Source organism: Bradyrhizobium sp. BWA-3-5 (assembly GCF_032917985.1).
Taxonomy (GTDB): Bacteria; Pseudomonadota; Alphaproteobacteria; order Rhizobiales; family Xanthobacteraceae; genus Bradyrhizobium.
Genome location: NZ_CP136626.1, coordinates 1,843,160 through 1,900,830, shown reverse-complemented (window position 1 = coordinate 1,900,830; position 57,671 = coordinate 1,843,160). Strand labels below are relative to the sequence as shown.

General features: G+C 60.2%; 41 protein-coding genes and 6 pseudogenes (1 of these 47 cut by a window edge). 21 read left to right on the top strand and 26 right to left on the bottom strand.

The genetic code is table 11. From position 1 onward, the window contains the following. Nucleotides 1-90: 90 nt before the first annotated feature. The 8 genes from RX331_RS09130 (at nucleotide 91) to asnB (ending at nucleotide 16,772) form a co-directional block, all read left to right on the top strand. Nucleotides 91-1,446, top strand: a complete 1,356-nt coding sequence (locus tag RX331_RS09130) for a polysaccharide biosynthesis/export family protein (RefSeq protein ID WP_317256248.1) — start codon at nucleotides 91-93, stop codon at nucleotides 1,444-1,446. 143 nt (nucleotides 1,447-1,589) lie between these two features. Continuing rightward, nucleotides 1,590-2,591 (top strand): UDP-glucuronic acid decarboxylase family protein, encoded by a 1,002-nt coding sequence (locus tag RX331_RS09125; RefSeq protein WP_317256247.1) that lies wholly within the window; start codon nucleotides 1,590-1,592, stop codon nucleotides 2,589-2,591. Nucleotides 2,592-2,888: 297 nt separating this feature from the next. After that, nucleotides 2,889-3,869, top strand: a complete 981-nt coding sequence (locus RX331_RS09120; RefSeq protein WP_317256246.1) for a class I SAM-dependent methyltransferase — start codon at nucleotides 2,889-2,891, stop codon at nucleotides 3,867-3,869. Nucleotides 3,870-4,750: 881 nt separating this feature from the next. Next, complete coding sequence (locus tag RX331_RS09115; protein WP_317256245.1) at nucleotides 4,751-6,976, top strand: heparin lyase I family protein; 2,226 nt, start codon at nucleotides 4,751-4,753, stop codon at nucleotides 6,974-6,976. Between the two features lie 955 nt (nucleotides 6,977-7,931). Beyond that, entirely contained in the window at nucleotides 7,932-9,560 is a 1,629-nt protein-coding gene (locus tag RX331_RS09110) for a heparin lyase I family protein (RefSeq protein WP_317256244.1), read from the top strand. A gap of 114 nt (nucleotides 9,561-9,674) precedes the next feature. Beyond that, entirely contained in the window at nucleotides 9,675-12,386 is a 2,712-nt protein-coding gene (locus RX331_RS09105) for a type I secretion system permease/ATPase (RefSeq protein WP_317256243.1), read from the top strand. Then, a complete protein-coding gene (locus RX331_RS09100) occupies nucleotides 12,373-13,806 on the top strand; it encodes an HlyD family type I secretion periplasmic adaptor subunit (RefSeq protein ID WP_317256242.1) in 1,434 nt (477 codons plus the stop codon). The genes RX331_RS09105 and RX331_RS09100 overlap by 14 nt, the downstream gene beginning before the upstream one ends. A 1,298-nt stretch (nucleotides 13,807-15,104) precedes the next feature. Beyond that, nucleotides 15,105-16,772 carry an asparagine synthase B gene (gene asnB, locus RX331_RS09095; RefSeq protein ID WP_317256241.1) on the top strand — a complete coding sequence of 556 codons (1,668 nt, stop codon included), beginning with the start codon at nucleotides 15,105-15,107 and terminating at the stop codon, nucleotides 16,770-16,772. 111 nt (nucleotides 16,773-16,883) lie between these two features. Here the strand turns inward: asnB and RX331_RS09090 are convergent, their stop codons facing one another. The 7 genes from RX331_RS09090 to RX331_RS09060 form a co-directional block, all read right to left on the bottom strand. Further along, the gene (locus RX331_RS09090) at nucleotides 16,884-18,062 is read right to left on the bottom strand and encodes an acyl-CoA dehydrogenase family protein (RefSeq protein WP_317256240.1); all 1,179 of its coding nucleotides are present in this window, start codon (nucleotides 18,060-18,062) and stop codon (nucleotides 16,884-16,886) included. Nucleotides 18,063-18,135: 73 nt separating this feature from the next. Next, nucleotides 18,136-20,142 (bottom strand): non-ribosomal peptide synthetase, encoded by a 2,007-nt coding sequence (locus tag RX331_RS09085; protein WP_317256239.1) that lies wholly within the window; start codon nucleotides 20,140-20,142, stop codon nucleotides 18,136-18,138. Between the two features lie 22 nt (nucleotides 20,143-20,164). Next, nucleotides 20,165-21,190, bottom strand: coding sequence for an alpha/beta fold hydrolase (locus tag RX331_RS09080; RefSeq protein WP_317256238.1), 1,026 nt, complete (start codon nucleotides 21,188-21,190; stop codon nucleotides 20,165-20,167). 257 nt (nucleotides 21,191-21,447) lie between these two features. Next, complete coding sequence (locus tag RX331_RS09075) at nucleotides 21,448-22,059, bottom strand: 4'-phosphopantetheinyl transferase family protein (protein WP_317256237.1); 612 nt, start codon at nucleotides 22,057-22,059, stop codon at nucleotides 21,448-21,450. A 965-nt stretch (nucleotides 22,060-23,024) separates the two neighbouring features. Continuing rightward, nucleotides 23,025-23,651: a DsrE family protein gene (locus RX331_RS09070; RefSeq protein ID WP_317256236.1), complete on the bottom strand. Its 627-nt coding sequence runs from the start codon at nucleotides 23,649-23,651 to the stop codon at nucleotides 23,025-23,027. Between the two features lie 667 nt (nucleotides 23,652-24,318). Next, a complete protein-coding gene (locus RX331_RS09065; protein ID WP_317256235.1) occupies nucleotides 24,319-25,323 on the bottom strand; it encodes a TAXI family TRAP transporter solute-binding subunit in 1,005 nt (334 codons plus the stop codon). 547 nt (nucleotides 25,324-25,870) lie between these two features. Then, the gene (locus RX331_RS09060; RefSeq protein WP_317256234.1) at nucleotides 25,871-26,572 is read right to left on the bottom strand and encodes an SDR family NAD(P)-dependent oxidoreductase; all 702 of its coding nucleotides are present in this window, start codon (nucleotides 26,570-26,572) and stop codon (nucleotides 25,871-25,873) included. 326 nt (nucleotides 26,573-26,898) lie between these two features. Between RX331_RS09060 and RX331_RS09055 the strand changes: the two genes are divergently transcribed. After that, nucleotides 26,899-27,114 (top strand): hypothetical protein, encoded by a 216-nt coding sequence (locus tag RX331_RS09055; RefSeq protein ID WP_317256233.1) that lies wholly within the window; start codon nucleotides 26,899-26,901, stop codon nucleotides 27,112-27,114. A 186-nt stretch (nucleotides 27,115-27,300) separates the two neighbouring features. Next, a pseudogene (locus RX331_RS09050) lies at nucleotides 27,301-28,152 on the top strand (helix-turn-helix domain-containing protein). A 414-nt stretch (nucleotides 28,153-28,566) separates the two neighbouring features. On the opposite strand, the gene RX331_RS38720 reads toward RX331_RS09050, so the two are convergent. The 13 genes and pseudogenes from RX331_RS38720 to RX331_RS08985 form a co-directional block, all read right to left on the bottom strand. Further along, a complete protein-coding gene (locus RX331_RS38720) occupies nucleotides 28,567-28,953 on the bottom strand; it encodes a GTP-binding protein (RefSeq protein ID WP_410708151.1) in 387 nt (128 codons plus the stop codon). Nucleotides 28,954-29,076: 123 nt separating this feature from the next. Then, nucleotides 29,077-29,461, bottom strand: a pseudogene (locus RX331_RS09040) (transposase); the annotation flags it as partial. Nucleotides 29,462-29,970: 509 nt separating this feature from the next. Continuing rightward, the gene (locus RX331_RS09035; protein ID WP_317256232.1) at nucleotides 29,971-30,222 is read right to left on the bottom strand and encodes a hypothetical protein; all 252 of its coding nucleotides are present in this window, start codon (nucleotides 30,220-30,222) and stop codon (nucleotides 29,971-29,973) included. Between the two features lie 359 nt (nucleotides 30,223-30,581). Continuing rightward, on the bottom strand, nucleotides 30,582-31,064 hold the full coding sequence (locus tag RX331_RS09030) for a YybH family protein (protein ID WP_317256231.1): 483 nt from the start codon (nucleotides 31,062-31,064) through the stop codon (nucleotides 30,582-30,584). Nucleotides 31,065-31,108: 44 nt separating this feature from the next. Then, nucleotides 31,109-31,552: a cupin domain-containing protein gene (locus RX331_RS09025; protein ID WP_317256230.1), complete on the bottom strand. Its 444-nt coding sequence runs from the start codon at nucleotides 31,550-31,552 to the stop codon at nucleotides 31,109-31,111. 26 nt (nucleotides 31,553-31,578) lie between these two features. Next, nucleotides 31,579-32,001 carry an OsmC family protein gene (locus RX331_RS09020; protein WP_317256229.1) on the bottom strand — a complete coding sequence of 141 codons (423 nt, stop codon included), beginning with the start codon at nucleotides 31,999-32,001 and terminating at the stop codon, nucleotides 31,579-31,581. Between the two features lie 69 nt (nucleotides 32,002-32,070). Further along, on the bottom strand, nucleotides 32,071-34,242 hold the full coding sequence (locus RX331_RS09015) for a xanthine dehydrogenase family protein molybdopterin-binding subunit (RefSeq protein ID WP_317258072.1): 2,172 nt from the start codon (nucleotides 34,240-34,242) through the stop codon (nucleotides 32,071-32,073). Between the two features lies 1 nt (nucleotide 34,243). Continuing rightward, on the bottom strand, nucleotides 34,244-34,714 hold the full coding sequence (locus RX331_RS09010) for a (2Fe-2S)-binding protein (RefSeq protein WP_317258071.1): 471 nt from the start codon (nucleotides 34,712-34,714) through the stop codon (nucleotides 34,244-34,246). 68 nt (nucleotides 34,715-34,782) lie between these two features. Continuing rightward, entirely contained in the window at nucleotides 34,783-35,631 is an 849-nt protein-coding gene (locus tag RX331_RS09005) for an enoyl-CoA hydratase/isomerase family protein (protein WP_317256228.1), read from the bottom strand. 59 nt (nucleotides 35,632-35,690) lie between these two features. Then, entirely contained in the window at nucleotides 35,691-37,004 is a 1,314-nt protein-coding gene (locus RX331_RS09000; protein ID WP_317256227.1) for an epoxide hydrolase, read from the bottom strand. Nucleotides 37,005-37,172: 168 nt separating this feature from the next. After that, nucleotides 37,173-37,373, bottom strand: a complete 201-nt coding sequence (locus RX331_RS08995; RefSeq protein WP_317256226.1) for a hypothetical protein — start codon at nucleotides 37,371-37,373, stop codon at nucleotides 37,173-37,175. A gap of 34 nt (nucleotides 37,374-37,407) precedes the next feature. Further along, on the bottom strand, nucleotides 37,408-38,094 hold the full coding sequence (locus tag RX331_RS08990; RefSeq protein WP_317256225.1) for a VOC family protein: 687 nt from the start codon (nucleotides 38,092-38,094) through the stop codon (nucleotides 37,408-37,410). 191 nt (nucleotides 38,095-38,285) lie between these two features. Then, complete coding sequence (locus tag RX331_RS08985) at nucleotides 38,286-41,138, bottom strand: ATP-binding protein (RefSeq protein WP_317256224.1); 2,853 nt, start codon at nucleotides 41,136-41,138, stop codon at nucleotides 38,286-38,288. A 376-nt stretch (nucleotides 41,139-41,514) separates the two neighbouring features. Between RX331_RS08985 and RX331_RS08980 the strand changes: the two genes are divergently transcribed. The 8 genes and pseudogenes from RX331_RS08980 (at nucleotide 41,515) to RX331_RS08945 (ending at nucleotide 48,778) form a co-directional block, all read left to right on the top strand. Then, nucleotides 41,515-42,222, top strand: a complete 708-nt coding sequence (locus RX331_RS08980) for a hypothetical protein (protein ID WP_317256223.1) — start codon at nucleotides 41,515-41,517, stop codon at nucleotides 42,220-42,222. Nucleotides 42,223-42,428: 206 nt separating this feature from the next. Then, nucleotides 42,429-43,127 (top strand): type 1 glutamine amidotransferase domain-containing protein, encoded by a 699-nt coding sequence (locus RX331_RS08975; protein WP_317256222.1) that lies wholly within the window; start codon nucleotides 42,429-42,431, stop codon nucleotides 43,125-43,127. Nucleotides 43,128-43,298: 171 nt separating this feature from the next. Beyond that, nucleotides 43,299-43,622, top strand: a pseudogene (locus RX331_RS08970) (GlcG/HbpS family heme-binding protein); the annotation flags it as partial. A 90-nt stretch (nucleotides 43,623-43,712) separates the two neighbouring features. Further along, nucleotides 43,713-44,205: pseudogene (locus tag RX331_RS08965) on the top strand (VOC family protein); the annotation flags it as partial. 88 nt (nucleotides 44,206-44,293) lie between these two features. Next, nucleotides 44,294-45,349 carry an alpha/beta hydrolase gene (locus RX331_RS08960; RefSeq protein ID WP_317256221.1) on the top strand — a complete coding sequence of 352 codons (1,056 nt, stop codon included), beginning with the start codon at nucleotides 44,294-44,296 and terminating at the stop codon, nucleotides 45,347-45,349. Between the two features lie 177 nt (nucleotides 45,350-45,526). Then, the gene (locus RX331_RS08955; RefSeq protein ID WP_317256220.1) at nucleotides 45,527-47,287 is read left to right on the top strand and encodes an MOSC and FAD-binding oxidoreductase domain-containing protein; all 1,761 of its coding nucleotides are present in this window, start codon (nucleotides 45,527-45,529) and stop codon (nucleotides 47,285-47,287) included. 34 nt (nucleotides 47,288-47,321) lie between these two features. Then, nucleotides 47,322-47,902 (top strand): annotated as a pseudogene (locus RX331_RS08950) (redoxin domain-containing protein). 156 nt (nucleotides 47,903-48,058) lie between these two features. Next, complete coding sequence (locus RX331_RS08945) at nucleotides 48,059-48,778, top strand: hypothetical protein (protein ID WP_317256219.1); 720 nt, start codon at nucleotides 48,059-48,061, stop codon at nucleotides 48,776-48,778. A 7-nt stretch (nucleotides 48,779-48,785) separates the two neighbouring features. Here the strand turns inward: RX331_RS08945 and RX331_RS08940 are convergent, their stop codons facing one another. Together RX331_RS08940 and RX331_RS08935 are read right to left on the bottom strand one after the other, a co-directional pair. Next, entirely contained in the window at nucleotides 48,786-51,650 is a 2,865-nt protein-coding gene (locus RX331_RS08940) for an ATP-binding protein (RefSeq protein WP_317256218.1), read from the bottom strand. 1,024 nt (nucleotides 51,651-52,674) lie between these two features. Then, nucleotides 52,675-53,067, bottom strand: coding sequence for a LysR substrate-binding domain-containing protein (locus RX331_RS08935; RefSeq protein ID WP_317256217.1), 393 nt, complete (start codon nucleotides 53,065-53,067; stop codon nucleotides 52,675-52,677). A gap of 167 nt (nucleotides 53,068-53,234) precedes the next feature. Between RX331_RS08935 and RX331_RS08930 the strand changes: the two genes are divergently transcribed. The 3 genes and pseudogenes from RX331_RS08930 to RX331_RS08920 all read left to right on the top strand — a co-directional run bounded on the left by RX331_RS08930 (nucleotide 53,235) and on the right by RX331_RS08920 (nucleotide 54,842). Then, nucleotides 53,235-53,702, top strand: a complete 468-nt coding sequence (locus RX331_RS08930; protein WP_317256216.1) for an ABC transporter substrate-binding protein — start codon at nucleotides 53,235-53,237, stop codon at nucleotides 53,700-53,702. A gap of 65 nt (nucleotides 53,703-53,767) precedes the next feature. After that, a pseudogene (locus RX331_RS08925) lies at nucleotides 53,768-54,606 on the top strand (ABC transporter ATP-binding protein). Then, nucleotides 54,603-54,842, top strand: a complete 240-nt coding sequence (locus RX331_RS08920; RefSeq protein WP_317256215.1) for a hypothetical protein — start codon at nucleotides 54,603-54,605, stop codon at nucleotides 54,840-54,842. The pseudogene RX331_RS08925 and the gene RX331_RS08920 overlap by 4 nt, the downstream one beginning before the upstream one ends. A 68-nt stretch (nucleotides 54,843-54,910) precedes the next feature. Here the strand turns inward: RX331_RS08920 and RX331_RS08915 are convergent, their stop codons facing one another. The 4 genes in view from RX331_RS08915 to RX331_RS08900 are tightly spaced (at most 47 nt apart) and all read right to left on the bottom strand, a layout consistent with a single transcriptional unit that may run on beyond the window. Further along, the gene (locus tag RX331_RS08915; protein WP_317256214.1) at nucleotides 54,911-55,750 is read right to left on the bottom strand and encodes an endonuclease/exonuclease/phosphatase family protein; all 840 of its coding nucleotides are present in this window, start codon (nucleotides 55,748-55,750) and stop codon (nucleotides 54,911-54,913) included. After that, complete coding sequence (locus tag RX331_RS08910) at nucleotides 55,750-56,559, bottom strand: carbohydrate ABC transporter permease (protein ID WP_317256213.1); 810 nt, start codon at nucleotides 56,557-56,559, stop codon at nucleotides 55,750-55,752. Before RX331_RS08910 ends, RX331_RS08915 begins: the two co-directional genes overlap by 1 nt. Beyond that, entirely contained in the window at nucleotides 56,556-57,476 is a 921-nt protein-coding gene (locus RX331_RS08905; RefSeq protein WP_317256212.1) for a sugar ABC transporter permease, read from the bottom strand. Before RX331_RS08905 ends, RX331_RS08910 begins: the two co-directional genes overlap by 4 nt. Before the next feature lie 47 nt (nucleotides 57,477-57,523). Continuing rightward, nucleotides 57,524-57,671, bottom strand: partial view of an ABC transporter substrate-binding protein gene (locus RX331_RS08900; protein ID WP_317258070.1) — the 3' end only. Its footprint extends 1,109 nt past the window's final position; 148 of the gene's 1,257 nt are visible here — the last part of the coding sequence; its start codon lies off the right edge, out of view — the gene reads right to left on this strand; the stop codon is at nucleotides 57,524-57,526.

The window sequence follows — 57,671 nt, the reverse complement described above, 5'->3', positions numbered from 1 at the left end:
TGCTTTTATTGCGGGTCGCCCGTTTCGACGGTTGTGCCGGTGCGACACGCCGCGTCCGCTGATAAGTTTGGATGTGAAGGATTTGACCGGATGACCACTTGGGTACAGCGAGCTGTCAGCAAGCCGAACTCCACGCTGCACAATCTAGTCAAAGTGTGTAGCAGCAATCTCGGTCGTTGCATCCAATGGAGCGTGGTGGCCATTGGCCTGACAATTTCCGTTCCTCAAGCTAAGGCTGAATATCAAATAAACGCCGGCGACGTGCTGGAGATCACTGTCGCGGGCGTTCCGGAGCTGCGGCATCGCGCTACTGTCCAAGTGGACGGAAACGTTTCATTGCCATTGGTCGGAACGCTTCCAGTAGCCGGCCAGCCCTTACCGGCGATCCGAGCCAAAATCGGAGCTGCACTGGCGAGCAAGGTGTTTCGCCAGAGGACTTCGGACGGCCGGGAGGTCGTCATCATGATAAATGGAGATGAGGTCACAACGACCGTTGCGGAATACAGGCCGGTTTACGTTAACGGGGACGTGTCAAAGCCGGGCGAGTATCCTTATCGGCCATCCATTACCGCACGCCAACTTGTCGCATTGGCAGGCGGCTACGACATCATGCATATCAGAATGAATAACCCGTATCTCGAGTCAGCAGACTTGAGAAGCGAGTATGGATCGCTGTGGACCGATTTCGCCAAGGAGCAGGCGCGCATTTGGCGCATCAAGAGCGAGCTCGGAGAGGCGACACAAATCAACCCAGGCGCTCCGGCGGACGTGCCCATAGCTCGATCGGCGATTTCGGAGATCGTAAATGCAGAAGCCGAATATTTGAAGACGAAGCAGAGCGACTATCAGCAGGAAAAGGCGTACCTTCAGCGCGCTGTTCGACAAGGAGACGACGAGGTTCGCGTGTTATCGGAGCAGCAGAAGAAAGATGACGAGGCACTTTCTGCGGACGTCGAAGATCTGCAAAAAACTAACGATCTCTACGGTAAAGGTTCCTTAATCAGCCCTCGCGTTACTGAAGCGCGTCGTGCGGTGCTGCTGTCATCAACCAGGAAGCTGCAAACCTCTGCGCAACTGCTGCAGGTCAAGAAGCAGCAGGACGAATTCGTCAGAAGACTGGCAAAGCTCGACGACCAGCGCAGGCTCGACTTGCTCCGTGAGCTGCAAGACACCAGCGTGCGCCTCAACCAAATTCGCGAAAGGCTGCAGAGCGTCGGCGAGAAGCTTCAGTACACTTCGATGGTTCGCTCACAACTTGTACGAGGAACCAGCAGCACGCCAAACATCGCTATCTTTAGAAAAGGCGAGAAGGGACAGGAACAGATTGTCGCAAGCGAAGATACCGAGTTGCAGCCGGGTGACGCCGTCGAGGTCACCCTGCGATACCAGGACGGGCCTGACGCCCCTCCCCGAAGGCGAACCAGTTCCCAACTCTCCCATCAGTGATGGGCCACACCGATACGAACGGCGGCGATTCGCTGCGCGAAATGGCCTCGGAACGGCAAAGCGCTACGTCTGGGAGGTGAGCGGCGAAGCTGCTGACATAGTGCAGCTTCGGCTTATTATTTTTGTTTGGAACGGAGAGTAACATGCGACGTAATTATGATAGTTGCAAACGCGTTTTGGTCACCGGAGGAGCCGGCTTCCTGGGCTCCCATTTAGTCGATCGACTGCTGTCTGACGGCCATGAGGTTGTCTGCGTGGACAATCTCTTCACCGGAACCAAGCACAATATTGAGCATTTGCACGCACACCCGCGCTTTGAATTCTTGCGCCACGACATAACCTTTCCTCTGCACGTCGAAGTCGATGAGATCTACAACTTGGCCTGCCCTGCGTCGCCGGTCCAATACCAGCACGATCCAGTGCAGACCACAAAAACATCGGTGCATGGCGCGATAAATATGCTGGGCCTCGCCAAGCGGCTGAAATGTCGAATTCTGCAGGCTTCGACAAGCGAGGTTTATGGCGATCCGGCGGTTCATCCTCAAACTGAGCATTATTGGGGCCATGTGAATCCCATTGGTCCTAGGTCTTGCTATGATGAGGGAAAGCGATGCGCCGAGACCCTGTTCTTCGATTATCACCGACAGTGCGGCGTTGAGATCAAGGTTGCTCGCATCTTCAACACATACGGCCCGCGCATGCATCGGGCTGACGGTCGAGTGGTTTCCAATTTCATCATTCAGGCACTCAGCGGCGAGCCGATCACGCTCTACGGTGAGGGTGATCAGACTCGTTCGTTCTGCTATGTGGATGACTTGATTGATGGTCTCGTGCGCCTGATGGAGAGTCGCGCTTCGTTGACCGGACCGGTCAATATTGGAAATGATGGAGAATTCAGCATTCGAGAGCTCGCGGAACTGGTGCTCGCTGAAACCGGCTCCTCGTCAGAGCTCGTCAATTTACCCCTGCCCCGGGACGATCCAAAGCAACGTCGACCCGATATTTCCCTCGCCAAGAGCGAATTGGGCTGGCAACCGACCATAAGTCTGCAGGACGGACTGAAGCCGACCGTTGCATTTTTCCGCGGCGACCAGGGGCACCGATCGCAGAGGGAGGAGGAGCCGCATCCCATCGCCGCCGAATAGCCGCGGCCATGCTTCCTTTGAGCTTTGACTATTTCGTATCTAACCTCCCCGGAAGGGAGGCCTAATTGCCGAGGCCGCGTGCTGGGCCCATGGCCGGCGCAAGCTGTTCGATTTTCGCGCGCCTGACGAAGGCTGCAATAGGCTATTGGGATCGTTCTTAAGTGAGTACCCCCAAGAAGCCTGGTCCGGCGCGCGCCCGGGTCCTCTAGCATGCCGCGGCCTTGGCCAATGCTTGTTTAGGGCTGAACATTCGAGGTCCGAACAGGTAGGACGATCCTTGCGCAATGGAGTGGAGGCATGTCAGCCAGTACAGGTATTCTGAACACCGACGGAATGGTTAGCTTTTTGAAGTATCGCCACCTCAGCCGGCACTTGAGAATGCGCCAGCGTCCTCTCTCACCCTCTGGCAAGGACCGCCTCGTAGCTGCTTTGCAACAGCACTGCTTTCGTGATCCCCCTGATTATCTGAACACGGAAGCGGGCAAGAGGGATCTCGACAACCATGTGAGCGGCCGTACTGATAAAAATCGAAGAACCATAGTTCCTTGGCTTGATACATTATTTTGTTTGAAGGGTGCCAAGATCATTGAGATCGGATGCGGTGATTGCTGCTCAACTGTCGCTCTCGCCGAGCAAGGGGCCGAAGTGTTTGGCTATGATCTTGACACGCATAGTATGATGGTCGGCAGAGAGCGGCTGTCGGTCTACGATCTTGAGGCCGAGCTGATAAATGCGGAAGCGAGCGAAATTTCTGCATCCCAAATAGCGGAAGCTAACGCTGTGATATACTTTGCAACAGCGGAACATATGACCCTTGACGAAAAGCTCTCTTCATTCGCCTTAGTTTGGAGTTCCCTCCGTAGTGGCGCTTATTTGATCGTAGTCGAAACTCCAAATCGCCTTTGGTGGTTCGATACACATACCGCTTTGCTGCCCTTTTATCTCTGGCTGCCAGATGACTTGGCGATCCACTATTCACGATTCAGTCCGCGTTTTCCTTTCAAGGAGCAATTGAGGCCACCTGTAACGGCACAGGCGCTCCAAAAATTGACCAGAATAGGCCGCTCCGCCAGTTATCACGAATTTGAGCTGTCGATCGGCCCTTTGTCTGGGCTTCGGGTCAGCAGCTTAAATCGCTGGAGACGTGGCAATCCGTTCTACTTTGCAAAATGGTTCGCCTTCGATCGCTCGTACGAAAGATGGCTGCGACGCCATGGTCCGCCCATCAATAGTGCATTTTATGAACCATACCTTGAACTTGCGATCCGCAAGCCATAGTCGACATAGCCAACTACCCTGCAGACGCGCCCCAACAAGGTCCCTCCCCAGCGCACGGTCGCGGGCGCCATGCTGCGTACTTGGCTCCCCCGACAATTGTCGTACCTTCCCTTGTGCTGACGCGGGCGGCGCGAAACATGTACACATTTGTACGACTACGCCAAGCATCTCGCGGTTTGAGGTGATCCAGACGATGGCGCCGCACGACTTGACAGTGGAGAACAAGCGGCGGATCGCGACCGCGAACAGTAGTGGTGCGCCGCAGATCTGGTGCCGGTTAAGCTAGAGGCTCAAGATTTCATCCTGCGCATGGGCTTCGCCCCAACTCCCGACGAGATCTGACGCAGCAACGACGCGCGGCCAAGGGCATCGCCGTACAAGATGTCGGCACATATGCGTGCGCATAAATCACATTTCCAAACTTTTTTCGCCATACTTGCTAATTAGCCAACAGGTCGAGCAGTTGGGGGGCACCATCAAATCCCACTGCCCTGAAATCCGTTCGCAGCCTCAGCCGCTGTGAGCATGGCGTATGTTGCGCGTCTGCCCGACGCGCGGCAGTGGAATTCCCGTTTCAACATCAAAGAGGAACACGGAATGACAGTTTCCGCGCCTGCTGACCGTATGTCGCGCGATCTCGCCCTGCGGGAAAGCTTCCCCCGATTATGGCGAGCGACATCTACGGGAATGACTACATCGCGAGCCGTGCTGCCCTAGACCGGCACGCGATACTTGCACTGACACCCTAACCATCAGCGACCTCAGACTGCCCAAGCATCGTTCGGGCCAAACCTGGGGCCGGAGGGATCGTCGACGGCTTCGTCTCACAGAGATGATGCGCCCACGCGACGGCTCCTGACATCTACGGAGACTCAACAGCAATGGCGATCACGTCCTTCTCACCGACCAACGGATCCAGCCTAACGGTCGACAACAGCAAGTATTACGTACAAAACGCCAACCAAAGCTGGAGCCTACAGGAGCCCAATACCGATACGCTGCGGTTCGAATTGCGTTCGGGAGATCATTGGAGCTCTTCCGGATATAGCGATCCGACTTCGGCCGAGCGCAGCGAAGCGGGCGGCGGCACCCTATACTCGGCGGGCACTCAGATAAACGTCTCCTACGAGTTCATGGTCGAACCAGGTGCCACTAATACCGCAAAATGGATCGTCCTCGGCCAGATGCACGAAGACAGTGCTGGCTACTCTCCTCCGTTCGCGGTCGAGTTGGTGAACGGCGACCACATGGCGATCGACATCGGAACCGGCAGTGAGGTGTATCTTTACAAGGACCCGAACCCGATTGAGCGCGGCCACTACTATTCGATGGACGTCCAGGTCAAATTCGACGCCAATGGCAACGGGTTTCTCAGGGTCTGGCGCGACGGTGTTCAGATCGTCGACTATCACGGTTCAATCGGGACCGGCGCTGCAACCTATTGGAAGGAAGGCGTCTATCGCTCGGCAGCCCCGGAAACCATGGCGGTGAACTATAGAAACCTGCACATAACAACCGGAGCGGCATCGGCTCCTACGACACCGACGCAGCCGACCACACCCACAACGCCAATCACGCCGCCAAACGTCGCACCGACAGTGACCCAGGCCTCCGCTTCACCGGGGACGGGAATCGAGCATGCCGGGGATACTATCACACTGACGCTCGGCTTCAGCGAGGCCGTGACCGTCAGCGGTACGCCGACCCTGTCACTTAATGACGGCGCCAAGGCCACATATGTCGGAGGCTCGGGCACGAGCACACTCACCTTCAAAACAACGGTCGCATCGACCGACACCAACACTTCGGCACTTGCCATCACCGCGGTCAATCTTCCGAACGGCGCGAGCATCAAGGATGCTGGCGGTCTTGCGGCGAACCTCTCGGGCGCGGTGAAGACGTTCTCCGGTCTCCAGATCAATCCGATCGTTCCGGCGGTGACGCAGGCCACAGCCTCTCCGGGAACCGGCACCGAGCACGTAGGCGACACGATCACGCTGACGCTCGGCTTCAACGAGGCCGTGACCGTCAGCGGAACGCCGACGCTGTCGCTCAACGACGGCGCAAAGGCCACCTACGTTGGTGGCTCAGGCACGAACTCGCTCACCTTCAAAACGACTGTCGCATCGACCGATGCGAAGACCTCAGCGCTCGCCATCACCGGAGTCAATCTTCCGAGCGGCGCGAGCATCAAGGATGCCGGCGGTCTTGCGGCAAATCTGTCGGGCGCGCTGAAAACGTTCTCCGGTCTTCAGATCGACGCGTCCGCATCAACGCCGACTACCCCGACCACTCCAACCACCCCATCGACTCCCTCGGCGACTCAGCCAGTGCTCACCGTCGCGGATAACTCGCTCTGGGTGGGCGGGAGAGGCGATCACGTCGACCTGGGGACCAAGGTGACAACGACCGATCTCAACGATGGCGTCACCGTGACCATCACGGGATTGCCGAAGTACGAGACGATCACCGACGAGCTCGACGGCAAGACGTTCAGCGGAAATAACATCACCTTGACGGCTGCGCAGGTGAACAGCGGATTGACTCTGAATTCGTACTACCGGGGCCGGGGTGAACCGGTTGCGATACTCACGCTGACGGCAAGCGCTAAGGATCCGAGCACCGGCGCCGTCGCGACAGCGTCGCCCAAAACGATCACCGTGACGGATCCTCCGACCTGGGAGCACCACTTCGGAGACCGAGGTATTGCGGGTCGGTTAGACCAGTCCAGCTCCGCGGCAGGTTCCGCGCCGCAGCCGGTCCCGGCGGCGAACTCCGCGCGGCAGCCGATCGCGGTGCCGGATCCTGCGCCTGCAACCAGCACGCTCACGACATCGCCGGCGAGCCAGGGTTCTGCTTTGTTCGGCCAGATCAGGGACCTCGTCGCCAACGGAGGCGTTGCGACCTCTGCGTCGCCGATCAGCGCGGCGGATACTCCGCATGCGAGCGGCTCGCCTACCTCGTCCCTTGCAAGCCAGAGCTTCGCGCTGCTGAACCAGTGTCTGGCCGCCACCACTGGCCGCGTCGATCCCGGGCAGATTGTCGCGGGCTTGTCTAACGGCACTCACTGGCGGCAGGATTCGTTCTTGACCAGACCGCAACATTGATCCGCTTCCGCACCCAGGCGCCCAGCGCCCGGGTGCGGCACTATCAATGTTTGTCATGCCTAAAAAGGATGCCGGCTAAGAGGGATTCGCGACCGGCATACTACGAACGCCCGCCCCTACGCATGACGACACGGCGATCATCGAGGCTATCGCCGCAGTCGAAATGCGCAAACCGCATCCGGATGTGTTCGTCACTCATATCGCTGTGCCGCCTCAGCGTATCGCCTGGCCTTGCTTGGCACAGCTTCATCGGCTTGATAGGCCAGCGCGACAGATCCCTGTGACAACGCGATAGCCGAAAGTTTCGAGGATCTTCCACGGTTCATCGCCGAGATACAACAAACGCCAATTGCACTCGGCTCTCTAAGCCCGCAACAGTCGAGACCAGAACACTAGTTCAAATTTGGCCGCCGACCTACCGACGAACAGGGAATATCAGCGCCACACGTAAGGCCATATGTCACGCAATACGCGGGTATAAATCACATTTCCAAACTTTTTTCGCCATACTTGCTAATTAGCCAACAGGTCGAGCAGTTGGGGGGCACCATCAAATCCCACTGCCCTGAAATCCGTTCGCAGCCTCAGCCGCTGTGAGCATGGCGTATGTTGCGCGTCTGCCCGACGCGCGGCAGTGGAATTCCCGTTTCAACATCAAAGAGGAACACGGAATGACAGTTTCCGCGCCTGCTGACCGTATGTCGCGCGATCTCGCCCTGCGGGAAAGCTTCCCCCGATTATGGCGAGCGACATCTACGGGAATGACTACATCGCGAGCCGTGCTGCCCTAGACCGGCACGCGATACTTGCACTGACACCCTAACCATCAGCGACCTCAGACTGCCCAAGCATCGTTCGGGCCAAACCTGGGGCCGGAGGGATCGTCGACGGCTTCGTCTCACAGAGATGATGCGCCCACGCGACGGCTCCTGACATCTACGGAGACTCAACAGCAATGGCGATCACGTCCTTCTCACCGACCAACGGATCCAGCCTAACGGTCGACAACAGCAAGTATTACGTACAAAACGCCAACCAAAGCTGGAGCCTACAGGAGCCCAATACCGATACGCTGCGGTTCGAATTGCGTTCGGGAGATCATTGGAGCTCTTCCGGATATAGCGATCCGACTTCGGCCGAGCGCAGCGAAGCGGGCGGCGGCACCCTATACTCGGCGGGCACTCAGATAAACGTCTCCTACGAGTTCATGGTCGAACCAGGTGCCACTAATACCGCAAAATGGATCGTCCTCGGCCAGATGCACGAAGACAGTGCTGGCTACTCTCCTCCGTTCGCGGTCGAGTTGGTGAACGGCGACCACATGGCGATCGACATCGGAACCGGCAGTGAGGTGTATCTTTACAAGGACCCGAACCCGATTGAGCGCGGCCACTACTATTCGATGGACGTCCAGGTCAAATTCGACGCCAATGGCAACGGGTTTCTCAGGGTCTGGCGCGACGGTGTTCAGATCGTCGACTATCACGGTTCAATCGGGACCGGCGCTGCAACCTATTGGAAGGAAGGCGTCTATCGCTCGGCAGCCCCGGAAACCATGGCGGTGAACTATAGAAACCTGCACATAACAACCGGAGCGGCATCGGCTCCTACGACACCGACGCAGCCGACCACACCCACAACGCCAATCACGCCCTCGCCGATTGCCCCCCCGAGGTCGATCACACCAACGTCCCCGACCACTCCCGCCAACTCAACTACACCAACGGCCCCAACAACCCCAACCACCCAAACCACGCCTACGTCATCCGTCACCACGCCAGTCCTCACCGTCGCGAATCCCGCGCTGTCGGTGATGGGCAGAGGCGGTACGGTCGGCCTGGGGGTCAATGTGTCGACGACAAATACCAACGAACGCGTGACCGTGAACGGCACCGGCCTGCCGAAGCACGAGACGATCACCAGCGCTCTCGGCGGTCAAATGTTCAGGGGAAGGGACATCACCTTGACGGCCGCGCAGGTCAGCAGCGGGCTGACGCTCACATCGAGCTACAGGGGCGGAGGTGATCCTGTCGCAACGCCCGTGCTGACCTCAAACACGCAGGACCCGGTCAGCGGCGTCGTAGCGTCAGCCGAGCCGCAGAGCATCAGCGTGAGTGATCCGCGACCTTCGGCGACATCGATGCAGCCGACAGCTGTTATGAATCCCCCGCCCGCGTCCGGCACCAGGAACTCGTGGACAGGCCAGCTCGCGGGCGGGGTGAACCAGCAGCAGCCCACCAGCACCGGGGCAACCTCCGGGTCGCAGCCTATCTCCGCAAGGGATCTTTCGGCTGCAATCTCCACGGTGATGGTGTCACCGGCAGCCCAAGGCTTTGCTCTTTCCAATCAGTTCAGGAGCCTGGTTGCAGGCGGCTCTACCGCGGCGCCGGCGGCGCCCGCCGTAACGAATGATGCTCGCTCGACGAGCACGACCACCGCGAGCCTGGCAAGCCAGAGCTTTGCGCTGCTGAACCAGTATCTGGCCGGTAGCACGGGTCGGGTGGACCACGGTCAAATCGTGGCAAGCGTGTCGAACGGAGCTGCTGCAGGTCAGGTATCGTTTCTGACCAGACCGCAACATTGATCCGCTTCCCCGCACCCCGGCGTTCGCGCCAGGGTGCGGGCCATCAACGTTTTGGAATGCATGAGAAGGAACAACAAAGGCGGCCGGTAGCCGCGAAGGGTTGAGTTAAACATTATGGCGATGCAGAATGGGAATGCCCACGCCGCAGACCACGGGCTTCGAGCCTTGGCTCTGTTCCTGCGCCTTCATGGCGTCGACGCCGATGCGGACCAGCTCCGTGATAGCTGCGGAAGCAGCACAGTAGGTATGCGCGCCCTGCTTCGTTGCGCGCGCCAGTTCGGAGTCGAGGTCCGTTCGCGAACGACGCAATGGACACGACTTGCTAGCCTCAAACTGCCAGGAATCGCATCGCTGCGTGACGGCGGGTTCTTGCTTCTCGGCAAGGTTGATCACAACGGAGCACTCGTGCTGCGTCCGACCGGATCGCGTCCGGAGCTGATGACGCGCACGGAGTTCGAGGAAATCTGGGACGGTCGTTTGATCCTGAACGGATCGCAGAACGTCGTCGATCGGATGCTCCATGCCCTTGCGGGCATGAGTGTCCCCATCCCTGATTTGGCGCGCCACACCGTCGATGCCTTGATGCGCGCCCACGACGCCTTGATGCACGCCTTCGATACATTGATGGGTGGGTGCTGCGGCGAACGACACGATATGGCAGTCCAGGCGGCGAGTTCCGAATCCGAGGCTGCGACCACCCAACTTGAGCGCGGAGACGAATCCGGGCTCGTGGCGGTGGCGATCCTGCTGCGTTGCCATGGCATTGCGGCCGACCCGGAACAGATCCGGCATCGGATGGGCGCGGCTCGGCTCGGTGTCACCGAGATCCTACGCTGCGCCAAGGAATTCGGACTCAAGGCGCGAGCACAGAGGACGAGCTGGGACAGACTGGCAGTCACCCCGCTGCCCGGCATCGCGCTGCTGCGCGACGGCGGCTTCCTGATCCTCGGCAAGACCGTCGACGACAAGCTTTTGGTTCAGCGCCCGTTGTCTCCCCAGCCCGAAGCAATGACGCAGGCCGAGCTTGAGGCGATCTGGGATGGCGACCTCATCCTGATGGCGCGGCGCGCATCCCTAACTGATCTCTCCCGCCGTTTCGATATCGGCTGGTTTGTCGGCGCGGTCCACAAGTATCGCCGTCTTCTTGGCGAGGTGCTTGTAGCATCGTTCTTCCTGCAGATCTTCGCGCTCATCTCACCGCTGTTTTTCCAGGTGGTCATCGACAAGGTGCTTGTGCATCGAAGCATGAGTACGCTCGATGTTCTGATCATTGGTCTTGTAGCGCTGACGGTGTTTGAGGCCGTTCTCGAAACGCTCCGGGTCTATCTGTTCGCGCACACCACGAACCGCATCGATGTGGAGCTCGGCGCCCGGTTGTTTCGTCACCTGATGGCGTTGCCAATCGCATATTTCCAGGCCCGCCGGGTCGGCGATTCAGTCGCCCGCGTCCGCGAGCTGGAGAATATCCGCCAGTTCCTGACGAGCTCCGCGCTGACGCTCGTCATCGATCTCTTGTTCACCGCCGTCTTCCTGGCAGTGATGTTCTACTACTCGACGACGTTGACACTGATCGTTATGGCGTCGTTCCCGTTTTACATCGGCATTTCTGCGGGCGCTGCGCCGCTGTTTCGTCGGCGCCTCGATGAGAAATTCAATCGGGGCTCCGAGAACCAGGCGTTCTTGGTCGAGAGCGTCACCGGCGTCGAGACGCTGAAGGCCATGGCAGTTGAGCCGCAGATGCAGCGCCGATGGGAGGAACAACTCGCCGGCTATGTGAGCGCGAGCTTCCGCGTCCTTAGCCTGAACAATACGGCGAGCCAGGCGGTCCAGATGATCAACAAGCTGGTCATCGCGGCAACGCTTTACTTCGGCGCTAGACTTGTGATTGGCGGCGATCTCACCGTCGGCGAGCTCGTTGCGTTCAACATGCTGGCCGGGCGTGTGAGCATGCCGGTGCTGCGTCTCGCCCAGATGTGGCAGGACTTCCACCAGGCCCGTCTGTCGATCGCACGCCTCGGTGACATCCTCAACACCATGCCGGAGCCGAGCTTCAATCCGGGCCGCGCCGCACTGCCGCCGATCCGCGGGCAGATCACATTCGAGCACGTGACGTTCCGCTATCGCATCGACGGTCCCGAGGTGCTCCACAACGTGTCATTCAACGTCAAGCCCGGCCAGGTCATCGGCATCGTTGGCTCGTCCGGTTCGGGCAAGAGCACCATCACCAAGCTGGTCCAGCGTCTTTATGTGCCGGAGAGCGGACGGGTGCTGATCGACGGCGTCGATCTCGCGATGGTCGATCTGACCTGGCTACGGCGCCAGATCGGCGTCGTCCTGCAGGAGAACGTGCTGTTCAACCGCTCGATCCGCGAGAACATCGCGCTAGCCGATCCCGCCATGCCGATGGAGCGCGTCATCGAGGCAGCATCGCTCGCCGGCGCCCACGACTTCATCCTGGAACTGCCTGAGGGTTACGACACCATCGTCGGCGAACGCGGCAGCAGCCTGTCCGGCGGCCAACGCCAGCGCGTCGCGATCGCGCGCGCACTGATTACCGACCCGCGCATACTCATCCTCGACGAGGCGACCAGCGCGCTCGACTACGAAAGCGAGCGTGCCATCCAGCAGAACATGAAGCGAATTGCCGCCGGACGGACCGTGTTCGTCATCGCTCATCGGCTTTCGACCGTGCGCAATGCAAACCGGATCATCACGCTTGAGCATGGCCGCATCGTCGAGGACGGCAGCCACGATGAGCTGATCCGCTCGAACGGGCGTTACGCCAACCTCCATTATTTGCAGGCCGGTATCCATGACGTCCGCTAGCCGAAATATCGTCCCGTTTCCGAGATCTCCCGCTCCGGCCCGCCGCCGCGAGCATGAAATCGCGTTCCTGCCGGCGGCGCTCGAGATCACCGAAACGCCGCCGTCGCCGATCGGGCGCGCGATCGGCGGGAGCATCATCGCGGTCTTCTGCATCGCTATACTGTGGGCGTCGTTCGGCAGCGTCGATATCGTCGCGACAGCGACCGGCAAAATTGTGCCGGGCGGACGCACCAAGCTGATCCAGCCGTTCGACACGGGAGTCGTCCGAGCCATCCGCGTCCGCGACGGGCAGACCGTGAAAGCCGGCGACGTCCTTATCGAACTCGACCCTACGATGACGGAAGCCGACAACGAACGTCAGAAGGGCGATCTCCTCGCGGCAGAGCTCGAAACCGCCCGACTGCGCGCCGCGCTCGCAGAGGATCCGCTGGCCGCCTTCCGGCCGCCACAGAGCGCAAGCGCTGCGGAGATCGAGATGCATCGCCAGTTCCTGATCAGCCAGCGCGCCGAACAGAATGCCAAGCTCGCCGAGATCGAACGCCAGCAGGGCCAGAAGGAAGCGGAACGGGCGACTACTTCAGCTAGCGTCGCGAAGCTGCAGGCGACAATACCGGTGTTGCAGGAGCGCGTGGATATCCGCAAGAATCTGGTCGACAAGGCGCTGGCGTCGAAGGTCGTCTACCTCTCCGAGTACCAGGAGCTCGTCGGCCTTCAGCAGGACTTGGTGCTGCAGCAGAGCCGGCTGCGCGAAGCCGATGCAGCCTTGGCGTTGCTGAAGGAAACCAGAGACAGGACCGCCGCGGAGTATCGGCGGGTGACCTATGATGCATTGGCCAAGGCAGAACAGAAGGCTGCTAGCGCTGCGCAGGAGGTGATCAAGGCAGAACGGCGCACGAAACTTCAGCGGTTGGCCGCACCCGTTGATGGCGTAGTGCAACAGCTAGCCGTTCATACTGTCGGGGGTGTGGTGACGCCTGCGCAGGCACTTGCCGTGGTGGTTCCGAGCGAGAGCCAGCTGGAGATCGAGGCCATGCTTTCCAACCGCGACATCGGATTCGTACAGCCGGGCCAGCAAGCAGAGATCAAGGTCGACACCTTCAACTTCACGCGCTATGGGCTTCTACATGGCAACGTGCTCAGCGTTTCGTCCGACGCTATCACTCGCGACAGACCACGGGGAGCTTCGAATGATCGAGCCATGGGCGCGGCGACGAGCAGCAGCGAGCCCAAAGGTCAGGAGCTGGAGTATGCCGCTCGTGTCTCGCTCGACCGTGTGGCCATGCAGATAGACGAGAAACTCGTCAAACTTGGGCCCGGAATGGCCGTGACGGTCGAGATCAAGACCGGCTCGCGAACGGTCATCAGCTATCTTCTCTCGCCGCTCGCGAGATACAAGCAGGAGTCGCTACGGGAGCGATAAACAGCAAGCCGTCATTTTGCGTTGGCCTTTCGTCCTTTATGTCGGTCGCCAGATCGGTGCTCGCTCGATATGGGTCGCTGCATGGCCGCAACAAAGCCGTGAGTGCAAATGTTGCGCAAGTACCACAATCTCACGTGCCTGCACTTGCAGTTCCCCGTTGATGGCGTGCGTATTGAAGCCGTAGGGCCAAGGCGCGCGTCGCTCTCGGTCCTAGTAGATGCCGGCAGATCGCAATTGTCGTCGGTGGCGCTCAAGGGCTTTAGAAGTTTTTCACGATTGACAAACTCGTTTCAGGAATTCGAGACCTGGACGTCGCGATAGACAACTGGAGCTCTCGTCTGCCAGACGCCAATATCTGCGCATATCTGGGTCAATGATCGCCTTGATTTCCAACACAATACCTCTTCCGCAGGCGTCAAGCCAGCATGACAGATCGCAACGTCGCCGACCCTGCGCGCGCCGATCACCTAGGGAATTGACCTGCCGCTCATGGCCTCGAATGTCCGGACCACCTCCAAAACACTGTTGCCGGCTCCTGTTCCGAGATTGACGCTCAGGACGCTGGCCTGATTCAGGTGGCTCAAGGTCTCAGATGTCCGGATGCAAGGTCGGCGACATGAATGAAGTCGCGGATTCGGTGCTGTCCGGCGTGTCATGTTCTCGCGCCATCTATATCCCGCGCGAACGTGGCAATGTTTCCTCCGGGAAGACTTCCTCGCCTGGAACGCTACCCATCGGAGGTAGCTCATAAGGACTAAAATCTCTAGGCCCGACAGTTCGGTTTGGCAGCTACAATACAATGGTGTGTGCCCCTTCGGGGATTAGCGATGCCGCACTATCGTATTCACATTCTAAACGAACTCCGCCAGTTGGGGGCGTGGTGAACTTTGACTGCTTAGACGACGCGTCCGCGACAGAGCAAGTCCGGCGGTTGGCGAACCCGCATCAGGTCCAGCTCTGGCGGCTGGTCGCGGAGCTCAAATTTGACGATCGCGGCACCGAACCAGCCGACAACGAAGCGGCCTTCGCGTACACGCGCCGGAGGAGTGCCCCTTTTTAGCAATTATTCCACCCGTCGCACTTGCGTAGACTGGCCCGGCGTACCGGCGTTACGGCGTTACCCAGTTCCTGCCATGGCAAGCTCTGCGCTTGGGCTAGTTACCCAGCAGTAGAGCAGAGCCCGAGAGGAAAGCTCTCATGTCTCAAGAACTACTTAAGTTCGCTGCATGGGCCGGTCTGCACGTTGTGCTTCCCGAACTGTCGAGAACGACCTTAACGCATAGGAAGGGCTAACCACCTTGTGCGGTTTCGTCGGCATCTTCGGATTTGTCGAACCGCTTGAGTCGGCACGCAGCAGGGCTCTCGAGATGGCAAAGACAGTCAGACACCGCGGGCCAGACTGGAGCGGCATTTATTCCAGCGAGCGCGCAGTACTCGCGCACGAACGCCTTTCCATTGTCGACGTGGAGCACGGCGCCCAACCCCTTCTCGACGTTACGGCTGGTCGGGCTTTGGCTGTGAACGGAGAGATCTACAATCATATCGCTTTGCGCGACGAACTGAAGCTGCCGCACGTCTGGAGAACGAAATCAGACTGCGAAATCATCCTGTATCTCTACGACGAGTATGGATCAGCTTTGTGCAATATGCTGAGTGGCATTTTTGCATTTGCCCTCTTCGACGAGCGCAGTGGCGATTTCTTCGTCGCCCGAGACCACATCGGCATTGTTCCGCTTTACATCGGGTGGGGCGGCGACGGCGCAACTTACGTCGCGAGCGAAATGAAAGCTCTCGATCGCATATGCGAGACGATCCAGGAGTTTCCGCCGGGACATTACTATAGCGGCAAAGTCGGACAGTTCGTCAGGTGGTATGATCCACCGTGGGCACATACACTCCCAACGAAAAAGGTGTCCTTGCACGAGCTCCGAACTTCGCTCGAAACTGCGGTCAAGCAGCAAATGATGTGCGATGTGCCTTACGGGGTGCTTATTTCTGGTGGGCTCGACTCTTCCCTCATCGCGGCGCTCGCGTCACGCCATCGCTTCAAGCGGATCGAGTCTGGAGAGACCGAAGAAGCATGGTGGCCAAGACTGCACTCGTTCTCCGTCGGCCTGGAAAATTCACCTGACATGAAGTATGCACGAAACGTGGCGGCTCACATCGGCACGGTCCATCATGAGATTGTTTTCACTGTACAGGAAGGATTGGACGCGTTGCCAGATGTGATCCGGCACCTGGAGACCTTTGATGTCACCACCATTCGTGCCGGCACGCCGATGTACCTCATGGCACGCAAAATTAAATCAATGGGCATCAAAATGGTGTTGTCCGGAGAAGGCGCTGACGAAGTATTTGGCGGCTATCTCTACTTCCACATGGCACCATCAGCAGAAGAATTCCACGAGGAGACTGTTCGAAAACTCTTTGCGCTCAGCAGGTATGATTGCTGTCGTGCGAACAAGGCAACAGCTGCTTGGGGGGTCGAAGCCCGGGTACCCTTCCTGGACAAGGAATTTTTAGACTATGCGATGTCGATAGACCCCGCCGACAAAATGTGCCCTGGCGCGAAGATCGAGAAGGGCATATTGCGGGAAGCATTCACCGATCTGTTGCCGCAGGAGATCTTGTGGCGTCAAAAGGAGCAGTTTTCCGACGGAGTGGGGTACAGCTGGATTGAGTGCTTGAGACAGCATGCAGAGGATAAAGTCTCAGATCAGATGCTCGCAGAGGCTAGCAGGCGCTTTCCGCAGCAAACGCCGACTTCCAAAGAAGGATACTTCTACAGGACTATCTTTGATAGCATCTTCGAGAATCCGACAGCTTGCCTAACTGTCCCAGTCGGTCCCTCGATCGCGTGCTCCACGCCGACCGCTTTTCTCTGGTCTCAGCAATTTGCGAGCATAGATGACCCATCTGGAAGGGCAGTGAAAGGGATTCATATTCAGGCTATTGACAACGTTTGATCAATCGGCTCCCCTCCGATTTCGGAGGCACCGCCGAAGCGCGGACTCCGCACAGTCTGGGGCCCCTTCACAGAGTAATGTCAGAGCGATGCCCTTAGTGCCGCATTAGGCTCACGACATCGACGCGACCACTTCCAACATCACCTCCGTCGCGCCGCCGGCGATGGATAGGATGCGGGCGTCACGCGCCATGCGCTCGATCGGACTCTCGCGCATGACGCCCATCGCGCCGTGGAACTGCACGCACGCATACACGACCTCGTTGACCAGTTCGCCGCAGATGGCCTTCAACATGGAGATCTCGCGCAAGCAATCTTCGTCCGCCGCCATGCGCCAAGCGGTGGCATAGAGAAACTGGCGGGCTGCCTCCACTTTCGCAGAGAGCATCGCGAGACGCTGACGGATCGCTTGCATGTCCCATAGGACGCCCCCGAATGCGCGGCGAGCTTTCACCCAGGCGAGGGTCATGTCGATCGCCGACCCGGCCGTCCCTATCGCCATGGCGGCAAGAACAAGGCGCTCGTTCTGGAAGTTGCGCATCATGGAGTAAAAGCCCTGTCCCTCGGCGCCGAGCACGTTCTCGGTGGGGATCCGGCAACCGTCGAAGACGAGTTCCGCCGTATCGGAGGAACGCCAGCCGTGCTTGTCGAGCTCGCGGGCGATGCTGAAGCCTGGCGTGCCCTTCTCGACGAGAAACATCGTGATCCCGTTGCTTCCTGCCGATGGATCGGTCTTGGCGGCGACGCAGTAGAGATCCGCGTGGACGCCGTTCGTGATGTAGAGCTTCGTGCCATTGAGGACGTAAGAGTCACCCTCTCGTAGAGCGCGCGTGCGGATAGCTTTCGCGTCCGAGCCCGCATCTGGCTCCGTGATGGCGACCGCGGTGATCACCTCGCCACTGATAATGCCGGGCATCCAGCGGGCCCGCTGGGCGTTGGTCCCGTCATGAAAGACATACCCGGAAGCCATGTCGGTATGGACCAGCATCGCATCGGCGAAGCCGCCATAGGTCGAGCGCCCGAGTTCCTCAGCGAAGACCGTTGATGCGACCGCGTCCATCTCGGCGCCACCATACTCGGCCGGGTAGCGGATGCCGAAGAAGCCGAGTTCGCCCATGCGACGCAGGATCGGACGGGGAATGAACCCGTCTTCTTCCCAGCGATCCGCACAGGGTTTGATCTCTTGCTCGACGAACCGGCGGACCTGGTCCCGTAAGGATTCATACTCGCCCGCCACCCAAGGCAGCGCCGGTCCTCGCGCCGGTACCCACGCTTTGTCCATCATCTTCATCTCGCTCTGCTATGAGTCCAACGCAGAAGCTTGCGTCCGGATTGATACCCCAAGGTCATTCGGAGGCGGTAAGCTAGAGTTCGATTTCCTCTCTCGGTCCCTCCGAGACTGAAGGGGCTCTGGAAATGGCTATCCAGCGCATTCCGTCGATAAGTTCGGCCAGTTCGGCCACTGTCGGGCGCTCGAAGAGGTTGCGAAGCTGCACGTCGACCCCGAAGATCTTTCGCATGTGCGACACCGCCCGCATCACCAGGAGCGACTGCCCGCCAAGATGGAAGAAGTTATCGCGACGTCCTATCGAGTCGGTCTTCAGGAGATCGCACCACAGCGTGGCCAGCGTCTTCTCAGTCTCCGTCGAGGGGGGCGCGAAGTCTTGTGCAGGCTGGATGTTTTTCGCCGTCGGCTCGGGAAGCGAGGAGCGGTCGATCTTGCCGTTGGACGTGAGCGGCATCCGTTCGAGACGAACATAGTGCGTCGGAGTCATAGACTCCAAGAGTTCTTCGGCGAGGTGGGCGCGCAGCTCCGCCACGCTCGGGGGTTTCGAGGAGACATAATAGGCCACAAGTCGCGCGATGCCATCTTCGGCCGCTGACGGTTCGACATAGCCGATTTGGGTCGCTGGTTTCGCCACCGAGGTGGTGATAGCAACGACAGCGCATTCCTGAACGTGCGGGTGCTTCAGAAGCCGAGCTTCGATCTCGCCCAGCTCGATACGCGCACCACCAACCTTCACCTGATGATCGGCGCGGCCGAGAAACTCCAGGCGCCCTTCCGAGTTCCAGCGGGCGAGATCGCCCGTCTTGTACAGCCGCAGCTTCGAAAACCCATCTCTGGGATCGGTGATCGTGAGGAAACACTCGTCGGTCAGGTCAGGGCGATTGAAATAGCCTCTCGCGAGACCATCGCCCGCAATGAACATCTCACCGATGATGCCGCGGGCGGTGGGCTGATGTGCCTTGTTGAGGACATATATGCCCGCATTGGCGGCCGGAACGCCGATCGGCACCGATGCGGATTGATCCCGGTCGATGTCGAAACGGTGGATCATGCAGCCCACAGTGGCTTCGGTTGGTCCGTACTCGTTGTAGATCTCGATGGGATGGGGGATCGCTTTCGTGATGTCGCGAGCCAACTCGGTCTTGAAGTCCTCGCCCCCCACGATGAACTTGCGCAGCCTTGTGGTCTCAAGATCGCGGTCGCAGATCATCGCGAGATGCGATGGCGTCAGCTTCATGATATCGACGGCACTGTCGTCGATGACCTTTAGCACCACCATGCTCGGGGCCGCGGGATCGCCAAGATAGACCACAATGCGGCCGCCAGTGATGAGTGGCGTGAAGAGGGTCGTGACGGTCAGGTCGAAGGCGAGTGATGAGAAAAGGGGCCATGCTAGACGCTCACCGGAACTGTACACCCGAGCGGCCCACCAGATGTAGTTCACCAGGTTCCGGTGCTCGATGACGACGCCCTTGGGCGTGCCGGTCGAGCCGGAGGTGAAGATGATATAGGCGGCACCGTCCGGAGTGGCGGACGGTCGGTCCGAGTCCGGCTGATTCAAAATCGACCCGAAATCAGCATCGAGCACGAATATGTCGGCAAGGTTCGGGGGAATGACGGATTGCAGGCGCGCCTGAGTGATCGCCACCGGCGTCCGACCGTCGGTCCCGTTGACAATGTCCTTCAGGATTGTTGCAAGACGCCCCTTCGGCGTTGCCACATCCAGCGGCACATAGGCTGCGCCGGACTTTAGGACGCCTAAGATCGCGACGACAACTTCAATGGAGTGCTCCATGAACACAACCGCGATCCGACCCGGCCCTACGCCGATCGAATTCAGATGCGCGGCCATCTGGTTGGAGCGTTCATTGAGTTGCCGGTACGTCAGTGTTGCATCGCCAAAGCGGATCGCTTCAGCGTCAGGACTACGCGTCGCCTGGTCGCGGAAGAGATCGATGATCGTCCTATCCGACGGGTAGTGCGCTGCCGTGGCATTGTACTCGACAACCATCGCCTGATGATCGGCATTTTTCTGCAGGGGAAGCGCTACGCCCTCCGCCGCGATAGGTCGGATTTCATTCATGAGATACGCTCCTCATGGTAAATCAAATCACGTCAACTTTTTGGGTCGCCTTACGATAAAGCTCTGCAACGGCAGGTGCATCCGGTTCCTCCAGCATACGGGAACCGTCGCAATCGTCCGGACCGAAATAAAATTCAACACGGGGCATCACTCGAAGCCATCTGTGCGGTGCTGCACCCGATCGTAGCCAGGCCTTGTTCGGAAGGAATATACATACACGACCCGAATACGGAGTGGGAATGTACCGCTGCAAGGCCGCGATCGCCGTGGATTTGAGTCGTGCTCGGCTCGCTAGAACCGGATCTGTTGTGACAGGCTCTTTGCTTTTGCGAATGCCGGTCGCGAGGGTGCGGACGCGCTCGCCGAGATTCCGAACGCGACTGCTGAAATATTGGAGACGGGCGCTGAATGTCGGCAGCTTCGCCATATCTCGCAGGAACCATTCGGCGCTACTCCTGGCGGAGAAATACAGCAGACGCGGCAATTCCTGATAGGTGGTGGGGTGAACAGGACCAAAGAGTGCAATGCATGGGACCCCCGCTCCGCGTTGTCCGAGAATTTTCGCCAGTTCGAGTGCGGTTGCAGCGCCGGAGCAGTAACCGGCGATGATGTACGGACCGGTCGGCTGATATTGGACGATCTGGCTGGCGAAGTACTCGGCGATATCTTCCACGCGTTCCATCGGCTCGCTCTGCCCATCGAAGCCAGACGGTTGGAGTGCGTAGAACGGTTGATCGCCGCCCAGGTGCTTCGACAGGTGCGAGAATGAGAAGGGCGCTCCGACATGCCCGGGTACGGCGTAAATGGGCGTGCGAGTTCCGCGAGACTGCAGCGGAATGATGGCAGGCTGTTGGCGGGCCGCCGCCGTGGCCATATTCAGAAACGCGATGATCTCGCCCTTGCGGTCCCGCAACTGGTCGCGAAATTCTGCCGTCAGCGCGCCAGCTGGGACCTTGCACCGCAGCCGGTCGCCATCCACCCAGACCTCGATGTTCTTGACCGCGAGGCCTGCAAGAAGTTCCGGGATCTCTATCACGTCGGCCGACATAGGGCTTTCCGATCACTTTCTTCATGATTCCCGACGAAGCCTCCTGCACGACGGTTTCATGACAAAACTGCCTCTTTCCCCGATGAAGCACTGTCCCGTGTTCTCGACCTGCGCGAAGTGTGGAAACGAGCGCGGTTTGAATCATCTTGCGTGCAGTTCAGTGGAATTGGTTTAGCTCCTCGCTTATTATCCGCAGCGCGCAATGCATTTTAGTTAGGTCAATGGTGACATCGCGGAAACGTCAACTCCTGACTCATTCATTTCCGGGCGACCACACTCCCGATATAGCCAGGTTTCGGTACGAACGTTCGGACAGCCCAATCCTTTTCATCCCAGCAAATGGGCTGTCCTAAGCCGCACCCCAGGGCCTTAGAGATAGCCTCCAGCCGTGTCCAGCGCCGGAGGAAGCCTTCCAGCCGGTCTTCCGGACCAAGGGCGGTGTAGGATCCGTACTCGGAGGCGGAAAGACAGAACGCTGCGATCTCGTCCGCTTCGGGCACAGGGAAAACTTCCTCGATGTCCACCCCGAGTTCTTGCCTGGTCGAGAGGGCAATGACCGCCACATTTGCGGATCGTGAGACGCTGAAGCGCAAGTCCCGACCACGCATGCGGTGCGAGAGGCGGGGTTTGCCTAGCAGTCCATATTCTAGTTCAACGTCGGACGGCGAAATTCCCAGTTTGGAAGCGAGGACCCGGCGCAGCTGCCCACGGGTAACAACAAAGCGGCGACGGTCCCGCTCCAGTCTCAACCCCTCGGCACGCCTACGTTCCTCTTCGTTGAGGCAAGCGCCTATCTCGCGAACGATGTCCTGCTCCACATCGAGCGTGAATGCCAGAACCTTTAAACCATCATTCTCGAAAACCGGCATTGTGATCCCGGGTCTCAACTCGACTGTTTTATCCAAAAAGCTCGGAGATGGCCGTGCTGGCTCCGCTAGAGGATAACTTACGCTGCATCTGACAGGTCGACATAATCGATATTCCGGCCGAGCCGAAACAGCATGAAAATTCCGCCTCACGTCCAAAGCGCTATGGCCACCTTCCCTGCCCGCGCCAGAAGATTGGATAAAGTCGACTCCAAGGCAGTCAGAAGTCATACGTGGATTCCGATCGCGAGCGCTCATCGTACAAGTGCATTCTTTCTAATGAACGGAGCGCCATTCATGCGGATTTCCCCGAGTGAACAACTAGAACGATAACGCTCATGGTGGCCCCTGAAGATCAGAGGCACAACGACCCTTTGTGGGCATCCCCGGAGGTACCTCTTTTGATGCAAGAAAAGGGCTAAGCGAAGGTCCTCCATGCGGGCAAAGGATTCGCGCTTTTGGCGCCGCGTACAATGACCCATCTCAAGCCATCGCATCATCATGCGAAATACATCGCTAACGGTCGCGCGATTAACTTCCTGGCCGCGCTCGCGAGTATGTCGGACAGCGCGACCTCCAGTTGGAGAGGCGAGAACGTTGCGACCTGAGGTCTTGTGCCGGTGCGTCGGCCCGTTTGCGATTGCCCCAGTTCGGCAGCACGGGCTACCGCTGCCTATTGCCGCCGCAACAATCGCTTGCCTGTGCCGCCAGCGCGGCTGAGTTTCGATTCACGCCGTGCTGCCGCAAGATTCTTGCTTCAACTGCGCGGACCACTTGCGCTCCTGTTGCAGCTCCGCCGCGCCCTTCTCTGCCACCTGTTTTATCCGGAAGGCTTCGTCGCTTGATCTCGCGATGAGTACCGCTAGCGAGATATCCGCAGGAAGCGCTGTAGGAGTGCTAGGCGCAGCGGAGCACCATCTATAAGCTTGTAGGCGCTGGATGCCGATCTCGGGATCCAGCACCTCCGCTCACGGCTTCACATAGGTCCACCCTTTCTCCTGCAACTCCATGACGCGCACTACGCCTGATTTCACCACCTCCGCCTGAGCAACAATCGGGATGTCCTTGTTCTCGGCTTTGTGCATTTTTTCCTGGGTATTGCCACACGCCTTGAACGACACCTCAGGCGTACTCAGCATCATCTCCTCGATGCGCGCCTTTACCGGAGATGTGTCGTCGCGCAGCATATGCAGACCCGGCCCAAACGTGACCACCTCGATTTTCACTTTCTCGCCGAGGTCCTTATAGTACTGCGCCACATTCGTTGCGTTGTTAAGCGTGAGGTTCATCGCGGCGGAGTCGTTGGTGTTTACCTGCAAAACCAAACGGTGAGGCTCGGGGTCGGGTTCAAGCCTGGCATTGGCGGCGAGATGGGAACGTTCCCGCTTATGCTTATGTGTATTGGCCTTATGCGTGTTGGTGGTGGCCTTATGCGTGACCGCAACTTTTGCTGCGATACGCGGGTGGTATGTAGTGGGATTTTCCGTCGGTACCCAGTATCGGCCGCCTTGCTCCGCCGCAGTGAATGACGGAGCGAACAGGACTATCACGGCTCCTGCAGTAGCTATCCTCGAAATATGCTGAAACATGCTCATGATGCCTCTCCTATTAAACACAGTCATTGAACTTCTCACCCGTTGGGTTTGGCAGCTGGATGAGGCCACCTGCACACAGCGCCCATCTTCGCAAGCACCGCTTCCAAACCGCCTAGCGAGAACACTGCATCCAGAGCAGTGCCCCTTCGGGGTATAAGTTGAACACCGAGGCTTCCACTGTCTGGAAGGGCCTGCAGCAAGCGAACAACGTCGCCTCCGAATGAAACTCCGATTCCCGACGCCGGGGGCGCTGCAGCAATTTTCATCTGCTCACCGCCGTTAATGCGATAGATAATCGCGTAATCGCGGCTGTGGCCTGAGATGCCGGGTCCCGCGACCACCAACTCGGTCCGCCCCTTGCGGCAGCGAATTGAAAGCTTCATTGCGGATTCGGCTGCCGCACCATCGTTCGACAAGGTCGTGGCGGTGGCGACTGGCGAATAGTCAACAGGCGAAGTCGTTTGGCTGATGATCCAGTTGTCTGCTTTTGAAGCCGCTTGATGTGCCGGCGGGATCGTTCGCGCCGCCTTGTCCGGGCACCCCGGCCGTTCGGGGCCCTCTATCAGGGTGCAATCGCGAAGCTGCGCCGCAGGGTCTTCCGTCCCTTGCGTCCAGGCAATCCCGCCTGTGAGCGCGATTACAGCTACAACCGGGATGGCCGCGCTTCTCATTGCGATGCATGCGTTGCGTGGGACTGGCGTTCGAGCCACGCTTGCGCCGCAGGAAAGCGCGCGAGACCAGGAACTGTCGCAGCGAGATTGATCGATTTCCATTTCGGGTCGAAGCCGGGTTCCTGCAGTTTGCCGATCCGCGAGAAAAGATGATCGACAAAACGTGCGATGCGCTGAAAGCGGTTCGATTTGGCTGGAAAATTGAAGGCGACGAGAGCGGTCGGAACGGCAATCGTCGTTACATGTTCGCCCGGCTTAATCAGATTGGGATAGTCCGCAGCATCGAGCGTGGCGGGCAGATAGTAGTCCTCGAATTTGCTTTCATAGGGGACTGGCAAGAACTTGAATCCGGACTCCCAACGGCCCCGAACGAAGGCATCTACCGGTTTCGAGGTAATGAAGACGACACCCGCCATCTGGCCCTTGCGCATCTGCTCGAGCGCGACCTGATGCGGGATGAAGGTCTTTTCCACCTCGAGACCGAGCCGACTGAAGATCATAGGGCCGGAATACGCCGCCGCGGTACCCTGGGTATTGAAGTTCACTTTCTTGCCGGCAAGATCATTCAGACTCTGAATCTCTGGACGAACAAAGATTTGAAGTTCGGAGGGGAATAAATTCAGGATGTAGGCGAGCCGTCGCTGAATATCCGGCACCTGGCTTTTATATTCCTCCAGCGCGTCGGAATTGATGATCGCGGCGTCGATACCGCGCAAATAGAGCAGTGAATTCACATTTTCCGTGGCGCCGCGTGTCACGACAGGCAGAACGTGCAGATTGGGTCCGTCATCCACTACGCGGGCGATCTCCGCCGCAAGGCGGATTGGCGCACCTTCGAGAAGGCCTCCTGCAATACCGACAGTCCAGGCATTCATCGCCACTTGCGGCTTTTGCGCCTGCGGCTCGCGATCAAACAGACGAACGCCGTGCGGCCTGGCATTTTGCGTCTGCGCCTCCGCAGCGAGCGGCTGAACGATCACGGGCAAAGCGATGAAGGCCATGAGCAAAGTTCGCGGACCTGGACCAACAGACCAACTCATCGGCCAATTCCTTGCCACGCTTCGAAGACGCTGCCGATCCGCCAGTGCTGGAGAAACTGTGCTACGGATGCAGCGCCTCCATACGAACTTTCATCGCGCGTTAGCCATCGGCTGCCGCGTATCGAGCCTGATCCGGAGCGGCCAGCGATTGGGATAACCGCGTCATCGCAACGACAGCGGCAGCGATTCGCACGGGCGCGGGCTCGTCCCTCTGCTTGCAGGTGCATCATCGTGTTCCGGGCAAATAGCTTCCGGTCCGAAGCGATGCGCGACGTGGCCGAGATTCCGCAAGCAATACCTACGTCATCGTTCCCCGAGAATGACCGGCTTTCCATTGGCGACCCATCTGCAATCAACTGCCGCACAGTGAGATGGCTTATTCCAATGCGTGACCCTCATCTTATGCACTTCGATCGCCTGGTTCTGGGAAACTCTTAAGGGGTACATCTATGGAAACCGCTCAAGCTGTACTGGCGACGCGATGACCAACCAAATCGAGAGCTTGACTTCAGCAACCACCACAGGTCGGCTGGAACGCACTCAGAAAGACGTAACACCCGATGAGGAAATCCGGAACGCTGTCGATGTCGTTTCCAAATCCCGCACTCTCTGCTGCTCGGGAGGCTGCAGGAGTTTGCAACAGCCAGCTTCGATTTAGAGGGCCCCGCAAGCGAAGCGACGCCGTATGGCATGCCGCCGTCGCGGCGGTCAGGCCGTGTTGCCGGCGTCCCCCGCCAGTGCCGTTGATGTTCCGGCCGCCTTTCTCCGAGGAGATACTAGACCATGGAAGCGACGTCGTCGGGCTCGGCAAGCGGCGCATCGCGGTGCGGCTGGCGATGCGACGGCAGCCGTCGTCGTCCAAGGAACCGGTCAGTTCGTTATCGATGAAGTCGGGCGCGATCGCATTCAGGGTAATACCGAGCCCGCCGAGTTCGCGGGCTAATGAACGGGTGAAGCCGGCAGCAGCGGCCTTGGACGCGGCATAGGCGAACAGGCCATTGTAGCCGGTCGAGGCGAAAATGGAGGAGATGTTGACGACGCGCCCGGCGCCGTCGGCCATCATATGGCGCACCACGTATTTGATCAGAACGATCGGCGACAACCCGTTTAGGCGGATCGCGCAGCTCCTTTCGGCGATAATGGCGCCGGCAAACCCGTCGGGCGTATGTCCGACAATCTTCGGTGCCCCGGATGCGCCCGAAGTCAGCATCAACCGCTCCTGTCGCGCTTTCGGTTCTTCATCCCACGGCCGCACGTGCTGGCGGCGCCGACGCCAATGACCAACTGCGTACCAGTACCGTATCGGTCCGGCTGATCGGTGACGATCGGCATCGATCAGGTTCCACATACCAGCTGGAGACATTGCAACGGATGCAATCCCGTCGCTGTGGTCGTGCGCGGCGTAGATTGGCAGCAAAACACTAATGGGCGTTCACCCAAGGTCGAATTTGACCGCGGATAAGAGCCTCTTCATGCATTTCCAGGGTCATGCGGAATACGAGATCCAGACATTGTTGGAACGAATGCAGGAGGGACATGGGCCAATACAACCTGAAGTTGGTAGCATCACATAAAAGCGCCGAAACCTGGAGATTACCCACTGATTTGCACGCCAGCGTTGTTGGCCTTGAGCATGCGCACGTCGCCTTGCTCGACGCCTGTGAAGCCAATGACCATGCCAATGCCGCTTCCGCTACTCTAATGTCTGCTTTTCAAATCGTCGTCACGCCGTCCGTGTCGGTGACTATCTAGAGCGCGGATGGCACCCGCGCGGTCTTGGCGCCGCGTCCTTTTTCACCGGGCGCTTCCCGATCGACGCCGGACTCCCGGGGGAGCTCCTTGCATGTAGACCCAGCTGCGAGCTTTCACGAGATTGTCCATTCGGCCCTGACCGGGAACTCTGAAGTCGCCAAACACCAGCGATTCGCGGAGAACCGAATGAACACCCGCAAGAATGCGCCTCTGACGCCCAAAGGTCGAGAAGCGATGGTACGCAGTGTTGTTGAAGGAGGGCCGAGCCAGGTCGCCGCGCGCCAGTTCGACGTCACGCGGAAGACTGTAGCTAAGTGGGTCAACCGCTTCCGCGCAGAAGGCGTGGATGGCTTGCGGGAACGGTCCTCATGCTCCCATTTATCGCCAAGCCAAACCCCAGCTGCCGCGTGCGCTGCCGTCGAGGGCGCCACATGGGCAAGCAGATCGTCGTCGAAGTTGGGATATCGCCAGCGACCGTCAGCCGCATCCTGCGTCGGCTTGGCCTGAACCGGCTCGCCGCGCTGGAGCCGGCCGAACCGGTGCATCCGGGCGAGCTGATCCACATCGAAATCAAAACGCTCGGCAAATTCAGCCGCATCGGCCGTCGCATCCCCAGGGGTTCACTCGGAAGAGAGCCGTGCCTCCATCATTGCCTTCAGGAAGATCTTGCGGGACGAGCGTAAGGAGAGCACGGTTGCCTTCCTCAAGGCGACGGTCGCCTACTATGCGAGCCTTGGCTTGACTATCCAGCGCGTCATGACGGGCGGCTCTTGCTACGAGGCTGCGAGAGGCTCGGCCTCAAGCACATCCGCACCAGGCCCTCCACGCCCAAGACGAACGGCAAGGCCGACCGCTTTGTCCAAAACAGCCCGCGCGAGTAGGCTTATGCCTGCGGCTACGAGAACTTCGACCAACACACCGCCGAACTGCTCCAGATGGCTCCTCCGCTACAACTGGTCGCCCTCATGGCAGTTTCGGCTCAAAGCCACCAATCAGCAGAGTCTGGACTGGAACAACCTGTTGAGGCTCCACATCTAGCGCGCAAAACGCTCGCTGGTGAGACGCGGCGGCGTCTGGAAATTCACTGAGACGTCGAGCGGCGGCAGCTCCTCTCCCGAAATTTCGGCGATGAAGGACACCAAGCGCTTGCGGAGCTTGTGCGGATTGCGTTTTGGCGGGCTTCGAACGCATCGGTCAGATGGATCGCCACGATCTGCGACCGTTGTCTTCAGATCGTCCGGCATCGCCGCGCCATTTTCCGGATCAAGATAAGCACAGTAGATGCGTCATAGCTCGGCTGTTTGCCCTTTCGGTCGGCCACCATCGTCATTGCCGTGCTTTGTTGGGGGCAAACCGTTGACCTCCAGAGTTTGCTTGTCGCGTCGTGCTCGCGGTTGCCCGCATGTAGAGCCGGTTAACAAGTACGCGCCTAGATCTAACCGACGCAACCGTCTACGGCCGCCGGGCGGTCTTCAGCCGCCCGAGCGCGATCGCCTCTTGGCGTGCGATGTGGCAGGTGATGAACACGATACGCAAGCGGCGGTCTTCGTCGGGCCATGCGGCGAGCGCCACAGGCGGATGGAAGACATGGTGCACACCGTGGATCACGATTGGCGCCCGACTCCCTGAGAATATTGAGAATTCCTTTGACACGCAGCAGGTGCGCTCAACGGCTTCAGGAGCCAGAAAGTAGGTTGCATCGACCACCTTCCCGGCCGGCACCTCTTCGAAGCCAATCGGCGCATATGGATCGATGCTGGCGAAATCCTCTCCGTACGAAGCGGTGTATGCCGGATCAACGTTGAAGTGCTGTGGAACCCGTATGGTGGATGTGGGCACATCAATCTGTTGGAGGATGCCGCAAGGCCGCCAAAAGAACTCGGCAAGGCAAGGAAAGGCGCCCACCGTCCTGGATGCAGCGCAGCGTCGTAGAGCAGATGGAGAAGCTTCGGCAGATCACAGCAACTCCGGAGAAACGCCGTTAACAACATAGGTCCGGACGCTCTCGCCATTGATCGGTCCCTCGATGAACCACCGCGCATCGATCCGGTTATGCCGCAGGGCCGCCAGGAAGGTCATGGTTTTCCAGCGGCCATGGCGAACCTTCGCGATCAGTCTCTGCCCCCGCGGTGCCCATCCCCGCAGCGGCACCATCTGTCCTGGTCTCGTCGATGAAAACCAGCCGTTCAGCTTCGACGCGGTCTTGATACTTTGCCCATTGCGCTCGCCGACGCGCCACGTCGGGCCGATCGCGTTCGCCTGCCACCACGCTTTTTTTGAAGCTGAGCTTCTCGGCATGAACGAAGTCCCACACCGAGTGGTAGTCGACCTTCAGCCCGCGCTCCGCCCCGAAATGCGACGCGCGCGGTCGAAGCCCGTTGCCCATGAGTTAATATTGCAGTGTAAGCTTGACTTCGCCAGTTCGTCCCGAGTGTAAGTTACAGAAGCCCCTTTTGTATCGAGCAGATAGCCTAACGGATAAAGATAATAGGCGGCATCGATCGCCTCCTTGCGGAGAAAGAAGGGTTGCGTCTGATACTTCTTCTCGACCGTCTTCGGATCGATCGCTTCGGGATAAGGATCGGTCGCCGACGGGGCCGCTGTAGTCGGGACCAATTTGGCGTTAGCGCTTCGCGTCTTCGGGACCGGCAGTTCAGCGGATCGCGCCTTCTCTTGCTTAGAGCTTGCGAACTTCTGCCCGTAATCTCTGCAGTTCGGCGCGTTCGGTTTCGCTCAGCGGCTTCTCGTCGTCGACCGGCTGAGGCGCCCCGCCTGATACCCCTAAAAGCAGACAAGCCGCAGCCGCCGACGCGATGCGCCCTTGCATCCCAATCATTTTCGTCCCCCGTTGAAAATCTATCGATTCAATGTGTTCCTTAAACGCCACGCGACCACACCGACAAGCTCCTTCACCGTTTTGACAAATCGAAGATCGTTCGGTCCGATCGCCAAACCGCGCTGGCGGAAAGCCGGATAGTCGTCGAAATCCTCCCACATAGCTACGAGCCTGGCCGTCCCCTCAGGAAGAAGGTCGTTGATTTCGTCGTCGTCCTTCAAGTTTCGGTTCGTGTTGAAGACGGCTTTGATGCCGTCGAGGATCTGGGTCAAGGGGGTGCCGTGACATGGGTCGCTAAGACGACGTCGTTAGTTGCGACGTCGGCTTGCCCACCCTTGGCTGAGGAAATCGCTACGGCATGCTGACGTATCGCTGCTGCAAGCTCTGAAATTGCCTCAGCGTGAATCAGAAGGGACTCTTTACGGGGACATCAACAAAGCCGACCGCTATCCCGTCGCTCATAACGGTCTGGTTGCAGGTTCGAGTCCTGCCGGCCCACCAGCCATCGCTCGCGAAGCGAGTGAAGGCTGCCGCGCCGAAGCTCCAATTGGGCGAAGGTGGGCTGTTGCTGCGCGCTACGGCTCGGCAAGCTACACGAGGACGAAGTATCAGCTATTCTTGTAACAGCCACTCACGCCACCTCGCCCAACACCGTTCCGAGAATTGTCCTTTGGTATGCCGCAAGCATTCCGGGCTCCTCGATCGATCCGTGGTGATGCAGCTGGCGCCACGCACCGCCCCGTCTCGTGAACCAGCGCGTCGTACGGAATCGAACATCCATCTTCACGTCAGGGGTGATACACGTGCCTTTTTCGCGGCCGACGAACAGGTGCCAATGGTCGCCACCCAGGCTCGTGAAATCGTGGAATGTCACCTGGACAACCGCCGGTCCACCGAACAATTTCAAATAGCCTTCACTGATCGACCGCCAACCTCGCCGGATGCCGCCCATCGGGTTGTCCATGCTGGGTGCATCCCCCTGTTCCCAGTTGGCCGCCAGCCCGTCAAGGTCCCGCCCGTTGAAGGCTTTGTAAAATGCGATAAATGCGTCAAGTGGGTCGCCGCGATCGCTTTGCACTTCGCGTCCGGTAATCTCAGTCAATCTTAGCGTCATGATGTTTCTCCGTGTTGCGTGTCCTCAAAAGACCCGCGCTTCAATCACGCTCGCCGCGCTTCCGTGGCTTGCACACGTGGGTCATCGTGCGCGTCGTGATATTCGAGGCCGAGCGGACCGATCGCGGAGACTTGCGTGACGTATTCTCCGGACTTCGCCCAGTGGAAATGCCAGGTCTCGCCGGGCAGCACGACGACGCTACCGGGCGGATAGGCGGTCACCTTGTCGCCATCGAAGGCTTCCCCTAGCCCGATGTAGAAGACGCCCGACATGACCGTGTAGATACGGTCTTCCGGATGCTTGTGTGGCATCAGCCTGGTGCCGCCAGGCACCTTGACGCGGACCACATAAGGTCCCGCCTCGGACGGATGGCCCACCATCACAGCGAGCCGCGCACCTGACGGAAACGCGGGGAACGGCTTCCACTCGATATCCTCAGGGAACACTGCCCTGAACGTCGATTGATCGGGTTGATGATTGCGGGCCATGACGCTGCCTCCTTCCTGACGGCTGACTAGGCGAGCTTCGCGTCCAGCGTGATCGTGGCGTTGAGCACCTTCGATACCGGGCAGTTCTTCTCGGCTTCTCCGGCGATGCGGGCAAAGCCGGCGTCGTCGAGGTTGGGTACCTTGGCCCGCAAGGTGAGAGCAGACTTGCTGATCTTAAATCCTTGGCCGTCTGGATCCAGCGTGACCGCGGCCTCCGTGGAGAGCTCGGTCGGATTGAATCCTCCCGCCTGCAGGCCGAACGCCAGGGCCATCGTGAAACAACCGGCATGGGCGGCCGCGATCAGTTCTTCGGGATTTGTGCCCTTCTCATTCTCGAAGCGGGTCTTGTAGGAATACGGGGTGGCATCCAGGACACCTGAATCGCTCGTCAGCTGTCCGCTCCCCGCACGCCCCGTTCCATGCCACACTGCCTTTGCCTTACGGATCATTGCTCTTCTCCCTGCTAGTTCTGCATACAGCCCCGCACAGAAGTGTGCGGGACAACCTCATCGCGCCGGTTACGCCGGCAGCTTCAGAACGCTGCTATCGACCGGCATCTTTCGCAGGCGTTTGCCAGTCGCCGCGAAGATCGCGTTCGCGATCGCCGGCACGATCAGTGATGTTCCAGTCTCGCCCATTCCACCGGGCGCCTCCGCACTCTTGACGATGTGCACATCGATCACCGGCGCCTCGTTCATGCGGAGCATCTGGTAGGTGTCAAAATTGGTCTGCTCGACGCGCCCATTCTTCAGCGTGATCTCGCCGTAGAGCGCGGCTGTTGCGCCGAAGATGACGCCGCTCTGAAGCTGCGCCTGCACCGTGTCAGGGTTGACGACCGTGCCGCAATCCATCGCACAGACCACCCGGCGAACCCGGACGTTGCCATCCTTCGACACTTCGACCTCGGCGACCTGCGCCAGATAACTGCCGAAAACGAATTGCACCGCGACGCCGCGCCCGCTGCCCTTGGGCAAGGCCTGTCCCCAGCCGGATTTTTCCGCGGCAAGATCGAGCACCGCCCTGGCGCGCGGGTTGCGGTCCAGCAGCATCCGGCGATAGGCGACGGCATCCTGCTTCGCTTCAGAGGCCAGTTCGTCGATAAAGCTTTCGGTCACGAAGACATTGTGCGACGGCCCGACACTGCGCCAGAACGCCGTCGGAATCCCCGGCGGCTCCACGCGCACAAACTCCACGTGGAAATTCGGCAGGTCATACACGAGATCGATCGCGCCTTCGGTCGAATCGGGATCGAGACCATCCTTGAAGGCCGGCGGCAGCCATCGCGCAATAACTGACGGCCCGGCGAAGCGGTTCTTCCAAGCCATGGGCTTTCCCTGCGCATCGAGCCCCGCAGCAATTCGGTCAAACCAGTACGGCCGATACATTCCATGCTGGATGTCTTCCTCACGGGTCCAAACCACCTTGACAGGACCATCGACCTGTTTGGCGATCTCGACGGCCCGGACAGCGACGTCGGCCTCCAGCCGCCGCCCAAAGCCGCCGCCAATGAGATGATTGTGGACGATGATTTTCTCTGGCGGCAAGCCCGCTGCCTTGGCAGCCATCGTCTGCACGCGAGCCACAGCCTGGCTGCCGATCCATATCTCGCATTCGTCTTTGCGGACATGCACGGTGCAGTTCATGGGCTCCATCGTGGCGTGGGCCAGGAATGGAAGTTGATACGTCGCCTCTACTTTGGTGACGGCAGCCGCCAACGCCTTGTCCGCATCGCCGTTGCTCTGCGCCACCGTGCCCGAGCCGAGCGTCGCCTGTTCGAGCTGGCCCGCGATTTGCGCCGTCGACAGCGCCGCGTGCGGGCCGTCCTCCCACTCGATCTTGAGGGCTTCCAGCCCCTTCTTGGCCGCTCCCATGTGGTCAGCAACGACAGCAACAGCATCATCAAGCCGAACGATTTGGCGCACGCCCTTGACGACCTTTGCTTCGGTATCGTCCAGACTCTTCAGGCGACTACCGAACACCGGCGATTGTGCCAGCGTCGCAATCTTCACACCGGGTGGGCGTGCATCGATGCCATAACGGGCCGTGCCGTTGACCTTTCCCGGCGCGTCAAGCCGCTTGGCGGGCGTGCCAATCAGCTTGAACTCTTCGGGCCTCTTCAGTGTCACTTTCTCCGGCACTGCGGCCCGTGCCGCGTCTGCGACGAGTTCCCCGTATTTCAGGCGTCGCCCCTTCGCATCGATCACTTCGCCGTCCCTTGCGCGGCAGGTCGCCGGGTCTACGTTCCATCGCGTGGCAGCCGCGGCGATCAGCATCATCCGCGCCGCCGCGCCGGCCTCGCGCAGCGGCTTCCACGCACTGCGCATGGCATTCGAGTTTCCCGTAGCCTGTACGCCAAGCATCGGATTGGCGTAAAGCTTTTCGTTCGGCGGCGCGTGTTCCAGGCGCACCTGACTGAGGTTCACCTCGAGCTCTTCGGCGATCAGCATCGGGATCGAAGTATAGGTACCTTGCCCCATTTCGACATAGGGCATGGTCAGGACAACCTCGCCGTCGTCGCCAATGCGGATGAAGGCGTTTGGTGCAAAGTTAGTAGAGGCCGCGTTGCTTTGGTCGAGGGGCAGCGCCAGGCTCAGTAACAGGCCGCCACCAACCGCCGCGGTGCCGGCAAGAAAACCACGCCGTGACAGGTTGGTGTCGTCGAGACGTGAGGTCACGCGATCGAAACCCATGTCAGCCTCCCTTTGCGGTCGACTGCGCGGCAAGCTTGATCGCCTCGCGGATGCGCACATAAGTTCCACAGCGGCAAATGTTGCCACTCATGGCCTCATCAATATCGCCGTCTGTCGGGTGCGGATTGCTCGCCAGCAACGCCGAGGCGGACATGACCTGCCCGGACTGACAGTAGCCGCACTGGACGACCTCATGGTCGAGCCAAGCCTTTTGAATTCTTGCGCCGGCCGCCGTCGCTCCAATCGCTTCAATCGTCGTAACTGCCGACTTTCCGATGCTGTCGATCGGCGTGACGCATGACCTTGTTGCGACGCCATCGATATGAACAGTGCAGGCGCCGCATAGGGCCGCGCCGCAACCGAACTTCGTGCCGGTCATGCCGAGCACGTCGCGCAACACCCAGAGCAACGGTGTATCGGCATCGACATCGACGCTGTGCCAGATTCCATTAATGCTGATCGTGAATGCCATGGTGTTTCTCCTTCCCTTGGACATCACCGCCTGCACGACGCCGCCGGCGGTGATGCTGTCAAACGAGCTCAACTGCCCAATTGGCCGACGTGGAAGCCGAGCCGGTTTTCGACGTCGCCGGCGCGATGGAAGCCGCGTTCCAGCAGTTTCTTGATCCGGGTCTGGCTGGCAGGCCGTTGCACGGAGGCGAGGAACGCATCCCACTCCGGGGCGATTTCCGCATCCGATGGCAAGCTCGCCGCGTTGACGAGACGTTTGGTCTCGGCGATCGCCTGCTTGTCGAACGAGGCGATCCGCATCGCCAGCGCATCGACAAAGCCGTCGAGTTCAGAATCCGGCAGGCTGCGGTTGACGTATCCGTAGCGTTCGGCGAGTTCGCCGTTGATGTCGTCGGCGCCGAGCAGCACCTCCAATGCGCGGCCGCGGCCGATCAGGCGCGGCAGCCGAGCCATCGGCCCGCCGCCCGGCACTAGGCCGGCGCCGACCTCCCATTGCGACAGGATTGCCTTCTCGCGGCTTGCGAACCGCATATCGCTCGCCAGCGCCAGTTCACTTCCAACCCCGGTGGCGCGGCCTCGGATCGAGGCGATCGATGCAACCGGCGCGCGGCTGAGACGGGCCAGCATATCGGGGAGCGCCTGCAGGCCGGTCGCACCGGGCGGGATGCGCGTAGATTCCTCCAGCGGCGCAAAGAAGTCGTAATGCGTCAGGAAGAAGCCATTCACCGCGCTGTCGAACACGACGACCTTCACCTGCGGATCGGTCTCCAGCGCCGTGATGATTTCGTCCAGCTGCGGGATCGTCTCGGGGCCGAAGATGTTGAGCGGAGGATGATCGAACGTCACGCGCCAGTACGACGGCAGGCGCCGCTCGAGCTGAATTTGCGTAGCCGTAAAGGTTTTCTCGGGGCGGTTCATGGGGCACTCCATTGATTTGTGCGGGATGGGACGCGCAGCAGGTGCGCGTCCTGCTTGCTTCAGCTCGATTGCCGCAATGACTTGAACGCGGCACGCATCTCGGCGCTGAACGATGCCGGCTGCTCCCAGGCGGCGAAGTGACCGCCCTTGTCGAGTCTGTTGTAGTGAATGAGCTTCGGATATGCCTTCTCCGCCCAGCTCCGCGGCGCCTGATACAGCTCGTCCGGATACGCGCTCACGGCAACCGGAAGCGTGACGCCCTTCGGTGCGAAAAAGGCAAGCTTGCTCTCCCAATAAAGGCGAGCCGAAGAGATGCCGGTGTTCGTCAACCAATACAGCGTGATATTGTCGACGATGTCCTCGCGGGTCAGGCCCTCGGCTTTGCCGTCAAACACACGTGCGATAAGCGCGTAACTCCGCTCGTCGTGGTCGATCATCCATGCGGCGAGGCCGATCGGCGAGTCCTCGATGCCATACAGCGTCTGTGGCCGGGCCCCCATCTCCTGGGCATAGGCCAGGCCGGTTTTGTAGAAGTGACTGAGCTGGTCATACGCATGTTTCTCGTCGGCTGAGAGGCCCGACGGCGCTGGCGCGTTGGCAAAGGCGAGCTTGTCGATATCAGCCGGAACGGTCGCAGGCATGTTGGTGTGAATAGCGACCAATCCAGCAGGTTGCTGCAGGGCCAGCTGCTCCGTGACCGCGTTTCCCCAATCACCGCCTTGCGCCACATATCGTGTGTACCCTAGGCGCTGCATCAGCACGGCCCAGGCGCGGGCGATCCGAATGGGATCCCAACCCGTTGTGGTCGGCTTGCCGGAAAAGCCGTAACCGGGCAGCGACGGGATCACGAGGTGGAAGGCGTCCGATGCGCTCGCGCCGTGTGCTGTGGGGTTAGCAAGCGGATCGACGATCTTCAGCTGTTCAATAATCGAGCCGGGCCATCCATGCGTCACGATCATCGGCAACGCGTTTTCGTGCTTCGAGCGAACGTGAATGAAATGAATATCGACGCCGTCGATCTCGGTGACGAACTGCGGCAAGGCATTCAATTTGGACTCGATCTTGCGCCAGTCGTAATCCGTCGCCCAGTAGCCCGCGAGCTTTTGCATGGTCGCGAATTGGACGCCTTGCGTTGCATCCTTGACGATTTCCTGGCTGGGCCACTTTGTCGCCTTGACCCGCTTGCGCAGATCGACCAGCGCCTCTTCCGGAAAATGGACGCGGAACGGACGAATCTCGGCGCTCGTGGCTGCATTCGATTTGAACGCAGGAAAGATGCTCGCGGTACCCGCCGCTGCGATTCCCATCGCCGCATTGCTCAGGAACTGACGACGATCCTGATCGATGACTTCGGATACTGGCTTCGTGGACATGTTGGAGCTCCCTTTTTCGATGAATGTCCGGGGTGAACCGGGTTTGCACTTGCTGTGGATTGATGCTTGCTCAAGATCTTCGAGATTGCTCGTTATGGGTTGTTAAGGAGCGTTAGCCGTTGCGAGTGACGCCTGATGTCAACGTCTCGTGCCACGCACGAGACGCGATCACCTCATCAACGTGAAGAATGCATTGCCGCTCTCGACGATGTAATCTGTAAGTTCGTCGCCGACGCTGTCGCTGAGCGGCAGGCCGGCATACCTGTGTTGCGGCTGCTGTTCGCGCGCGACGTGCTGAACAAACACGCTTCCGACGATCACCGTCGCCGATATCGCAATTCGAAAAATCGTCAGCAGAGTTTTCTTCATGTCAACCTCCCCCTTGAGAGCTGGATGCATCACTTTATGAAAGCGGCGGCTTGCCGGCCTGCCCGCGAACGATGTATTCTGCGTACCAGTCGGGCCAGTTTTCATCGTGCTGACCGCAGGAACGTTTTTCACGTTCGCCATGCGCGGCCGCCGCGCGCCGCAATGCGCTTGCGAGGTCGGCCGCCGAAGTGAACGCGGTGCCGCCTTCGACGCGGCCGGGCAATCGCGTCGTGATCTCCTGCATCAGCCAGCCGTTGCCGTCCGGATCACTGAACGACGCGAAGGAACGGTAGCTGCCGTGCTCGGGATCCGGGCCGCTGATTCGCAACCGTCCGAACAGATAGGGCTCATCGGCGCCGACATGCGCGTCGCTAGCGCCGTGAAAGACGTTGCTGACCTCGATGCCGCGACGAACAAGGTCGGAGCGCGCGGCCTCGATGTCGGAAACGATCACGTATAGGCCTTGCGCCGAGCCCGGCGCCGCCGCGGTGACGTTCTTGCCGAAGATCACCGAGGCCGGCGATCCCGGCGGTGTGAACTGGATGACACGCCAGCCGTCGCCGGAGGCGAAGTCGGCATCCAGTCTCCATCCGAGGCTCGCATAGAAAGCCTTTGCGCGATCAACGTCCGAGACCGGAATGACGACGATCTCGAGCTTCATGTCGATCGCCAACGCGGAAATCCTAACAGCGGCTCCGCGGCGCTCTTCCATCATGGTCATGACGACCTCCTCCGTGCTGGTGTTGTGGCGACCGGGCCTGAGACCCGGCTGATTGGTGCGCCATGACACTCGCGCAGCGGCCGCGAAATAGCTCGTTATGGGTTGTTAGGGGGCGTTAGCCGTTGCGAGCGACGAAAATGTCCGGCCGGGCCGCGATGGCTCGCCAGGCTGCGTGCCCTCAGGCCGCAGGATCAGAATTGCTGAAGGATTTCGCGGACATCGCGAAGATCGGCGGTGTCGAATCCTTCCCCGAAACGCGCGTAGATGCGCTTCAGATCGGAGACCGCGCCGGCCCTGGCCGCCGGCTCGCTCGCAAGACGCAACCGACTCATGGCAACCCGCAAACTCCACGACAAGGCGGATTGCTGTTCCGCCAGATCCATGGCGGCACGAAAATCCTGTTCTGCACCGGGACGATCACCGCTCCGCGCGCGAAGCTCCCCGCGGACGCGCAGAAGCTCCGGCATTTCCCAGCTTTCGCCCTGGTCAGCGACTGACTTGATTTCGGTCTGTATCGCGTTGAGCGCATCATCCAACCGCTGCCGAATTGCCAAGCCCTCTACCAATGCGACGGCGGCGGCCCCACTGTAAAGCTCAAGGCGATCCGCAATCATCCGAGGCAAGGATTGCTGAAGCAATTCAAGCCCTTCGTCTACCGCGCCTCGCGTGACCTGCAGCTCTCCCTTGAGCGCGAGCGAGACATTGTGAAACGGTCCGAAGCCGTGCTTGCGTGAATGCCCGGCCAATCGGGTAGCGGCTTCTTCCAAGGCGTCGGTATCGCCTACCCAGCGATAGACCCGGGCCGCAAAACACAGTCCCGCGCAATACATGGCGAGATCGGGGTTTGATCCGATATCCATGAGGCCGTTTGCGACGGCGACGGCCTGATCGGGCAACCCAAGGAGCCAGAGGTTGGTGCATGACATGATGTGTGTGCCGCGCGGGCTTGCAAAATGGTCGACCGGCAAAGCGGGGATTGCAGCGTCGCCGGCTTCGCCCGCCTGCAACCTCTCCCGGGCGAGCCGCTGATCACCACTTAAATGGCGGGCAACCCCGAGATAAGTGTGCGCACGGGCGAGCGCGGCGGGATGTCCGATCTCGGTCGCGACCGCATCAGCAAGCTGTGCCACCTCCAGCAACTTTCTTCGCTCGTAGGTGCGGCGGTACAACGCATGCAGACGGCTCAGCAAGCGAAACTGCTTTTCGAGGTCGCCGACTTCCTGCGCCAAAGCCAAACCGCGCCTGAGCGCAGCTTCACATTCCTGGCTGTTTCGTTCTGTAAACATGGCTGCGTGGCCGAACGCCCACAGCAACTCAACTCTCGCTGTCCGATCGCCGGGCGCATTTTCCGGCAAGGCGAGCGCACGCATGGCCCAGAGTCGGCATTCCTCGAGCAAATTGCGCTCCACGAACAGCCGCGCGCAGGCGGCCGCAAGAGGAATCTGTAATTCTGCTTCGCCCGTACCGGAAAAGACCCAAACGAGCGCAGCCCTGGCATCGCTCAGGAGATCGGCGCGATGGGTCCAGCCGCCCGGACGCTCTCCTCCCGGTTCATAGGACCGCGGTTTCAGGGCCTGTAATACGTAACTCGCGTGCTTCAAGGCCGCGGCGTGAGATGCTCCCGAGGCGGCGAGTTTTTCGATTGCATAAGCCCGTGTTGTCTCCAGCAGGCGGAACGAGGTCTGTGCACTCCTGGGACTGCTCGCGACGAGGGATTTGGTGACCAGTTGTTCGAGACGAATGAGGATGGCGTCCGGCTCATCAAGATCGCTCGCGAGCGCACGGGCGCCCTGCAACGTGAACGGGCCGGGAAAGATGCTGAGATATTCCAGCAAGGTTCGTTCGTCCGGCGCGATCAGGTCATAGCTCCAATCCAGCGCCGCACTCAACGATTGATGACGCGGCAGCGCGGTGCGGCGCCCGCGCCACGCCAAGCGGAGCCGTCCGCCAATGAGATCGTCGATCTCGAGCAGTCCATGGGCCGAGAGCCGGCTTGCGACCAGTTCGATCGCCAGCGGCATCCCATCGAGCTTCCGGCAAATCCGGCCTATGATCTCGGCATCGGCGGCGGTGACGTCTGCGCTATATCCCGCCGCAACGGCGCACTCCATGAAGAGGCGCGTAGACGAATATTTGCCGAGTTCGGCTTCGCTCGCGACATTGTCCGGCGGAAGCGCGAGTGAGGCCAATTCGAACACCGACTCGCCTTCAGCATCGAGGGATTCCCGGCTCGTGGCCAGAAGCGAGACGCCGGGGGCGTGCCCGTGCATTTGCTCGGCCAGGCGCGAGACGGCCTCAATCACGTGCTCGCAACTGTCCAATACCAACAGCATCTGCTGGTCGCGCAGCGATTCGATGAGCCGCGGTGTGGGATCGCCAACAGGAATCAGCAGGCCAAGCGCCGATGCTACGGCGACCGCAACGAGGCTCGGTTCCTTGATGCTGCCGAGGTCGAGAAATCGCACCCCGTCCGCAAAACGGCTTCCGATGCCATAGGCAAGGTCGATCGCGAGCGTCGTCTTGCCGATGCCGCCAGGTCCGCGAAGCGTCACGAAGCGACGGCCGACGAGATGATCCGCTACCGCCAGGAAATCCCTTTCCCGCCCGATGATCCGTGTGGGTCGAGGCGGAAGATTGGGATGGGGTGTTTCATTGACGGAATCGGCGCGCTGTGCTGGCGATGCCGCGCGATTCACCGGTGCGACGAAGCAGTAGCCCCGCCCGGCGACATTGGTGACGTAGGATTCGCCACCCTCGCCGTCACCCAGCACCCGCCGCAGTTGGGCGATGTGGAACCGCAAGCTGCTCTCTTCCACGGTCAGGCCGGACCAAGCCTTTTCCATTAGCTCGGCCTTGCTGACGACTTCTCCCTGGCGGCTGATCAAAATGCAGAGAATGTCGAATGCCCGACTGCCGAGCTGGGTCGGCGTGCCGTTGCGTTCCAGGCGACGGGCGTGCGGCAGAACGCAGAAAGGTCCGAAGGAAAATGCCTCCGGGATCGCCTCGGCCGCAATCGATGGCCCTGATCCGCCGCGGTTCGCCACAGGTCACACGTTTCTTCTTTTGTTGCGGGCCGTTGTTACACCAAAATACCCCGAAAATCGACTTCGAAGCATGCCCTAAATGCGGGCAGGAACGACGATTGCCTCGCGGAAACTGCAGCGTGCAGACATTGCCGATAGGCAGAAGGTCGTGGCTTTGATTGGCGGCCGTTCGGACCAAGTCCTGACCGTTTGCACAGGAAAAGAAGAAGCGAGCCAGCAGGTTCGCAGGCGCGACGGGTGCAAGCTCGCCAATTTGGCCGCCTTTTCAACGCGATGCTGCATCTGAAGGACCCTCGCAAATCCTAACAACATCTAACGCGCCAAGCCGCCCTGATCGGGTCATGGTCCCCACACCCCATGACGGACCTGACAGAGCATGGCACTTCTCGACGACGTGATTGAAGCCAGCGGAAGCATGCCGCGATGGAACAGGCTGCAGCGCTTCACCCTTCATTTGTCGATCAGGGGAACGCTGTTTTCCCGCGTCGGACATGCGCGCGAGTTCAAGGAGCTGATTGCGGAGGGCTCCACGCGTACCCAATCGGTACGTTTCACGGGTCTGACGCGCGGCGAGAAAAGCGGCACCTATCGACCGGATTCGATCACGATCGAGAATCTGGATGGCCAGGTGCTGCGGACGTGGCTGAATCCGAGCCTCCAATTCCTGGATCACCGCAATGATGCGCTCGCGGATGATCTGCACCTGGTGTTTTTCTGCGGCTTCTCGATCTGGAATTACTTGACGACGCCTTTTCTCCTGGCGCGCCCGGACGTGACGGTCGAAGAGCTATCCCCCTGGAGGGAGAACGACCAGACATGGCGGCGACTGCGCGCGCTGTTCCCGCCGGATATCGTCACGTCATCTCCGGAACAGATCTTTTATTTTGACGAGAACAGCCTGCAGCGGCGCCTCGACCACGATCTCCTGGGCATGCAGGTCGCGGATTATTCCTGGGCGCATCAGGCATTCAGCGACGTCCTCATTCCGACACACCGGCGTTCGCTCGCACTGCGGTCCGATGGAACCGCGGCTCCCAAATCGGTCCTGCTCCATGTGGAAGTCCTTGACGCCACGTTCGAATAGCGACGCCTTCTCGCTCTCCCTCACACGATCCTAGCGTCCACTTGCAACGCCTAACAACGTCTAACGAGCCAACAGCGGCATTTGGGTACAAGGTGTGTTCATGGGAAACGGCCAAATACACGAACTCGAACGGAATTGCGCCGATACTTCTCAACAAAAATCAGGAGCGGCGTTTCATTCAACGAACGCAGACACAGGAGACAATCATGAAGGTGCTGATGGTTATCACTTCCCACGACCAACTGGGTAACACCGGACGGAAGACCGGCTTCTGGCTCGAAGAGCTTGCTGCTCCCTACTACGTTTTCAAGGACTCCGGCGCCGACGTGACGCTGGCATCCCCGAAGGGAGGCCGTCCGCCGCTCGACCCGAAGAGCAACGAGCCCGAATTCCGCACCGAACTCACCCTTCGGTTCGAGGCCGACGAAGAGGCGGAAGCGCAGCTCGACAAGACCGTGCGGCTCGACAGCGTCAAGCAGGAAGATTACGACACGGTGTTCTATCCCGGCGGTCACGGCCCGATGTGGGATCTCGCCGAGGACAAGGACTCGGTCAAATTGATCGAGTCCTTCCTCGCCGCCGGCAAAACCATCGCCGTCGTCTGTCATTCCACCGGTGCTCTGCGTCATGTCAAGACGCCCGAAGGCAAGCCCCTCGTACAGGGCAAGGAAGTAACCGGCTTTACCAACGGCGAAGAGGAAGATGTAGGCCTCACCAAGGTGGTACCGTTCCTTGTCGAAGATGAGATGCTGAAGCTCGGCGCCGTTTTCTCGAAAACGGCAAACTGGGGAGTTCATGTCGTCAGCGACGGCTTGCTGATCACCGGTCAGAACCCGCATTCCTCGGGCCCGGCTGCGCACACCCTGCTCGCCGCCGTAAAGCAGCGCGTCAGGCCGGCTGCCTGAGCTTCGCAGGCTAGCATCCATCGATGCGGTTGCGAATTCCTGCCGGAGAGGCGCTTTGATTAGCGTCTCTCAATAGGGCGAAGGTTGGCACCACTGCAGGGCGATACGTTCAAAGCGTGACGCAGTCCTGACTTTACTTTTCTCCACAATCCGCATGCAAGGACACCCGCCATGGACTTACTCACCTATGCGAAAAACATTGCCGGACTCATTGAGGCGCAATCAGCGCAAGCTGGCGTACCGGTCGCGGTTTCAATTATCGACATCAACGGCAACATTATCCTCAAATATCGCATGAATGGAGCGCCGGTCTTTGCGGTCGATCTATCGGAGCGGAAGGCTTACACGTCTGCGTTAGTGGGACTTCGAACAGCCGACATTTTCCCGCTCGTACAGCCAGGGCAACCTTTGTTCCCTCTGATGGGAGTATCCGGGGGTCGGTATTGTTCGATGGGCGGTGGAGCACCGCTCGTCGTCGAGGGTCAATTGGTTGCGGGCGTTGGCGTAAGCGGTGGCACCGTTGAGCAGGACGTCGACATCCTGGAATCGGCACTCCGGGAATCCGTGACCGCCGACAAATCGGACATGAAGCTTGAAGTCGTCGTCATCCCGGTCTCCGACGTCGATCGCGCCAAGCGGTTCTATAGCGGCCTTGGTTGGAGGCTCGACCTACGCAACGGGCGACGACTATCGGGTGATCCAGTTCACGCCGCCCGGATCCGGATGTTCGATCATCTTCGGAACCAACGTCACGACGGCGGCACCAGGCTCGGCGAAGGGGCTGCACCTGATCGTGTCCGACGTCGAGGCCGCCCGCTTCGACCTGCTCCGCCGTGGTGTCGCGATCAGCGAGCTGTTCCATGACGCCGGCGGCGTGTTCCATCATGCCGCTTCGAAAGAGTTGGTCGGTGGCCCAAATCCGGAACGGAAAAGCTACGCATCCTACGCCTCGTTCAGCGATCCCGATGGCAACGCGTGGGTGTTCCAGGAAGTCACCGCGCGACTGACCGGACACATCGCGCCAGGCGATACAAGCTTCACTCCGGAACTGACGAATGTGGTCAGGGGAGCGTCAGCCCCCAAGCCCGGCATCAAAACATCGGAAGGTTCGAGCGACCTGACTGGCGTCACCGCACTGCTGCAGCCCACACTCACGGGAGAGACCTATGTCCAATGAGATCGATCAAGATCGTCGCCGCCTGGTCGGCGGTGCCGCCCTCACATTTGTGACGAGCCAGCTCGCGTTTAGCGGCGCGGCCGAAGCCCAATTGTCGAAGCCGAAGCCGGCCGATCTTGGGCCAGTCAACCCGGGCACGCATACATCGTTCGCGCCGCTGAAGCAGATCGATGCCGGCGTGCTCAGTGTCGGCTATGCCGAAGCCGGTCCGGCGGAAGGACCGGCGGTGATCCTGCTGCACGGATGGCCCTATGACATCTACAGCTTCGTCGACGTGGCGCCCCTTCTCGCGGCTGAAGGCTACCGCGTCATCGTTCCGTTCCTGCGCGGCCACGGCAACACCCGCTTTCTGTCCGATGCGACTCTCGGCAACGGACAACCATCAGCGATCGCAACCGACATCATCGCGCTGATGGACGCCCTCAAGATCCAGAAGGCGACCCTTGCCGGATTCGACTGGGGCGCGCGAACCGCCGACATCATGGCGGCGCTTTGGCCGCAGCGATGCCAGGCACTGGTCTCGGTCAGCGGATATCTGATCGGCAGCCAGGAAGCCGGCAAGAAGCCGTTGCCGCCGAAAGCCGAGCTGCAATGGTGGTATCAATTCTATTTCGCGACCGAGCGCGGCCGGGCCGGCTACGACATGTATCGCCGCGAGTTCTCGAAACTGATATGGCAGCTCGCCTCGCCGAAATGGAATTTCGATGATGCGACCTTCGAGCGTACCGCAAAGGCGTTCGACAATCCGGACCACGTCGCGATCGTGATTCACAACTACCGCTGGCGGCAAGGCCTTGCCGAAGGCGAAGCAAAATACGACGCGTTTGAGAAGCAACTTGCCGAGGCTCCGGTCATCAGCGTACCCACCATCACCATGGAGGGTGACGCGAACGGCGCACCGCATCTCGAGCCTGCTGCCTACGCCAAGAAGTTCTCGGGCAAATATTCGCATCGGACCGTCAAGGGTGGCATCGGGCACAATCTGCCTCAGGAAGCGCCCCGCGCATTCGCGGACGCCATCATTGACGTCGTCGCCGACAGCTGACGGGACGCCAGAGCGGGATCTGCGGGCTGGCCAGTTGGCGGCCCGCAGGTTGCCTCGCTCCAGCAAGTGGAAAACGAGAATGCGCAAGGCAGTCACAATCGCGGCATTGGTTGCGATCATCCTGGTCATGCTGATCCAGTTTGCGCCATCTTTCCTGCTTGGATAGGGTCGGCTGTGATGGGACGACTGGCTTCAGTCAATGTTGGTCTGCCGCGTGACATCGTCTGGCAGGGCAAAACGGTGCACACCGGCATCTGGAAGACGCCGGTCGAGGGGCCGCGGATGGCGCGTCGCCTCAACCTGGACGGTGACGGCCAGGGGGACTTGAATGGTCACGGCGGCGAACGCCGAGCTGTATTCGTCTATCAATTGGATTCTTATCGGTATTGGCAACGCTATCTCAGACGAGACGACTTCGTTCATGGGCAGTTCGGAGAGAATTTTACGGTCGACGGCCTGTCGGATGCGGAGGTGTGCATTGGAGATCGTTACCGTATCGGCGGTGCGCTATTCGAGGTAACGCAGCCGCGCGTCACCTGTTACCGCCTCGGCATCCGTATGAACGAGCCGGAGATGGCCGCACTGGTGGTCAAGCACGGAAGGCCCGGCTTCTATTTCCGTGTGCTGGAGGAAGGGCAGGTACAGGCCGGCGACGAAATCGTTCAGGTCGCTTCCGGACCGGAGCACATGACCGTGTCCGAGATCGATGCCCTCCTTTACAAGCCGGGTCACCCCCGCGGCCAGTTGGAGCGGGCGCTGCGCATCCCGATGCTGAGCGTCGGGTGGCGCCGATCTCTCGAAGCGCTGCTCACGCAGGCGCGTGACGGCGCTACAACGACGGGAAACGCAGGGCTCAATGCCGCGGCTGGGCCGCCGCCGGCGTGGCGTGGATTTCGCCCCTTCCGTGTCTCGCGCAAGGTGCGCGAGAGCGGCAACGTGATCTCGCTGCTGCTCGAGCCGGTGGACGGAAAGCCGATCGCGACCGCTCTCCCCGGGCAGTTTGTGGTGCTGCGGTTCGAGCCGGCATCTGTGCCTGCGCTGATGCGCAGCTATTCACTGTCGGGGGAACCCGGCGCATCCCACTATCGCATCAGCATCAAGCGGGAAGCGCACGGTGCGGCCGGCGCCTTCATCGACGACAGGCTGCAGATCGGCGACATCGTCCAGGCAAGCGCGGCGCGCGGCGACTTCACACTGCGCCCCGGCGACACGCCTGTTGTGTTGCTAAGTGCCGGGATCGGCGTGACGCCGGTGCTCTCGATGCTTCACGTGCTGGCGGCCGAAGCGTCGACGCGGGAAGTTTGGTGGCTGCACGGAACACGTAACGGCCGCGAGCATCCTTTCGCCGAAGAGACGCGTGGGCTGCTCAATTCGCTTGCCCACTACCATAGCTACGTTTGCTACAGCTCGCCCGACCCCAAGGATCGGCCCAATGTCGATTTCGACGCGGCGGGGCGCCTCGACATGCGGGCGGTCCAGAAACTTGACCTGCCGCCCAATGCTGATTTTTACATTTGCGGTCCGTCGACTTTCATGAGTGATTTGACCGCCGGCCTCGTCGCGCTGGGCGTCGCGCCGACTCAGGTCCACACCGAGCTGTTCGGCGCCGGCCCATCCATTACTCCCGGCATCGAGGCCTCGCCGCGCCGACAACCGCATCCGCCCGCAGGGGCCGTCGCAACGGGACCGATGGTTTCGTTTGCCCGTAGCGGTCTCGATGTGCACTGGGGGCCATCGTTCCAGACCCTGCTCGAGCTGGCCGAGGCCTGCGACGTACCCGTGCGCTTTGCGTGTCGAACTGGCGTCTGCCACACCTGCGAGAGCGGGCTCGTGGCGGGGACTGTCGGCTATCGGCCGGACCCAATCGATGCACCGTCGGACGGCAATGTGCTGATCTGCTGCGCACAGCCGGCAGGCGATGTCGTGATTGATTTGTGAATGTGCTGATTTCGCAAAACCCAGAGAAGATCAAATGCGATCCGACATGATCCAAGGCGCGGTCTTTCCCGACTATGAGCTCAGCGATCACACCAGAAAGCATCGCAAGCTCTCGGAGCTGCAGGAACAGGATCCGATGGTGGTCGTGCTCGGCCGCGGCGGCTTCTGTCCCAAGGATCGCCGTCAGGCTGAAGGCCTGCTCGAACTCCATCGCGAGATGGGGGTCGGCTATTGCCGGCTGGTCACCATCACGACCGACAATATCACCACGAATACCGCAGCGGCGTGGGAGCGCACTGGACCTTTCTCTCCGACTCCCGGCGCATCGTTCAGAAGGACCTCGACATCGCCGAATACACCGACCCCGTTCACAACCCGATGATCCCGCATGTGATCGTGCTGCAGCCCGGCCTTCTCATTCACAAGATCTACAACAGCTACTGGTTCTTCGGTCGTCCGACCGTCGAGGAACTCCGGCTGGACCTACGCGCCATCACCATGAAATGCCGGCCGGACTGGGACATTACGACAGCGGAGCTCAAGGCGGCATGGCAACAGGGCCGCAAGGAGCGCTTCTATCCGTACGGCAAGACTTACGCTCAAACCCCTCGGTGACGCGCGTAGAAGCGGATAAAAAGACGACCTTTTTTCCGGGTTTCTACGGATTTGGCCAGCAAATACAACAGGGCATAACAACGCTTAACGGGCGAATGGCGGCGTTTGGGGTTACGTCAGTTGGGCGAAGGCAGCCCATGCAAGAGGTAACCGCCGATGATTCCATTATTGGCAGATGCGATCGAGGCCCATGGCGGCCTGCGCCAGTGGAAGGCGCACCAACATCTCTCGGCGACGATCAGATGCGGCGGAGATTTGTGGGCCCTGAAGCAAATCGAGCAGGATCAAACGCCGCGAACGATGCGGATCGATCTGCATCGCGAGCGGGCATCCATCGCGCCGTTCGGAAGGCCTGGCCAGCGCATGGACTTCACGCCCGGGCACATCGCCATTGTCGCCGAAGACGAGCGCGTCATCGCGGAACGAAACAGCCCACGCGCGTCATTTGCGCAGCATGACATGCGCACGCATTGGGATCCGCTGCATCGCGGCTATTTCAACGGCTACGCCCTCTGGACCTGTCTGACCACGCCCTTCCTGCTTGCGATGGAGGGATTTCAGCTCCGGGAGATCGAACCATGGCGCGAAGGTGCGGAGGTCTGGCGCGGACTTCGCGCGACCTTCCCTGCCACGATCGCAAGCCACAGCGCCGAGCAGGATTTCTATTTCGGCCCCGACATGCTCATTCGGCGGCATGACTACAGCGTGGAAATCGCCGGGAATTTTTCGGCTGCCCAGTACATTTCAGACCCAGTCAGCGTCGACGGCATCAGGATCCCGACCAGGCGGAGAGTTTACCTGCGTGACAACAACTTGATGCCGATGCTCGAGACCCTGATGGTCTCGATCGATCTCTCCGCATTTCACTTCGGCTGAGCCATCGCTATCGCGCTGGCGTCTCGTTCAGCATGAGCCTCGCGGCCTTCAGATCGGCGGTCTCAAATCCTTCGGAGAACCGGGCATAGGTTTTAGCCACCCCCGTCAGTGCATCCGGGAGGCCCTTCCGACGCTGGAGCTGCGCAAGCGACATCTCCGTTCGCAGCCGCCAGGACAACGCCCCCTGCTGTTCGGCCAGCACGACCGCTTCCGCAAGGCTTGCTTCCGCAGCTTCAAGGTCGCCTCGACGCGCGTCGAGCTCGGCCCGCAGCCGCAACAGCTCGGGCATGTCGAAGGCGGCGCCCTCCGGCTCGACGCGCGCAATCGTCTCGTTCAGCACCTTGAGAGCTTCCGGCAACCGGCCCAATGCCGCCAGGCCGTGCGACAGCTCGGCAGCGAAGGCGGATGCATAGAGTTCGTAGCGGTCGGCATGCAGGCGCGGCAGCGAAGACTGCAACAGGTCGATGCCGGCCTTCAGCTCTCCGCGGGCAATCATGATCTGCCCGCGAAAGCCAGCAGCAACGGCCTGATAAGGTGTCAGTCCGTGAATGCCGGCATGGGCGGATAACCGGCCGGCCAATGATTCGACCGCCTCCCAGTCGCCGACCCATCCGTACAGAGATGCTGACCAGCACAGCGCGATACTGTGCATCACGACGTCGCGCGGCGCAGCGGTGCTCGTCAGCGGGCGAACGCATTCGACCGCCCGGTCCGGAAAGCCGCGCAACCACAGGACGCGCGCCAGCGGAATCTGCGGCGTTCTCGCGTAGGCAAAATGCCCCGGCTGGGCGCTGCGCAACGCCGCATCCCCCTGTACGCCCTCGTCTAGATGGACCTGCGCTTCGGTCTGGTTGCCGACAAGGTGATAGGAGACTCCGACAAGGGCTTTGGCGCCCGCGAGCCCGGCAGGGTCGCCGATCACCCGCGCAACCTTCTCGGCCTCGAGGGCAACCGGCAGCAGGTGCTGATACTCGCCGGTCCGGCGATAGAACATGTTCAGTCGCGCCAGCAGCCTGAACTTGTGAGATAAATCATCGAGACCTTCCGCAATCTCGAGACCGCGACGTAGCGCTTCCTCAGCCTGCTCGCTGTTGCGCTCGGTGAACATGAAGGCATGACCCAGCGTCGACTGGAGCTCAAGCTCCCATGCGGTTCCGCGACTGCTGTCATCAAGGTCCGCGAGCGCGCGACTGCACCAGATACGCCCCTCGTTCAGCAGGTTGAGTTCGACAAACAATCTGGCGCAGGCGCCCGCCAGCGGCACGCGCAGGTCGGCGCCGTCATCAATGGCATAGACCCAGGTCAACGCGGCTCGGGCGTCGGCAAGCAGACTTGCACGCTCCTGTGCACGAGGTGCCTGACCGCCCCCGCTCGCTTCGGCCGCCATCGTTGCCTCAAGCACCTGCTGAACGTAGGCGGCATGCCGGCGGGCCGTGCCCGGCGCTTCGCCGCAATCGACCAGCTTCTGCATGGCATAAGCCTTGGTGGTGTCGAGCAGCCGATAGCGTGTCGAGACTCCATCCGGCCGCGCCGAAACCAGCGACTTGGCGACGAGTTGCCCGAGCGCATCGACGACTTGATCGGCCGGCAAGCGCGCATCGCCCGCCACGGCAAGCGCGCCCTGCAACGTGAACTGGCCTGCGAAAATCGCCAAACGCCGCAGCGTCGTCCGCTCGCTCTCGTCGATCAGACCATAGCTCCAGTCTAGCGTGGCGCCGAGCGTCTGATGCCGCGGCGGCGCGGTTCGCCGTCCGCGCCATTCCAGCTTCAGGCGGCCGTCGAGCAGCGTTGCCACCTCCCGCAACCCGTGAACACCGACACGGACCGCTGCGAGTTCGATCGCCAGCGCAATGCCATCGAGCTTGCCGCAAATCTCCGCGAGCACGTCGGCGTCGTCATCTGTAAGGTCGGCCCGATGACCTGCGGCCGTCGCCCGCTCCATGAATAGCCGCACCGCGGGATAGCTCAGTGCCTCGCTGACACTCAGCCCAGCTCCTTGGGGCGGCGCTTGCAGCGGGACAAGCTCAAAGATCTGCTCACCTTGCACCAGCAGCGACTCCCGACTGGTTGCAAGGATACTGACGTGGGATGCCCGCTGGTGGATATTTTCCGCAAGCGCCGCGACGACGTCGATCACGTGCTCGCAACCGTCGAGGACGAGAAGGAGACGACGATCGCGCAGAAAGGCGACGATACTGTCTGTGGGATCGGCGTGATGAACCACAAGGCCGAGCGCCGCAGCGACGCTACTCGCCACAAGCGTCGCGTCCTTTAGAGGACTGAGATCAAGGAAGTACACCTGCCCTTCGAACGCCGCCAGCATGTCGTGGGCCAATGCGACGGCGACGGTCGTCTTGCCAATTCCGCCTGGACCTCTCAGCGTGACGAAGCGATCGCTCAATATACGAGCCGACAAATCCTGGAGGATTCCTTCCCTTCCCACCATCCGCTCCAGCCGGTGCGGCAGCGAGACCGGCGCCGGTTTCTCCGGGGCGGCGTTCGGGGGAGGCGGGGCCGGCAGCGTGCTGCGTTGGACCGGCGCGACGAAGCAGTAGCCACGACTGGGAACGTTAGTGATGTAGCGTGCCCCGTCCCTGCCATCACCAAGCGCCTTGCGCAGTTCTGCAACGTGGACCCGCAGGCTGATTTCCTCGACGACGAGGCCTGACCAGGCGTAGGCGAGAATTTCCTCCTTCGGAATCACCTCTCCCGCGCGGCTCAGCAGCAGCCGCAAGATATCCGTTGCCCGCCCGCCCAGCTTGACGGGCACGCCATCCTTTTCGAGCAGCCGCGTCCTGAGCGAGAATGGACCAAACGACACGGTCTCGGGTTCGTGACCCGGCGTTGTGCGGGCGCTCGTTGTTTCCGGCATTGTCACTGCTGGAACCCCCGGAGCGGCGTCTGACAGAAATAGAACGGTCCTGGATTCTCAGAGACCGTTTTGCTCTGATCAAGATTACAATTTGCCGCCATCCGGACCCTTAGAATATTCGATGCATAAGGCGCGGCAGTGCAAAGAGCAGCATGCCGCCGTGCCGCAAAAAGTGTATTGAACATTGCAGCGCTTGCAAACCCGAAACGTACGAGCAGCATCGCTAACTTTGTCAAAAAATCAGGCACTTAGCCAGATCTCGGCACGTCCATTAGCTCGACATGTTGGCGTCAAGGAGCGCCAGAAGTGAGTGCACCTTTACTGGTCGCCGACGTTCGATCGTTGTCGTGACGATACGCCCAGCCCCTATCTGCTCGTAAAGCTTCGTGCGTCCCAAGCCGGTCACTTCGCATGCATCGTCAACCGTGCAGGTGAGCCGCTGGGCGAATGGCATCGTGCTAGGTTCTGCGGCTTTCGGAGCGGATAGACTGACTTGTGACTGTTGTCGGCCAGTTCTCTCTCGTCGATTGTATCTCACGTGGCCCTCCTATTCGCAAAAGCTCGCCAGGAAGAGTTGATTTGTGCGACGAGCAACGTCAATGTGAACATCCGAGGGCGCTTGCGTACGACAGCGCATGTCAGCGGCGCTTTGAATATTTGCGGACACCAAGGGCGAGAGGAAATTTTTCGCGATCACAGTGAGGCATCGCGCCGAGGCTAGTCTGCCAATGTCGGCCAGCAAATTCCCCAACCGTTCGCCGCTGTTCACGAGCGTCTTATTCAACCATTATTTAACGAAAGCAGCTATGGCTACCTAAGTGCCTGAGTTTGCTGGCGCTCCCTAGGGGAAAGAGATAGCGACGGGTCAAGAACAATCAATGACTTATTGGTTGCACCACTGGGCTTAACCGACCGAAAATAGGCATTCGTCGCATATCAAGATCCTTCCTTCCAGTCTTCATATCGCATTAGCGCGAAGCGGCTGCGGCCTGCCCTGCAATGACTGCGGCTCACGCCCGGTCGCTCACGTCGCGGCCTCACGCATCATCGCCTTCAGCATCTCCGCGAGCACGCTGGCGATGGCACTCGTCCCGCGCTCATGGCCGATCAGCATAAGCGTCTGCGTCTCGTACGCCAGCTCGCGCACGGGCACATAGACCAGGCGGCCGACGCGCCGCTCGAACTCGATGTCGAACGGGGTCAGAAAGGTGATGCCATTATCAAGAATGGCGGCGTGGCGCATGATCTCAATGGCGTTGGTTTCGATGATCGGCAGCGGTTCCAGCGAAGCTTTCGCAAATGCCGAATCCAGGTAAGGCCGGATCACCGTCGACCCGTCGGCAATCACCAGCGGATAGTCGACGCAGTCACTGAGTCGGATCTGATTGCGTTTGGCGAGCGGATGGTTCGGCGCCATCACCGCGCCGAGCTTGCCGGTCTCTCCGCCCTGAAAGGCAAGCCGATCCTGATCTCCGGTTCGTCGCGGACGACGTTCTGGCCGTGGCTGCGTGCCAAGTACGGCTTCACTGACGATCAGATCCGTCCTATACGTTCAACCTGCAACCTTTCTTTGCCGACCCCACAGTGTCGCAGCAATCCTATCTTTCGTCCGAGCCGTTCCAGGCGCAGCAGCAGGGCGTGAAGGCAAAATTCTTCCTGTTCGCCGACGGTGGCTACCCGCCCTACGGCTCGACGATCGTGACCACCGAGAAGATGCTCGCCGAGAACCCCAATGTGGTGGCGCGCTTCGTCAAGGCATCGCTTGAGGGCTGGCGGGACTATTTCAAAAACCCGGAGCCGGGCAACGCCTTGATCAAGGCCGACAACCCGAAAATGACCGACGCCCAGATCGCATTCGCGATCGACAGGCTGAAGCGGACCAAAGCGCTTGACGGCGGCGACGCCGCCACCGGCGGGATCGGCACCATGACGGCGGCGCGATGGAAGCAAACCTATGACTTCCTGGTCGCGGCCGATCTGCTCGATCCCAAGACCGAGTGGCACAAGGCGTTCACCGATCGCTTTGTCAAGGATCTGAAGGTCGCCTTCTAGCACACGGCGCCGAGGCACGAAGCTTGCAGCGATCCGACGATAATTACTCCACGAAGAAGCCTGTCATGAATGCTCCCTTGCCCAGCGCCCCCCCCTTGGACGTGCACACCGCGCGCCGCGCAGCTGATAGTCCCCCGGCGGTCGAGGTGCTGTCCGCAGAAAAGGTCTCCGCCAACGGCACCCGCGGCCTGGCACCGATCGGCCTCACGATCGCCGAGGGTGAATTCCGCCCGTCCGGCTGCGGCAAAAGCACGCTGCTCAAGCTGATCGCCAATTTGATCCAGCCGTCGGACGGTCGGATCTTGTCGTGGCGCGGCGATTTCGGACAGGTCGGCCAGGAAGGCCGCGGGCTCGCCTTCGTATTCCACGAGCCGACCTGATGCCCTGGGCGCGGGTCGATACGAATGTGCGGCTGCCGCTCGATCTCGCAGACGTGCCACGTGGCAAAGCCGATCCGCGGGTCAGCGACGCCCTCGCCCGGGTCGGCCTCTCGGCCTTTGCGCGGCATTACCCGCGCCGGCTCTCCGGCGGCATGAAGATGCGGGTGTCGATCGCACGGGCACTCGCCACCGAGCCGAACCTGCTGTTGATGTACGAGCCATTCGGCGCGCTCGATGAATTCACCCGCAACAAGCTCGACGACGACCTGATCAAATTGTGGTGGGAACGCAAGCTGACCACGGTGTTCGTCACCCACTCGATCTATGAAGCCGTGTTCCTGTCGACGCGGATCGTGGTGCTCGCCGCCAGCCCCGGCCGCGTCTTCCGCACCATGACCATCGATGAACCGCAACCGCGCAGCCAGGATTTCCGCGACATCGCCCGGTTCGCCGCCTACTGCCGCGAACTGTCGACCTGGCTTGCCGAAGCCTCTCTGCCGTCGGCATCGGGAGCCACGCTATGAAACCGCTGTTGCAATCGGAGACTTTCGTACGCATCGCCGCCCCGCTCGCCGTCGGCGTGGCGCTGCTGGGCATCTGGGAAATCGGCTGCCGCCTCGGTTCGATCCCGGTCTATCTGTTTCCGAAACCGAGCGACATCTCCCTTCCCGGCCCGGCCTGTGCCCAACGGGCTGATCATTTGTATTTCCACAATGACATATGTCTCGCCACGATGAAAGGGCCGGAAAAGACGATTTGAGATGCGGCATGACGGCTCGCGGTCACGCGCGATTGTTCCGTGCCGATCGCCGACGCAGGCAAAACTGCTTAGTCAGCAAGTTCGATGAGGACAGGTTGATGATCGGAAGCATCGGTCTTGCCGTTGACTTCGACGCGGCGGACCCGGCCGGTCAAATCTTCTGTCGTGAAAATGAAATCGCGACAGTCCGGGCCATTGACCCACTGCGCTTGATCGTAAAGTCCGCAGGTCGGCGATCTCGATCGATCCGGGTGACAGATGGTCCATGCGTCCCGATAGTTGAAGCCGGAACGAACCGATTGATGAATCAATGCGTGCTGCGGGTCAGAGACATCGAAGTTGAAATCACCACACAGCAGGCTCGACGCAGCCACCGTCTGACTCCCGAAGGGTTCGCTATGCTGCGAACCGGACGCTTTGGGGCTCGTCGACGCTTCCTGTTGCAGGTCCAGCAGCCGGGCAATCTGCGCCTCGCGCTGGCCCGCAGAGTGATATTCGAGATGCGTGTTGACAATCCGCAGAGCGCCGAACGCGGCCTGAACCGTGACCTCCAGCGCGTGACGGCGCATGCTGCGCGTGGCACCTGCTCCCGGCCACGGTAGAAGGTGATTGGCAATCTGCAAGACTGGTAAGCGCGACAGCGTCATGTTGCCGAACCGGTGCAGTCTGTCGACGCTGTCCATCGTTTCGATTGCCGGTCGAAACACCGGCAGATAACCGGGCAACAGTGCAGCAATTTGCGCACTTTGATCCACATTTCCATCGAGCTTGGAGAAACCGGAAGATACCTCCTGGAAACAGAAGATATCCGCGTCGGCCGTCTCCTTCGCTGTTGCAACGATCCGCGCCAGGTCGGTCACGCCGTCGCAACCTTTTCCGCACTGGATATTCCAGGTGATCAACCGCATCAGCGGATACCCGCGCGCATGAAGGATTGGACGAACTGCCGCTGGAACAGCAGGAAGGCGAGCAACAGGGGCGCCATCGTCATCACGGTCGCAGCGCTGATTATCGACCAATCTACGCCAGTCTCCGGTGCGCCGAATACCGCCAACCCTACGGTCAGAGGTCTGGCTTCCACTGAATTCGTGACGATCAGCGGCCACAGGAAGTTATTCCAGTGATAGCTGACCGAAACGAGGCCGAAAGCGACATAAGTGGGCCGCGCCAACGGAACGTAGACCCGCCAGAGGATCTGCAACGGCCCTGCCCCCTCGACCCGAGCCGCTTCGACCAGTTCCTGTGGAACGCTTTTGAACGTCTGACGCAACAGGAAGATGCCAAACGCGCTCGCGAGATAGGGCAACGCGATGGCCGGGATGGTATCCAGTAATCCGAGCTTTCCGATCATGCGGTAATTCTCGACAATCAGTACGTCGGGCATAATCATCAATTGTAGTAGGACAAGCGCAAACGCGATGCCGCTGCCTTTGAACTTGAAGCGCGCGAAGGCGTAAGCCGCCAGCGTCGACAGGATGAGCTGTCCGATCAGGATTAGAACGACCAGGATGACCGTATTAAGGTAGTAGCGACCGAACGGCGCCTGATTCCAGGCCCGCACGAAATTCTCCAGCGTCCAGGGCGCAGACAGGCTGAACGAGGTTGCATAAGCAGCAGGATGCAATGCGCTCCAGAATGCGTAGGCCAGCGGCGCAAGCCACAGCAACGCCAAGACCCACGCGGCAACCGCCTCGAGAAGATGCGTCCGCCCGTTCATTGATAGTGGATCCTGCGATCAAGATAACCGAATTTGATCAACGCGACCGTGCTCAGCAGGACCAGCAGCACGACGGTCAGCGTTGCTGCGTAGGCCGAATCCTGGAACGTGAATGCAACTTCATAGATGTAATAGAGCAGCAATGTGCTTGCGTTGTTTGGACCGCCCTTGGTCATGATGACGAGTTGATCAACCAGCTTGAATGAATTGATGACCGCATTGATCGCCACGAACAGGGTGGTCGGCATCAGAAGTGGAAAGGTGATCCGCCGGAACGTGTACCAGCGGCTGGCACCTTCCACCGCAGCCGCCTCCTCAAGGTCGGGCGAAAGCTGTTGGAGCGCGGCGAGATAGAAGATCATGAAGAAACCGGCTTCCTTCCAGATCACCATGACGATCAGGCAGCTCATCACGGTCGAGGGATCGCCAAGCCAATTCCAGCCTGCGAGGCCGAACAGCCCGCGCAGCTGGTCAAGCAATCCGTAGTCCGGGGTGTAAAAAAACAGCCAGATGTTGGCGACGGCAATCATCGGCAGCACGGTGGGCGTGAAATAGGCAAGGCGCAGGAAGCCACGTCCGCGCATGTTGCGATTGACCCAGATTGCCATCAGCAGGGCCAACGCGATCGACGTTGGAATGGTACCAAGCGCGAACCAGAAATTATTGGTGAGTGCTCTCCAGAAAATCGGATCGGCTGCCATGGAATGGTAGCTGTCGAGGCCGACGAAGACCTCGGTGCCGTTTCGGCGCGTGATGAAGAAGGAATGACGGATCGTGGCCAAAATCGGGAAATGCGTAAACGCAATCAGCAGCACAGCCGCCGGCAATAGCAACAGCCAGGCATTCACGGCGTTCAACCACGCATGCGATCTCGGTCGGCGCGCAGCAATTGACGATATGGCGGCTTGCGTGGACATCGAATCGTCAGGCAGGATGGCGGCCAGCCGCCATCCTGCCCGATTCCTTACTTGTACGCGCGAAGTACACGGTCGGCCTGCTGCTGGGCGGCGGCAAGCGCTTCCTGCGGCTTCTGGGTGCCAGTGACCGCCGCCTGCACAGCATCCCCGACGAACTTGTAGATGCGGCCGTTCTCGTGAACGGACAATTCCGGC

What these genes read in the sequence shown, in the direction of transcription:
- RX331_RS09130 (WP_317256248.1), top strand. Translation starts at nt 91, where the DNA reads ATGACCACTTGGGTACAGCGAGCTGTCAGCAAGCCGAACTCCACGCTG.
- RX331_RS09125 (WP_317256247.1), top strand. Translation starts at nt 1,590, where the DNA reads ATGCGACGTAATTATGATAGTTGCAAACGCGTTTTGGTCACCGGAGGA.
- RX331_RS09120 (WP_317256246.1), top strand. Translation starts at nt 2,889, where the DNA reads ATGTCAGCCAGTACAGGTATTCTGAACACCGACGGAATGGTTAGCTTT.
- RX331_RS09115 (WP_317256245.1), top strand. Translation starts at nt 4,751, where the DNA reads ATGGCGATCACGTCCTTCTCACCGACCAACGGATCCAGCCTAACGGTC.
- RX331_RS09110 (WP_317256244.1), top strand. Translation starts at nt 7,932, where the DNA reads ATGGCGATCACGTCCTTCTCACCGACCAACGGATCCAGCCTAACGGTC.
- RX331_RS09105 (WP_317256243.1), top strand. Translation starts at nt 9,675, where the DNA reads ATGGCGATGCAGAATGGGAATGCCCACGCCGCAGACCACGGGCTTCGA.
- RX331_RS09100 (WP_317256242.1), top strand. Translation starts at nt 12,373, where the DNA reads ATGACGTCCGCTAGCCGAAATATCGTCCCGTTTCCGAGATCTCCCGCT.
- RX331_RS09090 (WP_317256240.1), bottom strand. Translation starts at nt 18,062, where the DNA reads ATGAAGATGATGGACAAAGCGTGGGTACCGGCGCGAGGACCGGCGCTG.
- RX331_RS09085 (WP_317256239.1), bottom strand. Translation starts at nt 20,142, where the DNA reads ATGAATGAAATCCGACCTATCGCGGCGGAGGGCGTAGCGCTTCCCCTG.
- RX331_RS09080 (WP_317256238.1), bottom strand. Translation starts at nt 21,190, where the DNA reads ATGTCGGCCGACGTGATAGAGATCCCGGAACTTCTTGCAGGCCTCGCG.
- RX331_RS09075 (WP_317256237.1), bottom strand. Translation starts at nt 22,059, where the DNA reads ATGCCGGTTTTCGAGAATGATGGTTTAAAGGTTCTGGCATTCACGCTC.
- RX331_RS09070 (WP_317256236.1), bottom strand. Translation starts at nt 23,651, where the DNA reads ATGAGCATGTTTCAGCATATTTCGAGGATAGCTACTGCAGGAGCCGTG.
- RX331_RS09065 (WP_317256235.1), bottom strand. Translation starts at nt 25,323, where the DNA reads ATGGCCTTCATCGCTTTGCCCGTGATCGTTCAGCCGCTCGCTGCGGAG.
- RX331_RS09060 (WP_317256234.1), bottom strand. Translation starts at nt 26,572, where the DNA reads ATGCTGACTTCGGGCGCATCCGGGGCACCGAAGATTGTCGGACATACG.
- RX331_RS09055 (WP_317256233.1), top strand. Translation starts at nt 26,899, where the DNA reads ATGGGCCAATACAACCTGAAGTTGGTAGCATCACATAAAAGCGCCGAA.
- RX331_RS09030 (WP_317256231.1), bottom strand. Translation starts at nt 31,064, where the DNA reads ATGACGCTAAGATTGACTGAGATTACCGGACGCGAAGTGCAAAGCGAT.
- RX331_RS09025 (WP_317256230.1), bottom strand. Translation starts at nt 31,552, where the DNA reads ATGGCCCGCAATCATCAACCCGATCAATCGACGTTCAGGGCAGTGTTC.
- RX331_RS09020 (WP_317256229.1), bottom strand. Translation starts at nt 32,001, where the DNA reads ATGATCCGTAAGGCAAAGGCAGTGTGGCATGGAACGGGGCGTGCGGGG.
- RX331_RS09015 (WP_317258072.1), bottom strand. Translation starts at nt 34,242, where the DNA reads ATGGGTTTCGATCGCGTGACCTCACGTCTCGACGACACCAACCTGTCA.
- RX331_RS09010 (WP_317258071.1), bottom strand. Translation starts at nt 34,714, where the DNA reads ATGGCATTCACGATCAGCATTAATGGAATCTGGCACAGCGTCGATGTC.
- RX331_RS09005 (WP_317256228.1), bottom strand. Translation starts at nt 35,631, where the DNA reads ATGAACCGCCCCGAGAAAACCTTTACGGCTACGCAAATTCAGCTCGAG.
- RX331_RS09000 (WP_317256227.1), bottom strand. Translation starts at nt 37,004, where the DNA reads ATGTCCACGAAGCCAGTATCCGAAGTCATCGATCAGGATCGTCGTCAG.
- RX331_RS08995 (WP_317256226.1), bottom strand. Translation starts at nt 37,373, where the DNA reads ATGAAGAAAACTCTGCTGACGATTTTTCGAATTGCGATATCGGCGACG.
- RX331_RS08990 (WP_317256225.1), bottom strand. Translation starts at nt 38,094, where the DNA reads ATGACCATGATGGAAGAGCGCCGCGGAGCCGCTGTTAGGATTTCCGCG.
- RX331_RS08980 (WP_317256223.1), top strand. Translation starts at nt 41,515, where the DNA reads ATGGCACTTCTCGACGACGTGATTGAAGCCAGCGGAAGCATGCCGCGA.
- RX331_RS08975 (WP_317256222.1), top strand. Translation starts at nt 42,429, where the DNA reads ATGAAGGTGCTGATGGTTATCACTTCCCACGACCAACTGGGTAACACC.
- RX331_RS08960 (WP_317256221.1), top strand. Translation starts at nt 44,294, where the DNA reads ATGTCCAATGAGATCGATCAAGATCGTCGCCGCCTGGTCGGCGGTGCC.
- RX331_RS08955 (WP_317256220.1), top strand. Translation starts at nt 45,527, where the DNA reads ATGGGACGACTGGCTTCAGTCAATGTTGGTCTGCCGCGTGACATCGTC.
- RX331_RS08945 (WP_317256219.1), top strand. Translation starts at nt 48,059, where the DNA reads ATGATTCCATTATTGGCAGATGCGATCGAGGCCCATGGCGGCCTGCGC.
- RX331_RS08940 (WP_317256218.1), bottom strand. Translation starts at nt 51,650, where the DNA reads ATGCCGGAAACAACGAGCGCCCGCACAACGCCGGGTCACGAACCCGAG.
- RX331_RS08935 (WP_317256217.1), bottom strand. Translation starts at nt 53,067, where the DNA reads ATGGCGCCGAACCATCCGCTCGCCAAACGCAATCAGATCCGACTCAGT.
- RX331_RS08920 (WP_317256215.1), top strand. Translation starts at nt 54,603, where the DNA reads ATGAAACCGCTGTTGCAATCGGAGACTTTCGTACGCATCGCCGCCCCG.
- RX331_RS08915 (WP_317256214.1), bottom strand. Translation starts at nt 55,750, where the DNA reads ATGCGGTTGATCACCTGGAATATCCAGTGCGGAAAAGGTTGCGACGGC.
- RX331_RS08910 (WP_317256213.1), bottom strand. Translation starts at nt 56,559, where the DNA reads ATGAACGGGCGGACGCATCTTCTCGAGGCGGTTGCCGCGTGGGTCTTG.
- RX331_RS08905 (WP_317256212.1), bottom strand. Translation starts at nt 57,476, where the DNA reads ATGTCCACGCAAGCCGCCATATCGTCAATTGCTGCGCGCCGACCGAGA.